Genomic DNA, 56359 nt, shown 5'->3' with positions numbered 1-56359 from the left:
GCGCCAGGCCGCGGAGAAGGCCGTGGCGGCGATCCCGGGCGTGCTGTCGGTCACCGCGGTGCTGACCGCCCATCGCGGCGCCGGCCAGCCCCAGAGCGCCGCCCCTGCGCCCCGCCCCGCCCCAGGTGGGGCACAAAGCCGCAAGCTGCCGGTCGCCGGCGTCGGCGCCATCATCGCCGTCGCCTCGGGCAAGGGCGGCGTCGGCAAGTCGACCACCGCCGTCAACCTCGCCCTCGGCCTCGCCGCCAACGGGCTGAAGGTCGGGCTGCTCGATGCCGACATCTACGGCCCGTCGATGCCGCGGATGACCGGCATCACCGGCAAGCCCAGCTCGCCCGACGGCAAGAGCCTGGACCCGAAGGAGAATTACGGCCTCAAGGTGATGTCGATCGGCTTCCTGATCGACGAGGAGACGCCGATGATCTGGCGCGGCCCGATGGTGCAGTCGGCGCTGTCGCAGATGCTGCGCGACGTCAACTGGGGCACGCTCGACGTGCTGGTGGTCGACATGCCGCCGGGCACCGGCGACGCGCAGCTGACCATGGCGCAGCAGGTGCCGCTGGCCGGCGCGGTGATCGTGTCGACGCCGCAGGACATCGCCCTGCTCGACGCCCGCAAGGGCCTGAACATGTTCCGCAAGGTCGACGTCCCGGTGCTCGGGATCATCGAGAACATGAGCTATTTCTGCTGCCCGAACTGCGGCCACCGCACCGACATCTTCAGCCATGGCGGGGCGCGGGCGGAGGCGGAGAAGCTGGGCTGCGACTTCCTCGGCGAAATCCCGCTCGACGTCACCATCCGCGAGACCTCGGATTCCGGGCGCCCGATCGTGGTCTCGGCGCCCGACAGCCCGCATGCCGAGGCCTACCGCGCCATCGCCGCGCGGGTGTGGGAGAAGCTGCGCGCCGGCAGCGGCCCGGCCGCTCCCCGGATCGTGATCGAGTGAGCGGCCACAGCGTCACCACCTCGCCACAAATCGAGCCGATAAGAAGCCAAATCGCGGCGCCGGACGGACCGGACGCCGCCCCCTCGGAGTGGGAGAGTGATGGGACGCTTCTGCCGGATCGCGGTGCTCGCCGTGCTCGCGGCCGGTTCCGCCGCCGCGGCATGGGCGCAGGCCCTGCCGGATTCGGTCGAGATCCAGAACCGGCGGAGCGGCACGATCGAGGATCTGCGCGTCTCGCCGGACTTCGAGAGCTCCTGGGGCTACAACCGGCTGCGCGCGGCGCCGCTGGCGCCCGGCGCCAGCGCCCGGATCCCGACCGACGACCTGCGCGGCGGCTGCTATTTCGACGTCAAGGTGCGCCAGAACGACGGTGCCGAGGCCGAGTACTGGAGCCTCAACCTGTGCAGCCGGCCGGTGATCGACCTGGAGTGACCAAGCCGATCCGGAATTGACCGATCGGCCGGTCAGCCATTCCCGCCGGCCTGGCGCCTCTGATTCCAGAGCGGCATCGGATCGGCCGGGACCCATTCGGGGATGCGCGGCGCGGCGCCGGCGGGCACGGCCTGGCCTTCCAGGAACTGGCGGATCGCCTCGATCCTGGCCGGCGGCGTCAGGATCTCGTTGCCGAGTTGCGGCAGCACGCCGTCGCGGAAATCCGCGATCGCCTGGCGCTGCTGGTCCGTCCTCGCCGATGCTTCGAGATCCACCAGGTATTGCCTCATCGCGGCGGCGCCGCCTTCGGGGAACAGGACGCCCTGGCCTTGCTCCCCATGTCTCAGGAAGGCGTCCAGCCAGCTCGGGACCGTGACGTACCGGTTGCCGCCATCGTCTCCGGCATAGGTATAGACAACGTCCTCGCGCTCTCTCACGGCGCGGGAGACGCCACGCGGCGTCTCCTTCGACACGCCCGGCGGGTCGATCTTGACCTGGCCGCGGAATTCGAGCGACGCGGCAACCGGCAGGAAGGGCAGGCTGAACGTCGGCAGCTTCAGGGACGCGGTGAAGCGCGTCGCCTCGGCCACGAAGGACGCCATCGGTCCGGTCAGCCGGCGGTACATGTTGACCTCGGACGGCACCCCGCGCACCAGCGGCGTCCTGTCCTGCTCCGTCGAGCGCGGCAGGGCGCGCAACTGGTCATCCCCTTGGAGTCTGTCGTACTCGGCCGCGCTGACACGGTGCTGGTAAGCGTCGTTGGAGAGCGCCTGATCGGGGTTCGGCACGCTGTCCCGCAGGCCGGGGATGCTCTCGGTCGGATAGCGGTCGTTGAAGATGAAGTCGGCATTCGCCGCATCGCGATGCCACTGGTAGTCCCTGCCGGTCAGAAGGTCGACATACTCCTCCGCGTATTTGCCGGTGACCGCCGACAGGCGCATGCCGCTGGCGCGTCCGGGCACGTAGGAGACGGCAGTGCTGGGATCGATCCGCTCATCGCCGACCAGGCCCCGGATGGTCGCGAGATCGGGCTCCGAGTCCAGGAGAAGCCGGCTGGTCTCGTCGTCCACCACGATCCTGGTCCGCATCGACAGCCGCTCATAGGTGGCCTGCATCTGGTCCCAGGCCTGCCTCGACAGCACGGTGCCCTCGGGGATGGTGACCTTGATGTTGTCCTCCGGCCGCCGCTCCGCGCCCAGGAGCGGCAGATGCCTCAGCCCGGGGATGAAGTTGGTCCAGAAGCGCGGCCGGATACCGACCTTCTGCTCCTCCATCAGCTTGGTGAAGGTGATGCCGCCCTCGGGCACGGCCACGAAGGCGTCGACGGGGGCGTCACGCCCGGCGACGGTGCCGAGCAGATCCATCTCGCCCGGATGGAGCGTCACCGTCTGCGCGTCGGGCAGCATGGCGCCCCAGCTCAGCTCCATCACGCTGCCGGGCAGCTCGTTGCCGTCCGCGTCGCGCGGCGCCCCGATGTCGCGCACGCCCTGCAGCGTCGGCATGAAATCCGCCGAGACCTGGGTCGGATCGGTCGCGAACAGGGCTTGCTCGCCCTGCTTCAGCACGGTCGATCCCTTGATCTGGAAGACCGTCTGGTTGGAGGCGGGCAGCATCCCCGCCTCCTTGAGCGTGATGTTGCGGTATTCGTGCGGCCGCTGCGACACCGTCAGCTCGCGGCCCAATGTCAGCCGGAACGGCTTGGTCGACCCCATCACCAGGCTGTCGATGACAGACTGCCCGAGCGCCCTGACGTTCATCTTGGTGCTGATGGCCGCACCGGCAGAGGCCAGGGTCGGCCGGCCGAACTGCGGCAGGTTATCCTGCGTGACCATGTCCGGGTTGCCGAGGATCCGGACCTGGGCACCGAGGCGGAACTCCGGGATCCTGCTCTGCCAGCCCCACAGCTTGGGAACATCTGACTCCTGCCGGATTCCGCCACTGTCCACCAGCATCTCGCGGCGTGCGGCGATCCGGGCCATCATGTCCGGGTGCATGGCGACGTTCTGGACGGTGCCCGGCAGCGCCCCCATCGCCGCCGAGATCGCCTCGTTCCGGTTCATGTGGCGGCCTTCGGTCAGCTGCGCCACCAGCTCGGCGCCGCCGAAGTTGTTCGCCAGATCGTTGCCGAACTGGCCGGCCAGGCCGAGGCGCGACAGGCGGGTGGCTTGTGCTGCCGGGATCGTGTCCAGGCCGATGTCATCGGTTGCACTGACAGTGTCGTCGGCCGCGTTGACGACATCATCGGATGCGTTGGCGACGTCGTCGGCCGCGTTGACGGCATCGTCGGCGGTGTTGGCAACGTCGTCGGCGGCATTGACGACATCGTCGGCTGCGTTGGCAACGTCGTCGGCTGCACCCGCAACCTGGGACGTGCCCGAGACGGCATCGTCGGTCGCGTTGGCGGCCGGGCTGACCAACCGCTGCACCGGGATCGCGCCCGCCACCGCCCCGGTCACCGGCGCCGTGGCGAGGTAGATACCCTGCGTCTTGGCGGAGTTGAGCAGCTGCTGCCCGCCCTCCTCGGTGAACAGCTTGTTGTCGAAGGCCAGCCGGGTGGCGTCGCTGGCGAGCTGGCCGGCGCCGTTCACCACCTGCCCCGTCGTGGCGCCCGCCGCAGTGGCGACGGAGCGTTGCGCCAGATTCGGCAGCGCGGTGGTGCCGAGCCGCGTCCCCACGGCGGTCGAAACCCGCATTCCGGCCGTGGTAGCGCCGGCGGTGGTGATCGACGACAGCCCGTCGATCGCCGTGTCCTTCAGCGCCGCCATGGCATGGTCTCCGCTGACGCCCAAGCCGTCGCCGCTGTCGCCGTCAAGGCCGACCGCATCCATGCCGAAGCCGATCAGCGAGCTGTGGCCGTCGGCATACATGTCGTCGCCCTGCACCACCGCGCTGATGTCGCCGGCCGCGTCGATCAGCTCATAGGTGCCGAAGCCCGCGGCGAAACCGGCCACGACATTGCCGCCGGTGGCCGCGGTGGTGACGATGCCGACGGTCGTCGCCGCGACGACCCGGCCGACCTCGCCGATCGTGTTCCAGGTCTCATCGCTCTCCGCCATCGCGTCGGCGTGTTCCTGGAACTCCTCCTCGAAATTCCCGAGGACGGCGTTCAGCTTCTGCTCGTATTGCGGCTGCGGCAGCCCGGTGTCGTTCTGCCTCAGCTCCCTCAGGCCGTCGAGCTTGTCCTCCAGGAAATCCCGGAACTCCTCGCCCGCGCTCTTGCCCGGGGTGATCCAGCCCCAGCCCTTGCGGACGAAGCTCTGGCCGTCGAGCTTGTCGTTGACCTGGTTCAGATTCGCTTCGACCGCGGAGATCTGCTGGTCGAGCGCCGTGGTCCGCGACTGCTGCTGGACCTCGCCATCGACCTGCTCGAGCGCCTGCTGCGTCTCCAGCGACAGCCGGTCGGTGCCGACCGCCCAGCTGTTGAGCGCCTGCAGCTTCGCCTGCTGGTCGGCGGTGAGCTGGAGCTGGCCGTTGGCGTCGAGCTGCACGGACTGGCGCAGCTCGCCGGCGATCGCCGACTGCACCGCGTCCCAGTTGCCCTGGCTGTCGGCCGAGTTCGGGTCGTGCTCGCGGTCGTAGGCGAGCGCGGTGTCGATCAGCCCCTCCGTCTCGGCGCTGACCGGCGACGGCCCCTGCTGGAAGTAGATGTCGCCGGGGTTGATGTCGTTCGGATCCGCGAACTGCCCGTTGTTGGCGACGCCGTCGGTCCCCACCAGCCGTATCAGCCCGTCGCCGGGCTGCACCTGGCCCGCCGTCTCGTAGCCATGCGATTCGGGCGGGCGCCCCTCAGCCGCCGCGCGGGCCTCCAGGGCCCGCTGCACCGCCGCCTGGAACTCGGCGTCGGTGTTGGGCCGGACCGGGTTGGCGGGACGTGGGTTGCGCTCGATCGGCTTCAGCATGTCTTCCCCACCGCCTTCGTGGACCGGTCGGGAAGCCTAGAAAAATTGCATGACGCCGTTATTTCATTTGTATGACAAAGAAGGACGACCTCGCCCTTCGTAGGATTTTTATCGTCACGACCGCCGTGACCGACATCTTCACGGAACCGTCATCTTCCTGGAACAGCTCGTCGCCTATCGTGCGCCCCGGTGGAGAGGAATGGAGGCCGGAATGGCGATCGAGGTCGACAAGGACGGACGCATGCTCAGGGTCGAGAACGGCGTCACGACCTACGTGCCCACCGGGCAGCAGCAGCAATGGCAGGCGGCCGTCCAGGCAGCGATGCAACGGAACGGCATCGACGCGAACGAGGCCTCGAACATGCGGTTCCTGATCGCCGAGGAAGGCGATTCGCAATGGTCGATGTCGGAGCAGATCGGCTCGCCCTGGACCGAGATGACCGCCCACAACGAATTCGCGGATGACGACCTGATCCAGATCGGCGAAGCGGTGGCGGTGCCCGCCCCGACGCCGGAAGGCGCCGCGGCCCTGGGCCCCGAGGGCCGGGATGCCTTCGCCCAGAGCATCGAGACCCGCGCCAACAAGGCCTCGAACGCCGATTCCGGCACCGCGACCCAGCAATGGGATGCGATCGACGCCGACATTCAGACCTATCTGAACTCGGTGCCGCAGGAGGATTTCGTCCAGGCCACCTTCGACCTGGTCGGCTACGACTACGCCGCCGAGGGCTCCGCCCACGCGCGCAGCTTCGTGATCAACAACGCCCTCGACGCGCTGGGCAACGACACCGACGCGCAGCAGCAGATGGTCAACCAGCTGCTCGGCCAGGAGTGGCCCGTCAACGGCGAGGACATCAAGGCCGACGTCACCCAGATCGCGCAGGAGCGCGGCCTGAGCACCAACGGCGCGCAGGGGACCGACGAAACGACGCAGACCGATCCGGGGCTGACGGCGATCCAGAATGCCGCGAACAGCGGCGACCGCGCCCAGCTCAGGGCCCAGATCTGGAACTATGTCGGGCAGGTGACCAGCGCCGACAACAGCGCGAAATTCCAGGCGATCACCCAGCACGACTGGGGGAACGCCTCCGGCGCGGTCATGGAAGAGCTCTACAACGTGGTCGTTCAGAACGTGAACGATCCGGTGCCCGTCGCCACGAATCCGGGGGCCGAGAATCCGATCCCCGGAAACACGCGCCAGTATCTCACGGCCTATCTCTCGGCCCTGCCCAACGTCTGCACCGACCTGCCCGAGGAGCAGCGCCAGTATCTCGAGCGGGACAAGGTGGCCGACAAGCTGTCGGGGCAGGAGTGGGAGAACAACGAGGCCACAAGGCCGCTGGTCACGCAGGTTCGGAACGAGCTCGGCATCCCGGAGGAATAACCGCCGGGATGCGACGCCCTCCTCGGCGTCAGGCCGGCCGGCCCAGCACCGCCATCAGCTCGCGCCATTCGCGCGGGCTGAGGCCGCTGTCCGGCTGCGACACCGTCTCGCCCGCCAATAGGCGGCGCAGCACGGCGAGGCCGGGTGCCGAGATCGTGGCCGCATTCATGCGGTAATCGCGGAACGCCCGGGTGGAGAGCGGCACCCAGCGCTCCATCGCGTCCAGCATCACGTCGGCATAAGCCCGGATCTCGTACTGCGCATGAGGATCGGCCCGTAACCTCAGGAAATGCATGAGGTTGTGCAGATCCGTCTTCCAGTACCACTGGGTGTAGGTGTTGAGCGTCAGGTTCATCCGCGCCAGCTCGCGCGCCAGCCCCTGGCGGTTCGGGTCGACCGGCTCGGACCCGTCGATCTCCTCGTTCAGCATCCAGGCATAGTCGCGCCAGCAGCGCTCGGCATCCTCGCGCAGCAGGTCGAGCACCCGCGACGCCTCCTCCCCCTCCAGCACCGCGTCGCGGCCCTGGCGGTTGTTGCGCGACTGCGCCGCCAGATGCTCCGGCGCCGGCAGGTAGAACTCGCGGTCGAGGATCGAGTAGCGGGCCGAGTACTCGTTGACGTTGGCGGTGCGGTGCCGGATCCACTGCCGGGCCACGAAGATCGGCAGCTTCACGTGGAACTTGATCTCGCACATCTCGAAGGGCGTGGTGTGCCAGTGCCGCATCAGGTAGCGGATCAGCCCTTCATCCTCCGACACTTTCTTGGTGCCGCGGCCGTAGGAGACGCGCGCCGCCTGCACCACCGCCGAATCATCGCCCATGTAGTCGATCACCCGGACGAAGCCGTGGTCGAGCACGGGCAGCGGCTCGAACAGGACCTCCTCCAGCGCCGGCACGGTGGCGCGGCGGGTGGCGAAGGTGGCGGCGCGGATCTGGTCCAGCTCGGCGCGCTGGTCGGCGGTGATGGTCATGAGGCCAGGTTCTGTCAGAGAATTTCCAGATACTGTAGCCCCACCCGGTTCCGGGACCAAGGGCTGGTGTGGGCGGTGGGCACAGCCACCGCTGCCGCGCACCGCAAGTTTAGGACAATTGCTTCGCAGAACGGCCGCATTTTCCAGGTATGTTCCTGCTTCTCATTTCCATTGCAGGATTGTCCGTCATGCCGGCTCCGACCGACCCGCTCTATGCCCAGCAATGGCATCTCACCGGCGCCTGGGGCATCAATCTCGGCAACATCTGGGACGAATATACCGGCGACGGCGTGGTCGTCGCCGTGCACGATCAGGGCATCGACTTCGGCCACGCCGACCTGAACGACAACATCGACACGGCGCACAGCTTCAACGCCTATACCGGCGGTTCGGGCGGCGCGCCGGTGGCGACCGACGACAACCACGGCACCGCCGTCGCCGGCATCATCGCGGCGGAGCGCAACGGCACGGGCGTGGTCGGCATCGCCTACGGCGCGACGCTGCTGTCCTATTACGACCCGCTGTATTTCAACACGCTGCAGAGCGCGGTGGCGAACGCCCGCAACCAGGCGGCGGCAGATGCCGACGTGCTCAACAACAGCTGGGGCTTCGGCAACGCCTTCGCCAACGACCCGAACTCCGCCTTCCTCGACAACTTCGCCGATGCCAGCTGGGCCGCCGCCCGCGCGGCCACGGTCAACGCGGCGACGAACGGGCGGGACGGGCTGGGGACGATCATCGTCCAATCGGCAGGCAACCTCTATTCCGGTGGCGACGACACCAACCTGCACAGCTTCCAGAACAATCGCTGGACCATCACCGTCGGCGCCACCAATGCGGACGGCGGCATCTCCGACTACTCGACGCCCGGCGCCACGATCCTGGTCGGTGCGCCGGGCAGCCCCTCGGCCGGCACCATCGTCACCACCGACCGGGCCGGTGCCGCCGGCTATGCCGCGGGGGACTACACCACCAGCTTCAACGGCACCTCGGCCGCGGCGCCGATGGTCTCCGGCATCGTCGCCCTGATGCTCGACGCCAATCCGAATCTCGGCTGGCGCGACGTGCAGGAGATCCTGGCCTATACCGCCCGCTCCGCCGCCGCCGGCGCGACCGTCGACCAGACCAACGGCGCGACCAACTGGAACGGCGGCGGCCTGACGGTCAACCACGACATCGGCTTCGGCCTGGTCGACGCCCATGCCGCGGTGCGCCTGGCGGAGAGCTGGACCGGCCCCGCACACACCAGCGCCAACGAGATCAGCGTCGCCGCCTCGGCCTCGCCCGGCCTCGCCGTTCCGGACGGCGACGAAGACGGCGTGACCACCAGCCTGACCATTGCCAGCGGCATCGAGATCGACCGGGTCGAGGTGACGCTGAACCTCAGCCACACCTGGATCGGCGACCTGCAGATCATCCTGACCTCGCCGGACGGCACCGAGAGCGTCCTCCTGAACCGCCCGGGGCTGAGCGACGACGCCGTCGACGGCTCGAGCCAGGACAACATCAACTTCACCTTCGGCACCGTCCAGGACTGGGGCGAGACCGGCCAGGGCACCTGGACCCTGACCATCCGCGACTTCGTCTTCGGCGACACCGGCACGCTGAACTCCTGGAGCCTGCGCCTCTACGGCGACGCCGCCAGCGCCAACGACACCTATGTCTACACCGACGAATTCGCGACCGTCGGCGCCGACGCGGCGCGCCGGACCCTGACCGACGGCGGCGGGGTGGACACGATCAACGGCGCCGCGCTGACCGGCGCCGCCGTGATCGACCTCCTCAACGGGGCCGCCACCATCGCCGGCCGCGCCATCGCCTTCGCCGTCGGCACGGTGATCGAGAACGCCATCAGCGGCGACGGCAACGACCAGCTCAACGGCGGCGGCGGCGCCAACCAGCTGAGCGGCGGCCGGGGGAATGACGTGCTCCGCGGCGGCGCCGGGGCCGACGCGCTGAATGGCGGCGCCGGCACCGACCTCGTCAGCTACTACAACAGCTCGGTCGGGGTGGCGGCCAACCTGGCCAGCGGCACGGGCAGCGGCGGCGATGCCCAGGGCGACAGCTATTCCGGCATCGAGAACGTCAACGGCTCGGCCGGCGCCGATACCCTGACCGGCAACGGCGGCGCCAATGCCCTGAACGGCTGGGCCGGCAAGGATGTGCTGGCCGGCGGTGCCGGGGCCGACCGGTTCGTGCTGTCCTTCGCCGCCCACAGCGTCGTCGGCGCCAATTCCGACCGGATCACCGATTTCAGCCGGGCCCAGGGCGACAAGATCGACCTGTCCCCGATCGATGCCGTCACCACCGTCGCCGGCAACCAGGCGTTCAGCTTCATCGGCTCGGGCCTGTACAGCCACCACGCCGGCGAGCTGCGCTTCGCCTTCACCAGCGCAGGCGTGACCACCATCGCCGGCGACGTCAATGGCGACGGCGTCTCCGACTTCCATATCCGCCTGACCGGAACGATCGCGCTGATCGCCGCCGATTTCGTGCTGTGAGCGGGCTAACCCCTTCCCTCCGCGGCGGCGAATGCCTATCTTACGGGCGTCGGGCAACCGACTATGACGATAAACGCCTTCTGGAATAGGCACAGCGGACCCGGGGGCAGTACCCGGCGCCTCCACCAAATCTCCGGCGTTGGACGGAGCGCGGGGGCGAAACAGGATCGACGCGTGTAGTAAAGAGATGGTTTTCGTCCGGCATGGTTCCGCCGTTATCGGGCCGTAGCAATAGTTGCCAACGACAACTTTGCTGAGGTTCGCGCGGCTGCGTAAGCAGCTTAGCGTCCTCTCTTAAATCCCTCGGCGGCTAGCCCCGTCGAGGTGGGGTCAGGGGCACCCAGCAACAGAACGCCCCGTTTCCGCTTCCAAATGTCGGACTTGAGCGGCCCCGGGCCGCGCGTCTCCCTTTTCAACCCGCCGGCCCCGGTCTAGTGTGATCGGATGGACGACGAACTTCGATACGACCGCATGGTCGAATCCGCCCTGCGTGGCGTGGTCAGGGAAGCCCTGGCGCAGGTGGCCGAGAAGGGCCTGCCGGGCGACCATCACTTCTACCTGACTTTCGTGACCAATCATCGCGGGGTGACGATCCCGGATTATCTGCGGCAGAAATACCCGCAGGAGATGACGATCGTCCTGCAGCACCAGTTCTTCGGGCTCGAGGTCTGCGAGGACCGGTTCTCGGTCTCGCTCAGCTTCTCCAGCAAGACCGAGCGCCTGGTGATCCCGCTGGCCGCGATCACCACCTTCGCCGACCCGTCGGTCAATTTCGCCTTGCAGTTCCAGTCCGCCCGGGAGCCCGGCGAAGAGGATGTCGCCGCCGAGGAGGCCGCGCCGGAGCCGGACGAGGCCGGCGCCAAGGCCCCGGCGTCCGAGACCGCGCCGGGCGACGGCGCCAAGGTCGTGGCGCTGGACGCCTTCCGGAAGAAGTAAGCCGCAGCAATCTATAAGGCTGTCATGCCCGGGCTTGGCCCGGCATCCAGGAATGTCGGTGCCGCTCCGGGTGGCCCCTGGATCGCCGGTTCAAGCCCGGCGATGACAACGAGTCTTTGGCCTAACCAGCTGCCGCTCCCCTGCCCTCGCGCAGCCGGGCGGCCAGCCGGAACGGCGCTTCGGCGAGATCGCCGAGCCGCTTCAGCCCAAAGATCTGGCGGCCGAAGGCCAGCACCTCGCCGATCCGGCGCTCCAGGAAGGCGCGCGTCGTCTCCTGCCCCTCGGAGCGGTCGTCGAGCCAGACCAGCAGGGTCGAGGCGTAGACCCCGGCCAGGAGCCCCCGCTTCGAGTAGTAGTTGATGTCGGTCGAGCGGTCGCCGGCCGCCCGCCACATCGCATCGACGGTGCGATGCAGCTGGTGCAGGCCGCGGCGCGACAGCGGGCGCAGCACCCGGCGCGACAGGTCGCGGCGGACCGCGTCACGATAGGGCAGCAGGATGTCGAGCCGGGCCATGACCGCCTGGGCGATCTTCTCGCGCACCCGCAGCGCCTCGAAGGCCTCGCCCTCCTCCGCCAGCCGCTCCAGCATCGCGCGGTCGGCCCAGTCGTGCAGATGCTCCGCCAGCTCGGCGATTCCGCCGGGGAACAGGATGGCGGCGTCGTCGAGGCCGAATCCCGCATCCTCGGCGCCGAGGCGCAGGGCCTGCCGGGTCCAGCCGTCGAAGGCGACATGCGGCAGGACCGCCAGCAGCAGGGCGTCGCGTTCGGCCGTCCGGTCGCTCGATATCGGGTCGGTCATGATGTCTCCCTCACGCTCTGTCGGCGAGATGGCGGGCCTCGGCGTCGACCGCGAGGTCCCTGAGGTCGCGCAGCCGGTCGAGATACAGCACGCCGTCGAGATGATCGGCCTCGTGCTGCACCACGCGGGCGTGCAGGCCTTCGGCCTCGCGCTCGATCAGCCTGCCGTCGAGGCCGAGGCCACGATAGCCGATCCGCCGCCAGCGCGGCACCAGGCCGCGGAAGCCCGGGATCGACAGGCAGCCCTCCAGCCCCAGCGCCTTGTCCTCGACCAGCGGCACGATCTCCGGATTGATCAGCACCGTCGGCCCCTCCGGCGCCGGCGGCTCGCCCTCCTCCTGCCGTCCCGGCGGCACCTCGAACACGATCAGCCGCAACGGCCGGTAGACCTGCGGCGCGGCCAGGCCGATTCCCGGCGCGTCCCGCATCGTCTCGATCATGTCGGTGGCCAGCCGCGCGATCTCCGGATCGCCCGGATCCTCCACCGGATCGGCGATTCGGCGCAGCACCGGGTGGCCCATGCCGACGATCTTCAACAGAGTCAAAATTCCGTCTCCCGATGAACCCGGTCTGGCGGGCGCAAACCTGATTTGCCCCGACTTGGCAAGCAAAAAGTCGCGTGATACAAGACACGCCCCACTGAGACCTGCACCGGGATCACCCCGGCTGTGAAAGGAGCGATGGCAGAACGTGCAAGTCCATGTCCGTGACAACAACGTCGACCAGGCGCTGCGCGCGCTGAAGAAGAAGATGCAGCGCGAGGGCATCTTCCGGGAGATGAAGCTTCGTCGCAACTACGAGAAGCCGTCCGAAAAGCGCGCCCGCGAGCAGGCCGAGGCCGTGCGCCGCGCCCGCAAGATGCTGCGCAAGCGGCTCGAGCGCGAAGGCTTCTGACGACGCCCCGTCCGCGGGCATGCGGACGACGGAGCTTCCACCGCGGCCCGCCGCGGACGACAGAACGGATTTGCCGGACCGCCGGAGGCATTGCCTCGCGGCGGTTTTGTCGTTGGCCGATCCAGAGGCACGCCCTGCGGCGCAAGGATGAAACGGGCGGCGCGCATGCGCCGCCCGTTTCATCTCGCTCGCTGCGAGCCGGCCCGACGTTACGGCACCGGAACCAGCTTGAAATCCACCGGCTTTCCGACCGAGATCTTCTGCCCGTCGGGATCGAGTTCACCCGTCGCGACATCGCGGCGGAACACATAGAAGCTGTCGCTGTCCTGGTTGCCGACGATCAGCCACCGGCCGCTCGGGTCGATCAGGAACTCGCGCGGCGTCCTGCCGAGGGTCGATTGGCGGCCGACGAGCGTCAGGCGCCCGCTGCCGGCATCCACGGCGTAGATCACGATCTCGTTCGCGTCGCCGCGGTTGCTCGCATAGAGGAAGCGGCCGTCCGGCGACAGATGGAGCGCCGCGGCCCCCACCCTGCCCTTGAAGCCGGGTTCGGACATCGGCACGGTCTCGATGTGCGTGAGGCGCCCGTCGCGATAGCCGTACACGCCCACCGACGCGTTCAGCTCGTTCGTCACATAGGCGAAGCGGCCGTTCGCGCTGAACACCAGATGACGCGGGCCGGACCCCGCGGCCACCGGCGTATCGCCGGTGGAGATGAAGAGCCGGCGGACGCCGTCCGGCGTGTAGCGGTACTCGAAGATCCGATCCGCCCCGAGATCCTGCACGAACAGGGACCGGCCGTCGGGCGAGAACACGGTCGAGTGCACATGTGCGCTGTCCTGCCGTCCCCTCACCGGCCCCGAGCCCTCGTGATGGACGGTCTGCACGGCGGCGCCGACCCGCCCGTCGGCCGAGAGCGGAAACACCGAGAAGCTGCCGCCGGGGTCGGCCGCGACCGAGTAGTTCGCGGCGACGAGATACCTGCCGTCGGGCGAGAGGCTCAGATAGCACGGGTCGTTTCCCGTCGCCGACACGCGGTTCAGGAAGGTCAGCGTGCCTGTCCTCGCGTCGAAGCCGAACGCGCTGATGCCGCCGCGCTGGCTCGCGGGGCCGTTGTCGCCCGGCAGCTCGTTGACGGCATAGACGGTGCGGCCGTCCCGGGTCGGCACGAGATAGGATGGATTCTCCGTCTTGACCGACGAGACCGGCGTGACGCTGCCGGTGTTGCTGTCGAAGCGATAGACGTAGAGGCCGTCGCTGCCGCCGCCCGTGTAGGTGCCGACGAGCAGGTTGTAGACGCCGCCCGCGGGCGCGCCTGGTCCCTGAGCACATGCGTTCACGGCAGCAACCGACAGAATGACGGCGAATCGCTTGATCCAGCGAGCCAGCTTAGGCGGAAACGGCCGCAGATCGCCTGGGGATTGTGGAATGTGGTCCCGTTTGGACGTCATTCGAGCTGGTTCCTCTCCCGTGGGGTGACATCAGCAGGATAGACGCCGGCAAGACAGACGCCGCCGCCGTTTCGACCCGTGTCAGCTCACATGATGTCATTCTCCTCACGGCTGATGTAGGAATCGGAGAGGCGCCGCCCGCAGGGCGGCCGCCGGCAACGAAACCCGGGGGAAACATGCTCATCGGCGTGCCGAAGGAAATCAAAACCCACGAGTACCGTGTCGGCCTGACCCCGAGCTCCGTCCGCGAGCTGGTCCATCACGGTCACAGCGTCATCGTCGAGACCAATGCCGGCGCCGGGATCGATTTCGGCGACGACCGCTACCGCGCCGCGGGGGCGGAGATCGTGTCCACCGCCCAGGAGATCTTCGACCGCGCCGACATGATCGTGAAGGTCAAGGAGCCGCAGCCGGACGAATGCCGGATGCTGCGCCGCGGCCAGGTGCTGTTCACCTATCTGCATCTGGCGCCGGACCCGCGCCAGACCGAGCTGCTGATGAAGTCCGGCGCGGTCGCCATCGCCTACGAGACCGTCACCGATGCCCGCGGCGGCCTGCCGCTGCTGGCGCCGATGAGCGAGGTGGCCGGCCGAATGTCGATCCAGTGCGGCGCCCATTGCCTGGAGAAGATCCAGGGCGGCCGCGGCATGCTGCTGGGCGGCGTGCCGGGCGTTCCGGCGGCCAAGGTCGTCGTCCTCGGCGGCGGCGTGGTCGGCACCAACGCCGCGCGCATGGCGATGGGCCTCGAGGCCCATGTCACGGTGATCGACAAGTCGCTGCAGCGGCTGAAGGAGCTGGACCTGCAGTTCGGCGCCGAGCTGAACACCATCTACTCGACGGTCGACGCGATCGAGGAGCATGTCACCGGGGCCGACCTCGTGATCGGCGCCGTGCTGGTGCCGGGCGCCGCGGCGCCGAAGCTGGTAACCCGCGCCATGATCGCGAAGATGAAGCCCGGCTCGGTGGTGGTCGACGTCGCCATCGACCAGGGCGGCTGCTTCGAGACCTCGCGTCCGACCACCCACGACAACCCGACCTACGTGGTCGACGGGGTGGTGCATTACTGCGTCGCCAACATGCCCGGCGGCGTGGCACGGACCTCGACCTTCGCGCTGAACAACGCCACCCTGCCCTTCGCCCTGGCGCTGGCCGACAAGGGCTATCGCCGCGCCTGCCTGGACGACCCGCATCTGCGCGAGGGGCTGAACGTCCATTCCGGCCAGGTCACCAACAAGCCGGTGGCCGAGGCGCTGGGGCTGAACTACGTCCCGGCCGAGGTGGTGCTGCGCGCCGCCTGATACCAACGGCCGCAACACTTAACCGTCATGGCGAGCCCCGAAGGGGCGTGGCCATCCAGGCGGCACCGCCCCTCCTGGATGGCCACGGCGCCCCGCGCCTCGCCATGACGGAATGGGGCTGGAGGGTCGACCTTAAAGGCCGCTGGAATTACCAGTTCACCAGCGACTCAAGGAAGATGCGTTCGAGATCGGCGGGCCCGGCCGGCTTGGGCGCGCCGACCAGGAGGCGCTGCTGCTTCAGCGCGCCTTCGACCAGGGCCGGGATGTCGGCCTCGCCATAGCCCAGCGCGGCGATGCCGCTCGGCGCGCCGACCTGCCGCATCAGCGCGATCAGCGCCGCGGGCAGGCTGTCCGGCCCCGGATCGCTGACCGATCGTCCGGTCAAAAGCTCCGCCGCCCGGATGTGCTTCTCCGGCGCCGCGTCGTAGGTGAAGCGGAACGCCGCCGGCGACGTCACGATTACCGAATAGCCGTGCGGCACGAAGGCGTGGTCGCGGCTGTACCCGTCGGCATGGAAGACGTGCTTCAGCCCGGCGATCGGATAGGCGCAGGCGTGCGGGATGTGCACCCCGGCGGTGCCGAAGCCGATCCCGGCCATGGTCGCGGCCAGCATCATCGTGCCGCGCGCCTCCAGATCCTCGCCGTCTGCCACCGCCCGGGCCAAGTACCGGCCGCCGAATTCGATCGCCTGCAGCGACCAGACATCGGCCACCGGGTTGCTGCCCTGATAGGGCGGCCGGTCGTCCGGCGCGGCCGGGCGCGGCCGCGCGTCGAAGGGCTTGGAGATGTAGGATTCGACGGCGTGGCAGACCACGTCGAGCCCGGCCGAGGCGGTGACTCCGGCCGGGGTGGTGCGCGCCAGCTCAGGATCCACCAGCGCCAGGCTCGGGCGGATATGGCGGTGCGAGATGCCGGTCTTCACCTTGAGCTCGGGGATGTCGAGGATGGCGACGGTCGTCGCTTCCGACCCCGAGCCGGAGGTGGTCGGCACCGCGACCAGCGGGAACAACGGCCCCGGCGGCTTGCGGCCGCCGCCGATCGGCGGGTTGACATAGTCCATGATCGCGCCGCCATGGCGCTTGATCAGGTTGGCGACCTTGGCGGTGTCGATGGTCGACCCGCCGCCGAGCGCGACGAAGCCGTCGACCTCCGCCGCCAGCGCGACCTCGGCGGCGAGCTCCAGCGATTCCAGCGTCGGCTCGACCGCAATGCCCTCGAACCGGGTGACGCCGATGCCGCTGCGCTGGATGATGCCGATCACCCGGTCGACCAGCTTGAATTCGTGCAGCGCCGGATCGGCGACCAACAGCACCCGGGAGACGCCGAGGCGCTTCAGCTCCCAGCCCAGCTCCTCGACCGCGCCGGCGCCGAACTTCAGCGGCGCCGCCTCGATGGTGAAGACGCTTTCGAGGGATTCGGTCACGCCGCCCTCCAGCATTCTCACAGCCGCCGCAGCGCCTGGTAGATCAGCTCGAAGAAGCCGTCGGCGTCGATCTCGCGCAGCACGCGGCAGTTCTTCGGCTTCTCGTCGGGGCGGCCCCATTTCTCGGCCATGCCCCACCAGTCGACCACGGTCATGCCCAGCGTGTGCTCGCCCGCCAGTTCGACCGCCACATGGCAGTCGCGGCCGCCGAACAGCTCCGGCCGCAGCAGATAGGCGATGACGCAGGGGTCGTGCAGCGGGCCGCCGGCGGTGCCGTAGCGGTCCATGTCGAAGCGCTCGTAGAAATCCAGCATGCCGGCGACGCTCCTCGCCACCGGCGTGCCGAGCGCCGCCACCTTTTCGAGCCAGGCGCGGGAGATCAATGCCTTGTGGGTGACGTCGAGCGGCACCATGGTCAGCTTGATGGCGCTGGTCAGCACCACATGGGCGGCGTGCGGATCGACATAGATGTTGAACTCGGCCGCCGGGGTGGTGTTGCCGCCCTCGAAGAAGCCGCCGCCCATGAACACGATCTCGCGGATGCGCGGCGCGATCTTCGGCTCGCGCACCAGCGCCGCGGCGATGTTGGTCAGCGGCCCGAGCGGGCACAGGGTATAGGTGCCCTCGGGCGCCGCCATGATCGTGTCGATGATCCAGTCGACCGCATGGCCGGGGACCGGCTTCGTGGTCGGGTCCGGCAGGCCGGAGCCGTCGAGGCCGGTCTTGCCGTGCACCGCCTCGGCGGTGACCAGCGGCCGCACCAGCGGGCGGATCGATCCCTGCACCACCGGGATGTCGGTGCGGCCGGCCAGCTCGCACAGCTTCAGCGCGTTGGCGGTGGTCAGGTGCAGCGGCACATTGCCGGCGACGGTGGTGAGGCCGGCGATCTCCAGCTCCGGCGAGCCCATCGCCAGCAGGATGGCGATGGCATCGTCCTGGCCCGGATCGGTGTCGATGATGATGCGCCTTGTCCCCGCCATCGCGGCCTCCCCTTCGGAACTCTCTCGGGAGGCTGGCTAGCACCGCCGCGGCGCGGCGTACAGAGGCGGCTTACTCGGCGGCGAGGAGGACCGGCGCGTCGTCCTGCTCGCGGTTGGCCTCGTTCACCATCTGGCGGATGGCGGTGACGCATTTGCCGCAGCGCGGCGCGCAGCCGAGCCCGGCATAGACCTGCCCCGCGTTCTTCGCCCCTGCCTCCACGGCACACCGGATCTGAGTGTCGTTCAGGGCGTTGCAGATGCAGATGTACATGCGTCGGCGGCTCCGGTGTGGTCCGCCGGATTTAGATGAGATTGCGAATGAGTGTCAATAGGCGCTCTATCCCACTTCCGATCCTGCCCGTGCGGCGCGAAGGCGCACCGCGGTCAGGATGGCGAAGAACGGCCCGCCGATCGCCGCGCCGATCAGGATGTAGGGGAACAGGCCGAACCAGGCCGCCGGCGCGAACAGGTAGAGCGCGTCGTCGAAGTCGAAGCCGAGGATGCCGACATAGGCCTTGGTCTCGACCGCGCCCGCGGCCTCCAGCCGCTCCGACAGGATCGAGGCCAGCAGCACCCCGGCGCTCGCCAGGATCCCCAGCAGCGGCCCGGCCGAGCCCAGCCAGCCGGTGCGCAGCCCGATCCCGATCGCCAGGAACATCAGCGCGTTGACGGTGATGTCGGAGTAGTAGTCGTAGATGTGGCCGAAGCGCGAGGAGCTGTTGCCGAGCCGCGCCAGCTCGCCATCCGCCCGGTCGAGCAGGCAGGAGACCAGCCAGATGACGCCGCCCCAGAAGGTCCAGCGCGCATCGCCGACGGCGAAGGCGCCGGCGCTGGCGAGGCCGGTCAGCAGCCGGGCCGTGGTCAGGTGGTTCGGCGTGACCCGGGTGCCGACCAGGGGCCGCACCATGATCCGGGTCAGGCGATGGGTCCAGGAGGTGTGGGGCTGGGTGTAGATCGACTTCATGTCTGCTCGCGTGCAACATCCGGCGTCCGCAGCAGGCGCCGGCCTTCGATGAGGTACCAGATCAAAAGGGCCGGGGCATGCAGCAGCAGCTCGCGGATGCGCTTGACCAGCGCCACCGAGAGGGCGAGCTCCGGCGGCAGGCCGAACATGACGCCGAGCGCCAGGATGCTGCCGTCCTGAACGCCGAGCGCCCCGGGCACCAGGAAGGCGGCGGTGCGCACCGCCTGGCCGATGCTCTCCATCACCAGCGCCTCGGCGAAGCCGACATCGGCGCCCAGCACCCGCAGGGCCAGCCAGACCTCGCCGGCGCCGAGCAGCCAGGCCGCCAGGTGCCAGGCCCCCGACAGCGCCAATGCCCGGCGGTCGCGGTAGATCGCCATCACCGTGTCGTGCAGCCCGGCCAGCGAACCCAGGGCCGGCCAGTCGAACTGTTGGGCGATCCGGCCCAGCAGCTGCTCGAACAGCCGGAACATGCCCCAGCGCTGCACCAGCACGAAGGCGACGCCGGTCAGGACCGCGACCATCAGGCCGATCCCGCCCCAGCGCAGCATGTCGCCGCTGCCGATCAGCAGCAGCACGACGAGGCCGATGGCGAAGAACAGGATCTGGCTCAGGAATTCGAGGGTGAGGTCGACCAGCATCCCGGCGCCGGCCGGGACCGTGCCGGCGCCGTGCAGCGCCAGGACGCGGGCGCCGAGCACATTGCCGCCGACCTGCGCCACCGGCAGCACCGCATTGGCCGATTCCCGCACCAGCCGCGCCCATACGAAGATGCCGGGCCCGGCCGCCCACAGCGGCCGGATGGCGGCGCGCCAGCCCATCGCCGAGCAGGCCATCGGCAGGAGGTGATAGGCCACCACCAGCAGGATGCCGCCGCTGGCGCCGAGCAGGAGGCGCAGCACCGCCTCGGCATTCTGCGAGGCGACCAGCCCGATGACGCCGCACAGCCCGGCGAGCCCGACCAGGGCGGTGGCGAGCTTGATGGCGCGCCGGGTCACGATGCCGTGGCGGTCATGGCGGGCGGGACAGGATCTCGGATCGGCATGCCGCGGCGGCTCCTCTCGGGCGGGCGGATTAAGCGGGGCCGGCGGGGCCCGTGTCAATCGACTGCACGGCCGGCCCGGCCGCCCGCCCGAATCAGAATCGTGCAAACATCAGACGATTTGACGCCGGGCGTTCCAAAATGCTGGCCTCGGCCGCCCGTGCTGGATATGGTGCGGACAAAGTTTTGCGCAGTGGAGGAAACATGGCTGGCGTTACGCTCCGTGGCATTCGTAAGTCGTTCGGCGACCTCGAGATCATCAAGGGCGTCGATCTCGACATCCGCGACCGCGAATTCGTCGTCTTCGTCGGCCCGTCGGGCTGCGGCAAGTCGACCCTGCTGCGGCTGATCGCCGGCCTCGAGGACATCACCGCCGGCGACCTCGCCATCGACGGCCAGCGGGTCAACGACCTGCCCCCGGCCGAGCGCGGCATCGCCATGGTGTTCCAGAGCTACGCGCTCTATCCCCACATGACGGTCTACGAGAACATGGCCTTCGGCCTGAAGCTCGCCAAGACCAGCAAGGCCGAGATCGAGCGCAAGGTCGGCGACGCCGCCCGCATCCTGCAGCTCGAGCATCTGCTGAAGCGCAAGCCGAAGGAGCTGTCGGGCGGCCAGCGCCAGCGCGTCGCCATCGGCCGCGCCATCGTGCGCAACCCGAAGGTGTTCCTGTTCGACGAGCCGCTGTCGAACCTGGACGCGGCGCTGCGCGTGCAGATGCGGATCGAGATCGCCCGCCTGCACAACGACCTGAACGCGACCATGATCTACGTCACCCACGACCAGGTCGAGGCGATGACGCTGGCCGACAAGATCGTGGTGCTGAACGCCGGCGTGATCGAGCAGGTGGGCTCGCCGCTCGAGCTGTACCACCATCCCGACAACCTGTTCGTGGCGGGCTTCATCGGCAGCCCGAAGATGAACTTCATCGAGACCGAGATCACCGCGGCCAACGGCGCCAACGCGACGGTGAAGCTGCCGGGCGCCGGCTCCGTCACCGTGCCGGTGCAGCCGGGCCGGGCCAAGGCGGGCGACAAGGTCACGCTCGGCATCCGGCCGGAGCACATGAACGAGTCCGGCACCGGCGCCGCCACCATCCCCGGCCAGGTGCTGGTGGTCGAGCGGCTGGGCGGCGAGACCTATCTCTACGTCAAGACCGAGGTCGGCATGCTGACGGTGCAGGCCGACGGCGACAGCCGGGTCAAGACCAACGACCAGATCAAGATCGGCTTCGCGGCCGAGACCTGCCACCTGTTCGACGCCCAGGGCCAGGCCCTGCAGCGGGCGGAACGGCACCCGATGGCCGATATCGGCCGTGAGCCGGCGATGGCCCACTGATGCTGACGGCCAGGATCCTCAAGATCCTGGCCACAGCCGGTATTGCCCTGTTCTTCACCCTGGTCGCGGTCGGCAACCTGACCGACTACGGCTCCAACTTCGCCTTCGTCCGGCACGTGCTGGCGATGGACACCACCTTCCGGTCGCCCGCCCTGATGTGGCGGGCGATCGACGTTCCGTGGGTCCACCATCTCCTCTATGCCCTGATCATCATCTGGCAGATCGCCACCGCGGCCGTCTGCTGGGTCGGCGCCGCCCGCATGGCGCTGCGCTGGGACGCGCCGTCGGCCGTCTTCGCCCGGGCCAAGGCCCCGGCGCTGGCCGGGGTCGGCATGGGCTTCCTGCTCTACGCCTTCGGCTTCGTCGCCATCGGCGGCGAATGGTTCGCCATGTGGCAGTCGAAGGAGTGGAACGGCCAGCCCGCCGCCCATCTGTTCCTGACCGTCACCGGCCTGGTCCTGCTGTTCCTGAACCAGAGGGACGAGGAGCTGCCGTATGATATTTGAGGTGCGGCACAGGACCCTTTGACCGCTCGCCACGATCGGGTACAGGTTCTTGACCCGTTCGCAGCGCCGATACGACCATGACCTTTTCCCCTTTCCGACACGGCGGGATCGCCGTCCCCGGCGCGGCATGAGCGACGACCACCCCCTCCCCGCCGCCGGGCCGGCCGGCATCGCGCTGAAGCTGGCGGATCAGCGCATCGCCGATGTCGTCGACCCGTCGATCGGCCTCAACGCGCTCAGGATCGAGGACCTGCCGATCATCGCCCGCTGGCTGGAACTGCCGCATGTCATGCGCTGGTGGGGCGATCCGGAGGAGGAGCTGGCGCAGATCGCCGCCCATCTGGTCGAATCGAACATCGCCCCGTTCCTGGCCTGCGAGGGCAGCCGGCCGATCGGCTACATGCATGTCTACCACGCCAATCCCGACAGCTACTGGGCGGCCCACCAGCTGCCGCGCGAGACCTTCGGCATCGACCTGTTCCTGGGCGAGACCGACGTGATCGGCCGCGGCATGGGCACCCGGCTGATCCAGCTGGTGCTGCGCCGCCTGCTGGCCCTGCCGGAGACGGCGCGGGTGCAGGTCGACCCCGCCCCGGCCAACGCCGCCGCGATCCGCGCCTATGAGAAGGCCGGGTTCCGGCGCCGCGGGCCGATCGACACGCCCGACGGCGCCGCCCTGTACATGACGATCGACCGCGAGGGCTGAGCCCGGAATGCCGGATCTGAGCGACGTCGTCGGCGGGATCGCCGACGCCATGGCGCGGGAGCAGCGGCGCGGCGAGGTCGCCAGCTACATCCCGGAGCTGGCGAAGGTCGAAATCGGCCAGTTCGGCATCGCGGTCGCCACCCTCGACGGCGGCTTCCACAGCGCCGGCGACGCCGAGGTGCCGTTCTCGATCCAGAGCATCTCCAAGGTCTTCACCCTGACGCTCGCGCTCGGCGCCGTCGGCGACGCGCTGTGGCGGCGGGTGGGGCGCGAGCCGTCGGGCAACGCCTTCAACTCGATCGTCCAGCTCGAGCACGAGCAGGGCGTGCCGCGGAACCCCTTCATCAACGCCGGCGCGCTGGTGGTGACCGACGTCGTCCTGGCCGGGCACCAGCCGCGCGAGGCGATCGGGTCGATCCTGCGCTTCGTCCGCTGGCTGGCCGACGACGAGAGCATCGCCATCGACGAGAAGGTGGCGCGGTCCGAGGCCGGGACCGCGTTCCGCAACATGGCGCTGGCCGCCTATATGAAGTCCTTCGGCAACCTGCTGCATCCGGTGGAGCTGACGCTCGGCGTCTATGTCCACCAATGCGCCATCGCCATGACCTGCCGGCAGTTGGCCACCGCCGGGCTGTTCCTGGCCGATGGCGGCGGCCGGTCCTCGACCGGGCACCGCGTGGTCTCGCCGGAGCGGGCGCGGCGGATCAACGCCCTGATGCTGACCTGCGGCCATTACGACGGCTCGGGCGACTTCGCCTTCCGCGTCGGCCTGCCGGGCAAGAGCGGCGTCGGCGGCGGCATCCTGGCGATCGTGCCGGGCCGCGCCTCGGTCGCCGTCTGGTCGCCCGGGCTGAACCAGCACGGCAACTCGCTGCTCGGCACCCTGGCGCTGGAGCGGCTGGCCAAGGCCATGGGCTGGTCGGTCTTCGGGCCCTGAGAGACCGTCCGACAATGCTACTGGCGTGGCCGTCTGATGGTGGTTTCTCCGCTTCCGGTGCTCACGGACTTCCATGTCCGCTGCGCTCCGGTTCTCGAAACCGCCACCAGCCGACTCACGCCAGCGCATTCTCGAACGGTCTCTGAGCCGATGCCAAGGCGCCTGCCCTCCCTGCCCGCCCTGCGCGCCTTCGAGGCAGCCGGCCGGCATCTGAGCTTCCGCCTCGCCGCCGAGGAGCTGCTGGTGACGCCGAGCGCCATCAGCCACCAGGTGCAGCGGCTGGAGCGCGAGCTCGGCACCGCCCTGTTCCGGCGCAAGACCCGCGCCATCGTCCTGACCCCGGCCGGCGAGCGCTATCTCGACGGGGTGCGCCGCGCCTTCGATCTGCTGGAGGATGAGACGCGTGCGGTGCGGGGGCCGGAGCGGGCGGTGCTGCGGGTCAGCCTGCTCGCCTCCTTCGCCACCCATTGGCTGGTGCCGCGCCTGCCCCGCTTCGCCGCCGCGCATCCGGAGATCGAGCTGCGGCTGGAGCCGTCCAACGCCCTGGTGGACGTGAAGGGCGGCGAGGCCGACCTGGCGATCCGCTACGGCACCGGCGGCTGGCCGGAGGTCGAGGCGGCGCTGCTGCTGGCCGACCGGATCGCCCCGGTGGTCAGCCCGGAGCTGCTGCGGCGCGGCCCGCCGATCGCGCGCCCGGCCGACCTGCTGCACCACACCCTGCTGCTGTCCTACGCCCGCGAGCCGATCGAATGGCCCGCCTGGTCGGCGGCGCATGGCTTCGACCTGGCCCGCGCCCGCACCCTGATGCTGCACGACTACAACATCGTGCTGGAGGCGGCTTTGGCGGGCCAGGGCGTGGCGATGGGCCGGCATGCCTTGATCGGCGAGCGGCTGCGCAGCGGCGCGCTGGTGGAGCCGCTGGGCGGCCCGCCCTTCGCCCCGCCCGGCCTCGGCTACTGGCTGGTGACCCGCCCCGGCCCCCCGCCCCCGCCGGTCGCCGCCTTCACCGACTGGATCCGCGGCGAGGCGGCGGCCTCACAGGTGAATCCGAGTCACCCATAAGGCGAAAACTTCGCGTTCGTCGACCGCAGCGGACGGCGGCTAGCATCCGGGCTTCCGACACGAAGGACCGGACCATGCCGAAGACCATCGCCGAAGCCGTCGCCGCCCTGGGCCATGAGCTGCCCGCCGCCCCTGCCCCAGCAGCCAACTACGTGCCGTATGTCCAGGCCGGCAACCTGCTGTTCGTCTCCGGCCAGATTTCGCAGGACCGCAACGGCCCGGCCTATCTCGGCCATCTCGGCGACACCGTCTCGCTGGAGGACGGGCGGAAGGCGGCCGAGCTGTGCGCGCTTGCCATCCTCGCCCAGGTCGCGGCCGCGACGGGCGGCGAGCTGTCCCGCATCCGCCGCGTCGTCCGGCTCGGCGTCTTCGTCGCCTCGGCGCCCGGCTTCACCCAGCAGCCGCAGGTCGGCAACGGCGCGTCGGACCTGATCGCCGCGGTGTTCGGCGACAAGGGCAGGCATGCCCGCGCCGCGGTCGGGGTGGCGGCCCTGCCGCGCGGCGTCGCGGTCGAGGTCGAGGCCGTCGTCGAGCTCGAGGGCTGACCATGGATTGGGCACGGCTGCGGGCCGAGACGCCGGGCATCGGCCGGGTGCTGCACTTCAACCATGCCGGCGGCTCGCTGCCGCCGCAGCCGGTGCTGGACGCGGTGCTGGCCCATCTGCAGCGCGAGGCGGTCTCCGGCCCGATCGAGGCCGGGCTGGCGGCGGCAGCGGCGCTAGAAGAAGCGCGAACCGAGGCCGCGGCCCTGATCGGCGCCGCGCCGGCCGAGGTCGCCTTCACCGGCAGCGCCACCCAGGGCTGGGGCCTGGCCTTTGCCGGCCTGCCCCTGTCCGCCGGCGACCGCATCCTGGTCGGCCGGCAGGAATGGGGCGGCAACCTGACTACCATGCAGCGCGCAGCGGCCCGCACCGGCGCGGTGATCGAGGTGATCCCCTGCGACGAGGCCGGCCGAGCCTCGTCCGAGGCGCTGGCGGCGATGATCGACGAGCGGGTGAAGCTGGTGTCGCTGACCTGGATCGGCGCCAATGGCGGGCTGATCAACCCGGCCGCGGCGATCGGCCGGGTCGCCCGCGCCGCCGGCGTGCCCTTCTTCCTCGACGCCTCCCAGGCGATCGGCCAGATCCCGATCGACGTCGCGGCGCTGGGCTGCGACGTGCTGATCGCGCCCGGCCGCAAGCATCTGCGCGGTCCGCGCGGAACCGGGCTGCTTTATGTCCGGCAGGGCTTCCTCGACCGGCTCGATCCGCCCTATCACGACGCCCGCACCGCGGCCTGGACGCCGGACGGCGCCCGGCTGCAGGACAGCGCCCTCCGCTTCGAGGCCGGCGACTTCCCGATGGCGCTGCGGCTCGGCCTCGGCGCCGCGATCCGCTACGCCCGCAGCATCGGCATCGACGCCATCCGCGCCCGTCTCGACGCGCTGGCGCAGGGGCTGCGCGCCCGCTTGGCGGCGATCCCGGGCGTGACCGTGCACGACCTCGGCGTTGAGCGCGCGGCCCTGGTGTCCTTCGCGGTCGCGGGGATCGAACCGGCGGAGCTGCGCCGGCGCCTGTCGGCGCAGGGCATCAATATCGCCGTCAACGGCGTGGCCTATACGCCGCTCGACATGACCGCCCGCGGCCTGGGCGAGATCTGCCGCGCCGCGGTTTCGTACCTGCACACGGAGAAAGAACTGGACCGCCTGGCCGAGGCCGTGGCGGCGGCCCGAACGGCGATCGGCTGAAGAGGCCGCCTGTTGTTTCCTGTCATCGCCGGGCTTGACCCGGCGATCCAGGGGCCACCCAGAGCGGCATCGAGATCTCTGGATGCCCGGGTCAAGCCCGGGCATGACAATATCTGGGCAAATGCTCTTCAATGCCCTGGCTGTACCTCCTATCGCCCATGCCGTCTCGGCCGGGCCTTGATCTGCAGCTCTGCCTGCTTCTCGGCCTGTCGCCCCAGCTCGCGAAAGGCCTGGTCGCGGCCCGGCCAGTATTGCTGCGGCCAGGACTGGCCGCGCACGCCGTACCAGGCCTCGGCCTGGCGGACGAAGGTCGGGTTCCACAGATGCGGCCGGGCGAGGGCCACCAGGTCGGCGCGGCGGGTGTGCAGGATGGTGTTGATCTGCCCCGGCTCGGTGATGGCCCCCACCGCCATGGTCGCCATCTTCGGCACGTTGCGGATCGCCTCGGCGAACTGGACCTGGAACATGCGGCCATAGACCGGCTTCTGGTCCGGCACGGTCTGGCCGGCGGAGACGTCGATCAGGTCGCAGCCGGCGTCGCGGAAGGCCTCGGCGATGGCGAAGACGTCCTCCTCGCCGATGCCGCCCTCCTTCCAGTCGGTGGCCGAGATGCGAACCGACATCGGCCGTTCCTCCGGCCACACTGCCCGCATCGCCCGGAACACCTCCAGCGGATAGCGCAGCCGGTTCTCGACCGGCCCGCCATACTCGTCCGTCCGCCGGTTGGTCAGCGGCGACAGGAAGGAGGCGAAGAGATAGCCGTGCGCGCAGTGCAGCTCGAGATGGTCGAAGCCGGCCCGGGCGGCGCGTTTCGTCGCCTGCACGAAATCGGCCTTGATCCGGTCCATCTCGGCGCGGTCGATCTCCCGCGGCACCGGGCTGACGCCCTCGATCCAGGGCACCGGCGAGGCCGAGAGCACCGGCCAGTTGTCCGCCGGATCGGCGATCGGGTGGTCGGGGTTCTCCCAGCCCAGCTGGGTCGATCCCTTGCGCCCGGAATGGCCGAGCTGCATCGCGATCTTCGTGTCGCTGTGGGCGTGCACGAAATCGACCATCCGCGTCCACTGCGCCTCATGCGCGTCGGTCCAGAGGCCGGCGCAGCCGAGACTGATCCGCGCGTCCGGCGACGGGCAGGTCATCTCCACGAACATCAGCCCCATGCCGCCGAGAGCGTGCGAGGCATAGTGCACGAAGTGCCAGTCGGTCAGGTTGCCGTCGCGGTCGGCCGAGTACTGCGCCATCGGCGACATCACCACGCGGTTCTTCAGCTCCATGCCGCGCAGCCGGAAGCGGGTGAACATCGGCGTCGGCCGGGAGGCGCGGTAGTCGTCGCCGGTCTCGCGCCACAGCCGCTCGTAGAAGGCGTCGTCGGCCCGGCGCACGAAGTCCGGGTCGCGGATGCGCAGGTTGTCGTAGGTGATCGACTTGGCCCGGCACATCACCACCATGGCGAACTGCATCGGGTCCATATCGAAGGACCGGTTCATGTGCTCGAACCAGGCCAGCGACACGTCGGCATTGTGCTGGGTGACCTGGCACGGCGTGCGGCGGGCCTTGTCATAGGCGGTGAAGGCCTGTTCCACGCTGGTCTCCGCATGGGCCACGACGGCATCGGCCAGGGCGATGGCGCATTCCATCGCCAGCTTGGTGCCGGAGCCGATCGAGAAATGCGCCGACGCCTTGGCGTCGCCGAGCAGCACGATGTTCCTGTGCCACCAGCGCTCGCAGAAGATCCGCGGGAAGCGCCGCCACATCGACCGGTTGAGCAGCAGCGGATGGCCCTGCAGCTCCTCGGCGAAGATCGCCGCCAGCTTGTCGCGCGAGCCCTCCTCATCCGCCTCGGTGAAGCCGTGCCCCTGCCAGCAGGCCTCGTCCATCTCGAACACCCAGGTCGACCGGCCGCCGCCCTCCGCATCCGTCTCGTACTGGTAAGTGTGGGCGCAGATCACGCCGTGCTCGGTCTGGCGGAAGAAGTAGTTGAACTCGCCCATCGGCCGGGTCGAGCCCATCCAGCAGAAGCGGTTGGCCTTGAGCGAGACCTCGGGCCGGAAGGCGTCGCGGAAATGCTCGCGGATCGCGGAGTTGATGCCGTCGGCGGCGACGATGACGTCCGAATCCGCGAAGCGCCGGTCCAGCGTCGCCGGGTCGATCCGCTCGGAGAAGGAGAGCTCGACCCCGACCTCGCGGCAGCGGCCCTGCAGGATCTGCAGCAGCCCCACCCGCGAGGTGCCGCAGAAACCGTTGCCGGCGCAGCGGATGGTCTCGCCCTTGTAGTGGATCGCGACGTCGTCCCAGTACGCAAAGCGGTCGCGGATCCGCTCGTAGGAGTCCGGATCGCGAGACAGGAACTCGTCCAGCGTGTCGTCGGAGAAGACGACGCCGAAGCCGAAGGTGTCGTCGGCGCGGTTCTGCTCGTGCACCTCGATATGCCAGTCCGGCCGCGCCTTCTTGGCCAAAAGCGCGAAGTACAGGCCGCCCGGACCGCCGCCGATGACCGTGATCCGCATCCCGTCCGTCTCCCGTCCCCGGGCCGGAGGCGCGATCCCCGGCCCTGCCCCGGAAGAGTACGGCGAATTGTTTTAGGCTTAAAGGATTTTCTGGTTTCACCGAGCCGCGCACGATGCCGCAAACCGGTAATCTCACTCGCCGAGCTGCTCAGGGCCGCGCCTCGAGCACCATGTTGAAGGGCGTCTCGGCCGCGCGCCGGACATGGGAGAACCCGCCTTCTCGGACGACCTCGGCCAGCCGCCGCTCTCCCGCCTGTGCGCCGAGCGCCGCGCCGACCTCCTGGTTCAGGGACGCGGGCACGCAGACGCTGGTCGAGAACGCGTAGAAGATGCGCCCGACCGGGTTGAGATTCTCGGCCAGGCTGTCGCCGGCCATGGGTTCGACCAGCATGAGTGTGCCGTCTCTCTTCAGGGTGCTGCGCGCATGAGCCGCCGCGCCGACGGGATCGCCCATGTCGTGGAGCGCGTCGAACATCGTGACCAGATCGTAGCCGCCGCCCGGGTAGTCCTGCGCGCGCGCCGCCTCGAAGCGCAGATTGGTGAGGCCGCCGGCCTGCTCACGCGCATGGGCGATGGAGGCCTCGTGGAAGTCGATCCCGACGAACTCGGAATTCGGAAACGCCCTGGCCATGATCAGGGTCGAGGCCCCGTGGCCGCAGCCCACATCGGCCACCCTGGCGCCGCGCTCGAGCTTGGCGACGACGCCATCGAGCGCCGGCAGCCACTCCGCCAGGAGATGCGCCTTGTAGCCGGGGCGAAAGAAGCGCTCCACGCCGCAGAACAGGCAGTTGCAGCGCTCGCCCCAGCCCACGCCCTTGCCGTTCCTGAACGCCTCGGTGAGCTTGGGCTCGTCGGCGAACACGGCGGCGAGCGAGTAGAAGCCGCCGGTCATGTTCACGGCGCTGTCCTCGTCCGCGAACACCGCCGCCTGCTCGGGCGACAGGGTGAAGGTCCCCGCTCTGCCGTCATAGGTGACGAAGCCGGACGCCGCCTGCGCCGAGAGCCATTCGCGCACATAGCGCTCCCGCGTGCCGGTCTTCGCGGCGAGCTCGCCCGGCGTGAGCGGGCCGCCGGCGAGCGCGCGAAAAAGCCCGAGCTTGTCGCCGATGAGCACGAGCGCGGCATTGGCCGCCGCGCCCATCTCGTTCACCATCGTCCCCAGCAAGGATTCGAGTTTGGCTGTGTCCAGATGCATGGCGCCGATCCTCTCGACCGTTTGAGCGGTGGCGTTGGCCGCCGCCGGTGTGGGGGGAGGACTTAGCCCCTGGCGCCGCGCCGGCGTGAGAGGCAGAATGGCCGTCACGGAGCCATTTGAGCCACGCTCATTTGCCGCAATGCCTCCCAAGCCGCCCATCCATGTCAGCGTGGTCGTGTTTCGCGAATGCGATCCGTCGATCGTCTTCGGCGTGTACGACACGCTGTGGGCGGCGGGGTGGCTGTGGGACGCGCTCAAAGGGCAGGGCGCCGCCGGCAATCGCCTGTTCGAACCGCGCCTGGTGACGGCCGAGCCGGGCCCCCTGCAGCTGGTCACCGGCGTCAGCATCATGCCGCAGGACACGATCGTCGACATCCCGCGCACCGACATCGTCTTCGTGCCGAATGTCATGGCAGAGCGGATGGAGAGCGTGCGCGCGCTCGACCGCCGGCTGATCGGGTGGATCAGGAACATGCACGCGCAAGGCGCGCAGCTCTATGCCGCCTGCGGAGGCTCGCTGGTGCTGGCCGAGGCCGGCCTGCTCGACGGCGGGGAGGCCACCACCCACTGGAGCTATGCGCCGCTGTTTCGCCGGATGTACCCCCAGGTGACCCTGCGCGAGGAGCGCATCCTGGTGCAGAGCGGCCCCGGCCACGGCCTGGTCTGCTCGGGGGGAGCCTCGTCCTGGCAGGATCTGGCCCTGCTGCTGATCGCCAGGCACGCCGGAACCGAGGAGGCGATCCGCATCTCGAAGCTGTTCCTCTACCAGTGGCACCGCGACGGCCAGTTGCCCTATGCGTCGATGATCGCCAATGTCGATCACGGCGATGCGGTGATCCTGCGCTGCCAGGCCTGGCTCGCGCAGAACTACGAGCGCCCCGACATCGTCGCCGAGCTGGTCCGCCAGTCGGGCCTGCCGAAGCGCACCTTCGACCGCCGGTTCAGGGCGGCGACCGGTTATTCGCCGCTGGCCTATATCCAGGCCCTGCGCATCGAGGAGGCCAAGCAGCTGCTGGAGACGGCCGCAGCGCCGGTCGACGCCATAGCCCGCGAGGTGGGATACGAGGACGCGGCATCGTTCCGCAGGCTCTTCCGGCGCCTTGCGGGCATGCCGCCGGGCCGCTACCGGCGGAAATTCAGGGTGCCGGACATCGTCGGGCATGCGCTTCCGAAGCCCGGCTCGCAGCCGGGGGCGGTCGGGCCGGAGCCTGCGCCTTGACTTCGTCTCGACGCATCGAGGGGACAACGTGACGCCGAAGCCCATCACCGGCCGATGCTTCTGCGGTGCCGTCCGCTTCCGGTTCGACCAGCCGCCCGTCGCCACCCGCGCCTGCTGGTGCCGGGACTGCCAGTACCTGTCCTCCGGCAACGCCTCGATCAACGCGATCTTCCGGACCGAGGGCCTCACCCTCACGGGCGAGGTCGCCGAGTATGTCAGCACGGCCGACAGCGGCAACGTCATGTACCGCCGCTTCTGCCCGAGATGCGGGACCCCGTTGTTCAGCCAGGCGTCGGACCGGCCCGACATGATCGTGGTCCGGGCGGGCGCCCTGGACGACCCGGAGATCGCCCGCCCGGCGAGCGTGATCTGGACCGCCTCGGCCCCGAGCTGGGGCCATGTCGATCCGGACCTGCCGAGCCGCCCGGGCCAGCCGGGGCCGGTGTCCGGCTCGTGAGGCCGGCTTTCGGGCCAGCCGGGACAGCTGCTGCATAGGCTTCTCCACGTCCATTTTCTACAAATCGATTAAGATTTTTCGCCTAGAATTGACGTTTCCTGAACGTCAATTAAGCTGCCTCTCCGCAACCGGAACAAGCGAGCCGGCGAACGCATTCGGTGGAGAGGACCTCCCGTTCCGTTCGGCCCGAACAGAGAAGGCAGCGCCATGACCCCCTCCCCGCTCAAGCGCATCCTCGCCGCCGCCGCGCTCGGCGCCGGTCTCCTGGCCGCTTCCGCCGCCATGGCCGCCGATGCGGTCCGCGTCGGCTCGAAGGTCGACACCGAGGGCCGCCTGCTGGGCAGCATCATCCTGCAGGTGCTGGAGGCCAACGGCATCCCGACCGAGAACAAGCTGCAGCTCGGCACCACCAAGATCGTGCGCAGCGCCATCCTGGCCGGCGAGATCGACGTTTATCCGGAATACACCGGCAACGGCGCCTTCTTCTTCAACATCGACAGCGCCCCGGCGTGGAAGAACGCCCAGGCCGGCTACGACAAGGTCAAGCAGCTGGACGAGGCGCAGAACAAGATCGTCTGGCTGGCCCCGGCGCCGGCCAACAACACCTGGGCCCTTGCGGTGCGCCAGGAAGTGGCGGAGAGCAACCAACTGAAGACGCTGGAGGACTTCGCCAAATGGGTGAATGGCGGCGGCGAGGTCAAGCTGGCCGCCTCGGCCGAGTTCGTCGAGAGCCCGGCGGCCCTGCCCTCCTTCCAGTCGGTCTACGGCTTCACGCTGAAGCAGGACCAGATCGTCACCCTGGCCGGCGGCGACACCTCGGCCACCATCCGGGCGGCGGCGGAGCAGACCTCCGGCGTCAACACCGCCATGGTCTACGGCACCGACGGCGCCATCTCCTCGGTCGGGCTGGTGGTGCTGGAGGACAACAAGGGCGCCCAGATCGTCTACGAGCCGGCGGCGACGATCCGCGCCGATGTCCTGGCCAAGCATCCCAAGATCAAGGAGGCGCTGGACCCGGTCTTCGCCTCGCTCGACCTCAAGACCCTGCAGGAGCTGAACGGCAAGATCGCGGTCGACGGCGAGGACCCGCAGCAGGTCGCGTCCGAGTACCTGAAGGCGAAGGGATTCGTGAAGTAGGACGCGACAGGGCGGATCGGCCGGTGCTTTCATGGCCACCGCCATGACCGTCATCCGCAACCGCGTGCTGCTGGTGCTGGGGGTGGTGGCGGTGGCCGGGGTGCTGGCGCTGCCGATCCTGACCCATGCGCCGAACCGGCTGCTGTCGGGCAAGCCGATCGGCGCGCTCGACCTGGCCGGGCCCTGGGCGGCGCTGCCGGTCGCCGCGGCCGTCCTGCTGCTGATCGGCGCCTTCGTGCCGCCGCGACGCTGGACGCTGACGGCGCAGCTGGTCGCCGGCATCGGCATCGCCATCGGCCTCATCTGGCTGGCGGGGATGCAGGCCGGGCTGCTGGCCGCCGGCGCTCGCCCCTCCGCCCGCACCTCGCTCGGCGCCGGATTCTGGGTCCTGACCCTGGCCGCCCTGCTGGCCGCCGCCGACGCGGCCCGCCGGCTGGATCTCGGCCCGGCGGCCCGGCTCGGTGCCGCGCTGCTGCTGGCGGTGCCGGTCGCGGCGCTGATCGCCGGCGGTGCGGTCGACCAGCTGTCGCTGATGAAGGAATACGTCCAGCAGCACGGCGTCTTCGGTCCGCAGGTGCTGCGCCACCTGCTGCTGGTCGGGCTGGCGCTGGTGCCGACGCTCCTGATCGGCGTGCCGCTGGGCATCGCCGCCCATCGCTCCGCTGCCGCGCGCGGGCCGATCTTCTCGATTCTCGGCATCATCCAGACGATCCCGTCGATCGCTCTGTTCGGCCTCTTGATCGCGCCGCTCTCTGCGCTTTCCGGCGCCCTGCCCTGGCTCGGCATCAGCGGCATCGGCATCACCCCGGCGGTGATCGCCCTCACCCTCTATTCGCTGCTGCCGATCGCCCGCAACACTGCGGCCGGGCTGGGCCAGGTCGAGGCCGGGGTGATCGACGCCGCCCGCGGCATCGGCATGACCCGGCGCCAGATCTTCCGCAAGGTCGAGGTGCCGCTGGCCCTGCCGGTCTTCCTGTCCGGCCTGCGCATCACCCTGATCCAGGCGATCGGACTGGCCGCGGTGGCCGCGCTGATCGGCGCCGGCGGCCTCGGCGCCGTGATGTTCCAGGGCCTGTTCGCCAACGCCCTCGACCTGGTGCTGCTAGGCGCCCTGCCGATCATCCTGATGGCGGTGACGGTCGACGCCGTGTTCCGCATCCTGGTCGACGCCCTGCGAGGGAGAGCCGCATGATCGAGTTCGAGCATGTCAGCAAGGTGTTCGACGGCATCACCGCGGTCGACGACCTGACCCTGACCATCCCCGAAGGCGCCTTCTGCGCCCTGATTGGCTCCTCCGGCTCCGGCAAGTCGACCAGCCTCCGGATGATCAACCGGCTGATCCCGCACACCGAAGGCACGCTCACCGTCGGCGGCGAGGACGTGACGAGGATCCCGGTCGAGGCGTTGCGCCGGCGCATGGGCTACGCCATCCAGTCGATCGGCCTGTTCCCGCATTGGACGGTGGCCCGCAACATCGCCGCGGTGCCGGTCCTGCTGGGCTGGCCGCAGCCGAAGATCGACGACCGGGTGCGCGAGCTTCTGGACCTGCTGCAGCTCGACCCGCGCTTCGCCGAGAAATACCCGCATCAGCTGTCCGGCGGCCAGCAGCAGCGGGTCGGCGTCGCCCGGGCGCTGGCGGCGAACCCCGAGGTGCTGCTGATGGACGAGCCCTTCGGCGCGCTCGATCCCATCACCCGCGACGCGCTGCAGGGCGAGCTGGCGCGGATCCACCGCGAGACCGGCAAGACCATCGTCTTCGTCACCCACGACATGGACGAGGCGCTGCGCCTCGCCAGCCAGATCGCCATCCTCGACCATGGAAGGCTGGTGCAGCTGGGCAGTCCGCGCGAGATCCTGACATCACCGGCCAACGACTTCGTGCGCGACTTTATCGGCCGCGACGATCTCGGCCTCAAGCTGCTGGCGACCGAAACGGCGGCGGACCGGGTGCGGCCCGGCGAGGCGGCCGACGGCGCGCCGATCCCGGCCGAGGCGTCACTGCGCACCGCCCTGTCGATCCTGGTGGCGCGCCATGCCGACCGGGCGCCGGTGGCGGCGGCGGACGGCAAGCCGCTGGGCAACCTGCATCTCGACGATCTGGTGCGGGCATGAGCGTCGCCCAGCCCGCCGCGGCCGAACCCGCCCGCCCGGGCTGGCGCCCCTGGCGCGATCCGCTGCTGTGGCTCGCCGCCGGTTTCGTCGCGCTGGTGTTCGGCCTGCCGCTGACCCGGCCGCTCTTCGCCGCCTGGTTCCCGCAGCTGGAGCGGCCCTTCTACGAGGCCGACAGTTTCGCGGCGCTGGTGCTGGCGCATGTGCTGCTGGTCGGGGCGTCGAGCCTGATCGCGATCGCGGTCGGCGTCGCCGCCGGCATCTTCGTCACTCGCCCGGCCGGGGCCGAGTTCCGCGGCCTGGTCGAGACCGTGACGGCGATGGGCCAGACCTTCCCGCCGGTCGCGGTGCTGGCGATCACGGTGCCGCTGATCGGCTTCGGCGCCTGGCCGGCGCTGATCGCCCTGTCGCTCTACGGCCTGCTGCCGATCGTCGAGAACACCATCGCCGGGCTGGAGCAGGTGCCGCCGGCGGCGCGCGACGCGGCCGAGGGCATGGGCATGGGGCCGGCCCGGCGGCTGTGGTCGGTCGAGCTGCCGCTGGCCGCGCCGGTGATCCTGGCCGGCATCCGCACCTCGGTCGCGATCAACATCGGCACCGCGGCGATCGCCTCGACCGTCGGCGCCACGACGCTGGGCACGCCGATCATCGTCGGGCTGAACGGCAACAACCTGGCCTATGTCATCCAGGGCGCGCTGGTGGTCGGCACGCTGGCGGTGCTGGCCGATTTCGCCCTCGGCCGCCTGACCGACCTGATGCAGCGCTGGAAGAAGGCGTGAGGCGCCTCAGCTTCGCGGTTTGCTGTCGCCGACCCAGAAGCGCGGTCCCGGACCGAGCCGGGCGGCGCGGTCCGCCGGGTTGACGAGGCCGCAGGAGGACAGCGACAGGCAGCCGCAGCCGATGCAGCCGGCGAGGCCGGATTTCAGCCGCTCCAGCTCCGCGATCCGCTCGTCGATCCGCCGGGTCCAGCCGCCCGACAGGCGCGACCAGTCCTCGCCGGTCGGGATGTGGTCGGTCGGCAGCTTGTCCAGCTCGGCCTTGATCTCGTCCAGCGACATGCCGATGCGCTGGGCGAAGACGATGAAGGCGATCCGCCGCAGCACCGCCCGCGGGAAGCGGCGGTGGCCGGAGCCGGCGCGCTCGGACCGGATCAGCCCCCGCTCCTCGTAATAGCGCAGCGCCGAGGCCGCGACGCCGCTGCGCCGCGACACCTGGTTGATCGTCAGGACTCCGTCCATGGCTCCGCCACCGTGCCGATCGGGCTTTCAAGCTAACTTGAGCTTGCCGCCGGCATCGATCAAGCCGGGGCGGGTCGATCGGCCGTCTCAGGCCAGCGCCGGGGCGCGCTTCTCCAGCGTGTAGGAGAGGACGGCGACGGCGAGCCCGACCACGGCCACGGCGGCGCCGAGATACGGGATCTGGCCATAGGGCATGCCGGCGGTGATCGCCGCGCCGCCGAGCCAGGCGCCGGCGGCGTTGCCGAGGTTGAAGGCGCCCTGGTTCAGGGTCGAGGCCAGGTTCGGCGCCTCATGCGCCTGGTCGACCACGCGGGTCTGCAGCGGCGCGCCGAGGCTGAACTGGACCACGCCCCACAGCACCATCGCCGCGACGGCGGGGATGGCGAAGGGCGCGGCCAGGCCGAAGCCGGCGCAGACCACGGCCAGCGCGGTGAAGCTGGCCATCACCGCCGGCATCAGCCGCCAGTCGGCCAGGCGCCCGCCGAACAGGTTGCCGACGGTGATGCCGACGCCGAACAGCAGGAGGGCGGTGGTGACGCCCTGCGGCGTCAGGCCGGAGACGGTCTCGAGAATGGGCGTGATGTAGGTGAAGACGGTGAACAGGCTGACCGAGGACAGGATGCTGAGCGCCATGGCCAGCAGCACCTGCGGCTTGCGCAGCACCGAAAATTCGGAGAGCAGGTTGCCGGCCGGCGCCTCGCGGTCGCGCGGCAGAATGAACGCGATGGCCAAGGCCGCGGCGATGCCGATCGGCACGATCGCCCCGAAGGTGGCGCGCCAGCCGGCGACATGGCCCAGCGCGGTGCCGAAGGGCACGCCCAGGACGTTCGCCAGGGTGAGGCCGGAGAACATCAGCGCGATGGCGCGGGAGCGCTGGTGCCGCGGCACGAGGCCGGCGGCGACCACGGCGCCGATGCCGAAGAAGGCGCCGTGGCACAGCGCCGTCAGCACCCGCGCCGCCATCAGCGACCAGTAGTCGGGCGCCAGCGCGCACATCAGGTTGCCGAGGACGAAGACGCCCATCAGCCCGAGCAGCACGGTCTTGCGCGGCAGCCTGGCGGTCAGCAGGGCGACGATCGGCGCGCCGATGGTGACGCTGAGCGCATAGCCCGAGACCAGCATGCCGGCCGCCGGGATCGAGACGCCGAGATCCCGCGCCACGTCCGGCAGCAGGCCCATGATCACGAATTCGGTGGTGCCGATGCCGAACGCGGCGACGGCCAGGGCGAAAAGCGGCAGCGGCATGAGGGGCGAATCCGGTGACGGGATACCGGCCCTAGGATGCGCGCTTATCTTCGCCAAACGTCATACGAATGCTGCAATGCAGCATTCGGGAAATGCGGGGCGGAGGCCATCGGGTCTCCGCCCACCGCGAGCCGTCAGGAGAACACGAAGTCGGAGGTGTGGAGTTGGGATGCGGAGGTGAACCCGGTCAGGTTGATCGTGATGTCCGCTGTGCCGTTGCCATCGGTATCCACAAGCACCTGTCCGCTGGCAAAGCGGGCCTCGCTGTTGCCGCTGGCTGTGAATGCCGCGGCACCGAGATAGCTAAAGGTGCCGTGCAGCAAACCCTGGAACACCAACGTGTCGCCTTGCCCTGGGTTGAAGTCATTGATGAAGTCTCCTCCATCGAGGGTGCTGGTAAAGACGAATCGATCCCGCCCGATTCCGCCATGTATCGAGTCACCGTCGGCACCGCCGATGATGATGTCGTTGCCATCGCCTCCCGATAGCGAGTCGTGACCCGCACCGCCGGTGAGGGTGTCGTCACCGGCGAAGCCGAAGAGGGAGTCGTCATCTCCCCTGCCATCAAGCAGATCGTTTCCGGCGCCTCCTGCATAGAAGTCGCGACGGGACCCGCCGATGACCGTATCGGCCCCATCTCCCCCTTGCACCTCGAAGCCCCACGATCCCGCGCGGATCGTATTTCCGGTCGCGGACAGAAAAAGGGTCATGTTCGAAGCGACAAACGAACTGTCGGTGAGATCGACGGATCCTCCGCCAACGATCTCGATCCTCGGTGCCGATATGCTCCGGAACCCATCCAGCTGATCGGCCCGAAGGATAAGTCGGCTCGTGAAGCTGGTCAGAACTTCAAAGCTGACGACTTCAGCAATGGAGATATCGACCGATGGGGTGTAGTCTTCATAGCCAACAGACAATTCATCGACACCCGCTCCGCCCTCATAGCGGTCCCCAGCAGCGATATAGCCATCATTGACGTGGAGGTAGTCATTACCGTCTCCTCCATTCACATCATCGCTGCCCGCTCCGTCGTAGATCAAATCCGAGCCTATTCCGCCGCGCAAAATGTCGTCGCCGACCCCGCCGTTGAGTGTCGCCCCATGCGCCCCGGCAACAAGTGTATCATCCCCTCCATTGCCGATAGCGGATCTGCCTCCCGTTACAGTATCGTCGCCATTCTCACCAACCACACCGGCGCCGGCGGAACCAAGGTTGATGACATTTCCGAAATCGCTCAACTTTATTGATGTACCAGCGGCTATCTGTGAATTTTCCAAATTTATTTCACCACCATCGATAACCCTAATTTCCCATGCCGAAATATATTTAAATGAATTCAATTGGTTAGAATACAGATTCACGTTTCGCGCATCCAAATTTTCAATATTTATAATGTTAATTTTGAACAAATCTGCATCGCCAAAATCCTTGACACTAAAAGTATCCACTCCGGAGCCGCCGTCATATACCTCACCCGACTGAATGTCAGCACTTCGAATATCGAGGTTATCGTTTCCAGAACCGCCATAAACTCGGTCAAAGCCGGCATCACCGGAAAGACGATCATTCCCATCCATGCCGTAGACCACATCGTCTCCGGCGCCGCCTGCTATCGCATTGCCGGCCCCGTTTCCCACGATCGTGTTGGCTAGCCCATTTCCGGTGCCGTCGATGGCAACGGCACCGGTCAGGTTCAGCTCCTCGACATGCGCGCCGAGCGTATAGCTGACCGACGACCGCACCCGGTCATAGCCCTCCCCCGCCGACTCCTGGACCTTGTCTCCGATCGAATCCACGTCGTAGACGTCGTTGCCGGCGCGGCCGATCAGGAGGTCGTCGCCGAGACTGCCGTTGAGGACGTTGTTCCCGGCGTTGCCGATGAGGGTGTTGGCCAGCGCGTTGCCGGTGCCCATCAGGTCGCCCGTGCCGCCCAGGGTCAGGTCCTCGACATTGGCGCCCAGCTGCCAGCTGACCAGCGACCGCACCCGGTCTTGGCCCTCGCCCGCCGCCTCCGCCACCTTGTCGCCGGCCGAATCCACGTCGTAGACGTCGTCGCCCTTGCCCCCGATCAGCACGTCGTTGCCGGCGCTGCCGTTGAGCACGTTGTTGCCGGCATTGCCGACGATCGTGTTGTCCAGCGCGTTGCCGGTGCCGATCAGATCGGCCGTGCCCGCCAGGGTCAGGATCTCCACATTGGCGGCGAGCTGATGGCTGATCCAGGCCCGCACCCGGTCGGTGCCCTCGCCGGCCCGCTCCACCACCTGGTCGCCGGCCGAATCGACGTCGTAGGAATCGTCGCCGAGGCCGCCGACCAGGATGTCGGCGCCCAGGCCTCCGATCAGCCAGTCGTTGCCGGCCGCGCCGTAAAGCTTGTCGTCGCCCGCGAGACCGTAAAGCTGGTCCGCCTCGGCGCTGCCGACGATCCTGTCGGCGGCCGCCGTCCCCGAAAATACCGGCATGAAATCCTCTCCCCCTTCAAAATCCGGCGCGCCTCGGCCGGTGTTCCCCGGCCCTCCCGCGCCTCCATCAGCTTAATCCCGGCTCCGCCTCGCTCGGCAATCCGGATTCTGCGAATTCGTGAAAAAATTCATATAACGGCGGCGCGCCATGCCAGGCCGCCGCCATGCTAGGGTCCGCCTCGCCCGACCATCGCCCGAGACCGCCATGGCCCGCCGCCTGCCCCCGCTCCTCGCGCTCCGCGCCTTCGAGGCCGTCGGCCGGCTCGGCAGCGTCCGCGCCGCGGGGGAGGAGCTGGCGGTCAGCCACACCGTGGTGTCGCGCCATGTCCGCAACCTGGAGCAGCGCCTCGGCGCCCGGCTGCTGCGGCCGGCCGGGCGCGGCCTGGCGCTGACGCCGGAGGGGCAGCGTTACCTGGCCCAGGTCGCCCAGGCCCTGGACCTGATCGAGCGCGCCACCGCCGAGCTGTCGGCGCCGCGCCGCCGCACGCTCGCGATCTGGTGCGCCCCCGGCGTCGCCTCGCGCCGGGTGCTGCCGCGGCTGCCGGAGCTGGAGGCGCTGCTGCCGGAGCACGAGATCACGCTGCTGCCGACGCTCGCCCGGCCCGACTTCGCGCGAGACGAGGCGGATGCCGAGATCATCTATCTGGAGGCGGCGGCGCCGCGCGACGGGGTGCGGGCCGAGCTGCTGTCCAGCCCTCGCGTCTTCCCGGTGGCCAGCGCCGCCTTCCGCGCCCGCCACGCCGATGTCGCGGCGCCGGCCGACCTGCTGCGCCTGCCGCTGATCCACGAGGAATCTACCGAGCAGTGGGAGCGCTGGCTGCGCCGGGCCGGGGTGGCGGATTTGCCGCCCCTGCGCGGCCCGCGGCTGTGGCACGCCCATCTGGCGATCGAAGCGGCGCGGCTGGGCCAGGGCGTCGCCCTGGCCAACGCCGTGCTGGCCGGCGAGGACCTGGCCGCCGGCGGGCTGGTCGAGATGGTGCCGTCCGACATCCGCCTCGGCGGCTACTACTTCCTGTCCGAGGCGGCGCGCTGGGACGAGCCCGGCCTGGCCACGCTGCGGCGGTGGCTGCGCGATCTCTTCACGACACCGAACGGCAATGGTGCATAGGATGCACCAGACGCGTTCAAACTAGGCGATTGTGCAACGAGGCTGCCGCACCGACCTTCTGTCTGTCGCCTGACCCGACCTCAGAGGATTTGCATGACCACCAATGCCGAGCTGTTCCAGCGCCGCAACGCCGCCGTCGTCCGCGGGGTCGGGCACGCCACGCCGATCTCCGCCGCCCGCGCCCTGAACGCCGAGGTCTGGGATGTCGAGGGCAAGCGCTATGTCGACTTCGCCGGCGGCATCGCGGTGGTCAACACCGGCCATTGCCATCCCAAGGTGATCGCCGCCGTCCAGGAGCAGATGGCGAACTTCACCCACACCTGCTTCCAGGTGCTGCTGTACGAGCCCTATATCGAGCTGGCGGAGAAGCTGAACGCGCTGGCGCCGATCAGCGGCCCGCTGAAATCGGTGTTCTTCACCACCGGCGCCGAGGCGACCGAGAATGCGGTCAAGATCGCCCGCGCCGCCACCGGCCGCAGCGGCGTGATCTCCTTCACCGGCGCCTTCCACGGCCGCACGGTGATGGCCTCGGCCATGACCGGCAAGGTGGTGCCGTACAAGAAGGGCCTGGGCCCCGTGCTGCCCGAGGTCTGGCACCTGCCCTTCCCGGTCGCCCATCACGGCGTCACCGTCGAGGATTCGCTGAAGGCGCTGAGCTTCCTGTTCAAGGCCGATGTCGACCCGTCCCGCGTCGCCGCGATCATCATCGAGCCGGTGCAGGGCGAAGGCGGCTTCTATGAGGTTCCGGCCGAGCTGATGCGCGCCCTGCGCCGGATCTGCGACGAGCACGGCATCGTCCTGATCGCCGACGAGGTGCAGACCGGCTTCGGCCGCACCGGCAAGATGTTCGCGATGGAGCATTTCGACGTCGAGGCCGACCTGATCTGTGTCGCCAAGAGCCTGGCCGGCGGCTTCCCGCTGTCGGGCGTGATCGGCCGGGCGCCGATCATGGACGCGGCCGATCCGGGCGGCCTCGGCGGCACCTATGCCGGCAACCCGCTGTCCTGCGCCGCGGCGCTGGCGGTGCTGGAGGTGTTCAAGGAGGAGAAGCTGCTGGAGCGCTCCAACGCCATCGGCGCCCGGATCAAGGCGCGGCTGGAGACGCTGTCGCGGCGCAACGACCTGCTGCCGATCGCGGGCATCCGCGGCCTGGGCGGCATGGTCGCCTTCGAGATCGTCAAGTCGCGCGGCACCTTCGACCCCGACGCCGACGCCACCAGGAAGGTGACGCAGAAGGCCTATGAGAGCGGCCTGGTGCTGCTGTCCTGCGGCGTCAACGCCAACGTCATCCGCATCCTGGTGCCGCTGACCGCCAGCGACGCCATCGTCGACGAAGGCCTGGACGTGCTGGAGCAGGCCCTGGCCGCGGCCTGAGCCGCCGGCTCTTCCATCCCTCCTTCCTGTCATGCCCGGGCTCGACCCGGGCATCCAGGGCGGCAAGAGCTGCTCTGGGCGGCCCCTGGATTGCCGGGTCAAGCCCGGCAATGACAGCAAAGAGCAGCGAAAGGCGCCTTTGCGCCATTCCGTTCCGTGACCCCGTGAGGCCCTGATGCCCACCCTGACCCTGAACGACCCGACCCTGTTGAAGAGCCAGAACCTGATCGGCGGCTCCTGGATCGGCGAGGCCGTCGATCCGGTGACCAACCCGGCGACCGGCGAGACCTTGGGCCGCGTGCCCCGTTTCGGCGAGGCCGAGGCCACCGACGCCGTCGAGGCCGCGGAGGCCGCCTTCGGCCCCTGGGCCAAGAAGACGGCCAAGGAGCGCTCCGCCATCCTGCGCCGCTGGTTCGATCTGATCCTGGCGAACAAGGAGGACATCGCCCTGATCATGACCAGCGAGCAGGGCAAGCCGCTGGCCGAGGCGCGGGGCGAGGTCGACTACGCCGCCTCCTTCGTCGAGTTCTATGCCGAGGAGGCCAAGCGCATCTACGGCGAGACCATCCCGAGCCACCGCGCCGACGCCCGCATCCTGGTGATGAAGCAGCCGATCGGCGTGGTCGCGGCGATCACGCCCTGGAACTTCCCGGCGGCGATGATCACCCGCAAGGTCTCGCCGGCCCTGGCCGCCGGCTGCACCGCCGTGATCAAGCCGGCGCCGGAGACGCCGCTGACCGCCCTCGCCCTCGCCGAGCTGGCGGTGCGCGCCGGAGTGCCGGCGGGCGTGCTGAACGTGATCACCGGCGACGCACCGAAGATCGGCAAGGTCCTGACCGGCCATCCGGCGGTGAAGTTCGTCGGCTTCACCGGCTCCACCGAGGTCGGCAAGCTGCTGATGCGCCAGGCCGCCGACACGGTGAAGAAGGTCGGGCTGGAGCTCGGCGGCAACGCGCCGTTCATCGTCTTCGACGACGCCGACATCGATGCCGCGGTCGAGGGGGCGTTGGCCTCGAAGTTCCGCAACATGGGGCAGACCTGCGTCTGCGCCAACCGGATCTACGTCCAGGACGCGGTCTATGACGATTTCGTCGCCCGCTTCGCCGCCAAGGTGAAGGCGATGAAGGTCGGCCGCGGCACCGAGCCCGGCGTGGTCCAGGGCCCGCTGATCACGGCCGAGGCGGTGGAGAAGACCGAGCGCCACATCGCCGACGCCGTGGCCAAGGGCGCCACGGTCGTCACCGGCGGCCACCGCCACGCGCTGGGCGGCACCTTCTTCGAGCCGACGGTGCTGTCCGGCGCCACCACCGAGATGGTGGTGACGCAGGAGGAGACCTTCGGCCCGCTGGCCCCGGTCTACCGCTTCCGCGACGAGGCGGATGTGGTGGCCCAGGCCAACGCCACGCCCTTCGGCCTCGCCGCGTATTTCTACGCCCGCGACCTGGGCCGCGTGTTCCGGGTGGCGGAGGCGCTGGACTACGGCATCGTCGGCGTCAATGCCGGCGTCGTCGCCACCGAGGTGGCGCCCTTCGGCGGGGTCAAGGAATCCGGCCTCGGCCGCGAGGGCTCGCACCACGGCATCGAGGAGTTCGTGGAGCTGAAATACGTCCTGCTCGCCGGGATGGGCGGGTAGGACGGCGAGCTCGCGATGGCGGTTCGAGGAGAGAACCGTCAGTGCGAGGAGGCGAAGCCGACGAAGCAATCCAGGGGCCACGCCAAACGGCCCTGGATTGCTTCGCTGCGCTCGCAATGACGATCTTTTTGTCGGTCGCCAGTTCTATACGTGCGGGAGGGCCATCGGCCCTCCCTCCTCGTCAGGACCGCCGCACCGCATGCGGTTCCATCACCGCCATGGTGAAGCGGACCGCCCGCGCGCCCTTGCAGGCATAGGCGTGCGGCCGGTCGCTGCGCAGCAGGGCCGAGGTGCCGGCCGGCACCTCGTGCGGGCGGCCTTCGACCTCGAGCAGCAACGTGCCGGCGGTGACGTGCAGCAGCTCGCGCGTGCCGGCCGGATGCGGGTCGGAGACGTGCCGCTCCTTCGGCTTCAGCTCCCATTGCCACAGCTCCAGCATGTCCGGGCCATCGCTGCCGACCAGCAGCACCGCGGCGCCACCCTCCGGCCCGGCCCAGAGCCGCGCCGCCTCCTCCGGCCCGACCAGCCGCACCACATTCTCCCCGCCCAGATCCACCAGCTGCGCCACCGAGACGCCGAGCGCCGCGGCCACCCGGCACAGCGTGGCGATCGAGGGGTTGGAGCGGGCGTTCTCGATCTGCACCAGCATGCCCTTGCTGACGCCGGACAGCCGGGCCAGCCCGTCCAGCGACAGCCGCCGCGCCCGCCGCAGCTCGGCGACATGGCGCGCCACCGCCGCCGCGGTCGCCGTCTCGGCGTCGCCGGCCACGCCTCGATCGGTCACTATATTGACCTGTCCGGTCATCATGGCCTATTCAGCAAAATGATCCATCCGGTCACTATAGCGAACCGAGCCGATGCTGTCCTCCCCGCCCGTCATCGATCCCGCCATCTGGGCGCTGCGCCCCGACTTCGCGGCGCTGAGCCTGGTCGCGCGCGGCGCCCGCAACGGCCCGAGCGACGCCGCCGGCGCAGCCCTTCTGGCCGAGGCGTGCCGGGCCGCGGCGGACGGGCCGGGCTGGGCGGCGGCGCATCTGGAGGCGTGGCGCGAGGCCTATCGCGGCTTCGGCGCCAAGCCGCAGCGCACCCCCTGCTCGGCCGAGGCGCTGCGCAAGCGGGCGCAGCGCGACGGCGGGCTGCCGCCGATCAACCGGCTGGTCGATCTCTACAACGCGCTGAGCGTGCGCTGGGCCGTGCCGATCGGCGGCGAGGACCTGGCCGCCTATGAGGGGCCGCCGCGGTTGGTGCGGGCCACGGGCGACGAGACCTTCGAGACGCTGGCGAACGGCGAGCCCGCGACCGAGCATCCGGAGCCGGGCGAGGTGATCTGGCGCGACGATCGCGGCGTCACCTGCCGGCGCTGGAACTGGCGCCAGGGCCCGCGCACCCGCCTCGACCTGCCGACGACCGAGATGTGGTTCGTGATCGAGCGGCTGGAGCCGATGCCGATCGAGGCGCTGGAGGCGGTCGGCCGGGAGCTGGCGGAGGGCATCCGCGCGATCGCGCCGGAGGCCCGGATCGAGACGGCGCTGCTGCGATCCCCTTAAATCCACCCGCCGTCGACGACATACATCTGACTGGTACACATGCGGGCGTCGTCCGAGGCCAGGAAGGCGACCATGCGGGCGATGTCGATCGGTTCGACGAAGCCCTTGATGCATTGCGACGCCATGATCCGCTCGACATAGTCCGGCGTGTACCAGAGCTTCACCTGCCGCTCGGTCCGCACCGCGCCGGGCAGCACGCAGTTGACCCGGATGCCCTCGGCCCCGAGGTCGCGCGCCAGGCTGCGGGTCAGCCCCTCGATCGCCGCCTTGGCCGTGGTGTAGGCCGGCATGCCGCCCATCCCGGCGCGCCAGGAGATCGAGCCGAAATTGACCACCGAGCCGCCGCCGGCGTCGCGCATCCCGGGGCGCACCGCCTGCACCATGAAGAACTGGTGCTTCAGGTTCACCGCCAGCCGGTCGTCCCAGTACTCCGGCGTCACCTCGTCGATGCCGTGGCGCTGGTCGTGGCCCGCATTGTTCACCAGCACCCGGATCGGGCCGACCGCCGCCTCCGCCGCCCGCACCATGGCGCGCAGCGCGTCGATGTCGCGCAGGTCGCAGGGCAGGAAGGCCGGGGCCGGCAGCCCCTCCCCCGCCAGGCGCTCGACCAGGGCCTGCGACGACTCCGCATCGATGTCGCAGAACACGACCCGGCTGTTCTGGCGGACGAAATGCTCGACCAGCGCGGCGCCGATGCCGGAGCCGCCGCCGGTGATCAGCACGGCCCGATCCTGCAGGCTGGGATAAAGGGTGATGTCGGTCATGATGCGCCCGGGTGAGAAGGGACGGAATCAGGTCAGTCGCGGACCAGCGTCAGCCGGCGTTCGAACAGCTCCAGCACCTCGGCCAGGGTGCGGCCGCGGCGCAGCCGGTGCCTGCCCTCGTAGACGCAGTATTCCACGCCCTGCGCCCCCATCACCTTGGCGATGCCGTAGAGCGGCCGGTCCTGGCTGTGCCGGAACACGCTGAACACGGCGATGCCGACGCCGTGGTCGATCGCGTAGTCGCGCCATTCGCCCGCGGCGACGCGGTCGAAATAGAGGCTGAGGAGCTGGCCGAGCTCGCCGCGGTTGAAATAGACGCGCCCGCGGCGGCGCCGTATCTGCGAGAGATCGAGAACCTGCGACATGCGCCGGACGAAAAGCCTCGACACCGTTGAGTCGGTCCGCCGAGTGTCGGCCGAATCCGCCCGCGCGTCCAGCCGCCGCGCGCCAGCGTCGCAGCGGCGGCGGATCGCCCTGCCGCCGCACATCGCCATATCGCCGCCACACCGTTGGATTGTCTTCCCGGAACCAATCGTCTACGTAAGGCGGCTCGGCCATGAGGCCGGGCCGAGGCGCGCCCTGTTCGGAACCCTGTGATGACCGATATCTTCCGCGAAGTCGACGAAGCCCTGCGCGAGGATCGCGTCAAGGCGATCTGGAACCGCTACGGCAGGCTGATCGTCGCCGGCGCGGTCGCGATCGTCCTCGGCACCGCCGCCTTCGTCGGCTGGCGCAGCTACAGCCAGAGCCAGGCGCAGTCGCAGACCCGGGCCCTGGTCGACGCCCAGCAGCAGGCCGCCGCCGACCCGCAGAACGCCGCCTCGATCTATGCCGCCGTCGCCGCCGACAGCAGCGCCGATCGGGCGGCGCTGGCCCGCCTCCTGGAGGCGCGCGCCGATCTCGATGCCGGCAAGCGCGACGAGGCGGGCAAGACCTACGAGCAGATCGCCGGCGACAGCGGCGTCAACCCGGTGGTGCGTGACCTCGCGCGCCTCTACGCGGTGACGGCCCGGCTCGACGACGGCGACCCCGCGGCGCTGGACACCAAGCTGGCGCCCCTGGCCGCCGACGGCTCGCCCTGGCGTGCCTCGGCGCGCGAGCTGCAGGGCCTCCTGGCCCTGCGCCAGGGCGACAAGGCCAAGGCCCGTGAGATCTTCGAGGCGCTGGCCAAGGACCCGGCCTCGCCCCCCGGCGTGCGCAGCCGGGCCGACCAGCTTCTGAGCATTTCGAGCAATTGAGGGATCACGCCATGCGGCGACGCCACCTGCCGACCCGGGTCTCCATCGTTGCGCTCGCCGGGTTGCTCAGCGCCTGCAGCTGGTTCAAGGATGAGAAGACCCCGCTGCCGGGCGAACGCATCCCGGTGATCAGCCGCACCCAGGACCTGGCGCCCGCGGCCGATGCCGGCCAGCCCAGCGTGCTGCCGGCGGTGCGCACCAATGCCGACTGGCGCAACCCGGGCGGCGCCGTGAACCACGTCAACGGCAACCTGGCGCTGAAGATCCCGTTCCAGCGGGTGTGGAGCACCAGCATCGGCACCGGCGACAGCAGCACGACCGCGCTGCTGAGCAGCCCGGTGGTCGCCGATGGCAGGGTCTACGTCACCGACGCCGCCGGGCGGCTGAACTCGATCGACGCCGCCACCGGCCGCTCCGACTGGCGGGTGCGGGTGGCGGATCCGGAGCAGGACAGCGTGCCGATCGGCGGCGGCGCCGCCTATGCCGACGGCGTGGTCTACGCCACCACCGGCTTCGGCGAGGCGGTGGCGGTCGACCCGAAGAACGGCGGCCTGATCTGGCGCAGCAAGCTGGCCGGGCCGGTGCGCGGCGCGCCGACCGTGACCCAGGGCCGCCTGATCGCCATCACCATCGACAACCAGACCGAGGTGCTGGACGCCAAGACCGGCACCGAGGTGTGGAACCATGCCGGCATCACCGAATCCTCCGCCCTGCTCGGCGGCGGCAGCGCCGCGGTCGACAACGGCGTGGTGGTGGTACCCTATTCCTCGGGCGAGCTGTACGGGCTGCGGATCGAGAACGGCCGGCCGGTGTGGTCGGCCAATGTCGGCGGCGGCGCCGCCCGCGCCGCGGGCGCCCTGGCCGGCCTCGCCGACATCACCGCCCCGCCGGCGGTCGACGGCGACCTGGTGGTCGCGGTCAGCCACGGCAACCAGGCGGTCGGCGTCGACATGCGCTCGGGCGTCGCGGTCTGGGAGCAGCCGATCAGCGGCACGCAGATGCCCTGGGTGGCCGGCGACACCATCTATCTCGTCACCACCGACGGCGTGGTCGTGGCGCTGGCCCGCAACACCGGCAAGGTGCGCTGGACCCGCGAGCTGGAGCGCTGGACCGACCCCGAGGACAAGGAAGGCCCGATCACCTGGACCGGCCCGGTCCTGGCCGGCGACACGCTGCTGCTGGCCAGCTCGACCGGACAGGGCGTGCTGATCTCGCCCAGGACCGGCGAGGTCACCGGCCATTTCGAGACCGACCCGACACGGATCACCCCGGTTGTCGCCGACGGGACGCTGTATATTCTCAGCACGGGCGGCACGCTGACCGCCTATCGCTGAGCAGATCGAGCGCATGTCCTTCACCCTCGCCATCATCGGCCGGCCGAATGTCGGAAAATCGACGCTGTTCAACCGGCTGGTGGGCAAGCGCTCGGCGCTGGTCGACGACACCCCGGGGGTGACGCGCGACCGGCGGATCGGCGAGGGCAAGCTGGCCGATCTGCGCTTCCGCGTGATCGACACCGCCGGCCTCGAGGAGGCGTTCGACGACAGCCTCGAGGCGCGGATGCGTCAGCAGACCGAGATCGCGCTGCGCGAATCCGACGTCGCGCTGATGCTGATCGACGCCCGCGCCGGGGTGACGCCGCTGGACAAGCACTTCGCGCAATGGCTGCGGCGGCAGGGCCGGCAGGTGCTGCTGCTGGCCAACAAATGCGAGGGCCGCGCCGCCGAGGCCGGGATGCACGAGGCCTGGTCGCTGGGGCTGGGCGAGCCGATCGGCATCTCCGCCGCCCATGGCGAGGGGCTGGCCGACCTGGCCGAGGCGCTGCGGCCGCTGATGCCGGCCGAGGATGGCGGCGCGGCCGAGGGCGCCGGCGAGGACGACGACGCCATGCCGGAGGAGGAAGGCGACGGCGACACGGTCGATCCGGAGCGCGACCTGACGCGGCCGATCCGCCTCGCCATCATCGGCCGCCCCAATGCCGGCAAGTCGACCCTGATGAACGCGCTGCTGCGCGAGGAGCGGGTGCTGACCGGGCCCGAGGCCGGCATCACCCGCGACGCCATCGGCGTCGACTGGACCTGGCGCGGCCAGGCGATCCATCTGGTCGACACCGCCGGGCTGCGGCGCAAGGCCAGGATCGACAAGCACGACGACCGGATCGAGTTCATGTCGGTCGGCGAGACGCTGGAGACGATCCGCCTCGCCCATGTCTGCGTGCTGATGCTGGACGCCGCGGCGATCCTGGACAAGCAGGACCTGACCATCGCCCGGCACGTGATCGAGGAAGGCCGCGCCCTGGTGATCGCGGTCAACAAATGGGATGCGGTCGAGGACCATGCCGCGGCGCTGCAGCAGTTGCGCGACCGGATGGAGACCTCCCTGCCCCAGGCGCGCGGCGTGCCGACCGTCACGATCTCCGCCCTGCGCGGCCAGAAGCTGGACAAGCTGATGGACGCGGTGCTGGACATCCACCGCGTGTGGAACCGCCGGGTGCGCACCGGGCCGCTGAACCGCTGGCTGCCGGCGATGCTGGAGGCGCATCCGCCGCCGCTGGTGCGCGGCCGCCGCCTGAAGATCCGCTACATCACCCAGGTCAAGGCACGGCCGCCGACCTTCGCCCTGTTCGTGTCCCAGGCCGAGGAGTTCCCGGAGAGCTATCTGCGTTACCTGGTGAACGGGCTGCGCGAGAGCTTCGACCTGACCGGCGTGCCGATCCGGATGGTGCTGCGCCAGCCGAAAAACCCCTACGCCGACAAGAGCTGACGGCCTCCGCCGGTTGCCGGACGATTGCAATCGGGCCGAGGCGGGGCCAGAGTCCGACCCCTTTCGGGAGGAGATCGGATGATTCACGAGCTGCGCGTCTATCACTGCGTGCCGGGCAAGCTGCCGGCGCTGCTGAACCGCTTCGAGACCATCACCCTGAAGATCTGGGAGCGCTTCGGCATCCGCCAGGCCGGCTTCTGGACGGTCGAGATCGGCGAGAGCAACCACGCCCTGTACTACCTGCTGGAATGGGAGTCCCTGGCCGAGCGGGAGCAGAAATGGTCGGCCTTCACCGCCGATCCGGAGTGGCTGGAGAAGCGCGCCGGGACCGAGCGCGACGGCCCGATCGTCGCCCGCGTCACCAACGCCATCCTGAAGCCGACCGCCTTTTCCAAGGTCAAGTAGCCAGCAACCGACCGACAGGGGCGGCCGGTTCCGGCCGCCCTTTCCTTTTGCCGGAGGGGATGATGACGAAGACTTCGACCGACCGGGAGCACTGGGCCCGCGTCGCCCGGGACTGGACGGCCTGGGCGCGGAAGCCGGGCCACGACGCGTTCTGGGCCTATCGCGAGGCGCTGGTCGGCTATATCGGACGGGGTTCGGGCGAGGCGCTGGACCTCGGCTGCGGCGAGGGCCGGGTGTCGCGCGAGCTGATGGCGCTGGGCTACCGCGTCACGGCTTCAGACACCGTCGCGGAGATGGTGGAGATCGCGGCCGAGGCGCGGTCTGCCCATGACTACGCCGTGGCCGACGCCGCCGCCCTGCCCTTCGAGGACGGCCGTTTCGACCTGGTGGTCGCCTACAACATGCTGATGGATGTCGACGACGTGCCGGCGGCGGTGCGCGAGATCCGCCGCGTGCTGCGGCCGGGCGGCACTTTGATGGTGTCGCTGGTCCATCCGTTCCGCGACCGTGGCCGCTTCGCCGGGCCGGAGCCGGAGGCGCCCTTCCTCTTCGAGGGCAGCTATTACGGCCGGGTGCGCTTCGAGGGCAGCGAGGAGCGCGACGGGCTGCGCATGGACTTCGCCGGCTGGTCGCAGCCGCTCGAGGCCTATGCCGCGGCGCTGGAGGCGGCCGGCCTCGCCATCACCTCGATCCGCGAGCCGCAGCCGGACCATCCGGAGGGCAACACCCTGCTGCAGCAATGGTCGCGGCTGCCGCTGTTCCTGTGGCTGAAGGCCCGGCCGCTGGCGTGACGGCCTCTCTTGATTGTCATTGCCGGGCTTGACCCGGCAATCCAGGGGCCACCCCTAGCGGCCTCGACATTCCCTGGATGCCCGGGTCAAGCCCGGGCATGACAGAAAGGAGAATGAAAACAGGTAATTATCCGAGGATCTTCCCCGGGTTGAGGATCGCCTTCGGGTCCAGCGCCGCCTTCACCGCCGCCATCGCCGCCCGCCGCGCCGGGTCGCCGTAGCGGCGGAAGGCGTCCTGCTTCTCCAGCCCGATGCCGTGCTCGGCGGAGAAGGAGCCGCCGGCCTCGGCCAGACCGTCATAGAGGATCGCCTCGATCCGCGGCTCGGACCCGGCCGGCCGGTCGCCGACCATCACGTGCAGGTTGCCGTCGGCGAGATGGCCGAAGACATAGACCCGCATCGCCGGGGAGAAGGCGGCGGCCAGATCCGCCCGGATCCGCGACACGTATCCGGGCAGCGCCGACAGAGGCACCGAGACGTCGAAGGTCTTGGCGTCCGGGCAGGCGCGGCCGATCGCATCGGAATCGTCGCGGATGCGCCAGAACAGCTCGCGCTGCCGCTCGTTCTGCGCCAGGGCGGCGCCGGTGACCGCCCCCTCCTCCCACAGCGCCCCGATCTCCGCCTCCATCGCCGCGGCGATGTCGGTGTCGGGGTCCTGCTCGGCCTCGGTCAGGAGATAGACCGGCGCCGGGTCCAGGCCGAAGCCGGACAGCGCCTGGCCGTGCTCCTGCGCCACCGTCTCGGCATAGGCGTGCCACATGATCTCGAGCGCCCGCAGCCGGCCGGGGAAGCGGTCGCGCAGCCGCCCGGCGGCGGTCAGCGCCGCCTCGGCCGAGGTGCAGGCGACCAGCGCCGTCGCCGCCGGCGGCACCAGCCGCTCCAGCCGGATCACGGCGCGGGTGACGATGCCGAGCGTGCCCTCGGAGCCGACGATCAGGTCCTTCAGGTCGTAGCCGGTGTTGTTCTTCAGCACCCGCACCAGGTCGGAGACCACGGTGCCGTCGGCGCGCAGGAATTCGAGACCCAGCACCCGGTGGCGCATGGTGCCGCGGCGGAACGCCTCGATCCCGCCGGCGTTGGTCGCGATCATCCCGCCGATGGTGGCGGAGCCGCGGGCGGCGAGGTCGATGCCCGGCGTCAGGCCGTGCTCCGTCGCCGCCTCCTGCAGCCGCTGCAGCGTCACCCCGGTCTCGACCACGGCGAGGCGCGCGGCGGTGTCGATCTCCAGGATCCGGTCGAGCCGGCGGGTGCTGAGCACGATCTGCCCCGGGCGCGAGGCGCCGCCACCGACCAGCCCGGTGCGGCCGCCGTGCGGAACGACGGAAACACCCGCTTCGTGGCACAGCGCCAGCACCGCCGACGCCTCCTCAACGCTGCGCGGCGAGGCCTGGATCCCGGCGGCCAGGTTGTCCGGATGATAGCCGGGATCGGTGCCCGCCAGGGCCTCGGCCCGGGCCACCCCGCCCGGGCCGAGCAGCGCATCGAGGCGGGCGAGGAAGGCGGCGTCGAGGCCAGCCTGGGGATTGGGGGGCGGTCATGGCATTCCCGGTCGGTGACGGCCGAGAATGGCGGGGGCGGCCGCGTGGATCAAGGCCGGGCCGGAGACAACGGCACGAGCCCCCTCCCCCTGCCCCCTCCCGCAGGGGAGGGGGAGAGTGAAGAGGAGGCATGGCTCAACTATCCTCCCCCTCCCCTCACGGGAGGGGTTAGGGGGAGAGGGTTGTCGCCCCCAAGAACCGCCTCAAGCCGCCTTCCGCGCCGCGACGAAGACCGACTCGTCGGCGCCGAGCGGCACCGGCTCCGGCCGCTGGCAGACGCTTTCGATCACGACGTGCCGGCCCTCGGCCGAGGAGCGGCCGAACGCCTCCATCACCTCCAGCGCATGCAGCGCCAGCTCGCCCGAGGCGCGGTGCGGCCGGCCCTCGCGGATCGCGACGGCCATGTCGAGCGCGCCGATGATGCGGTAATCGGCCACCGAGCGGCCGTCCTTCAGCGGCCGGTTCGGCGCGCCGAAGGGATGGGCCGAAATGTCGACATCCTGCCAGTCGCCGGCCTGGGCGGTGACCTGCGGCGCGCCGCCGAAGAAGTTCGGGTCGGGCACCAGCAGCGAGCCCTCGGTGCCGTAGATCTCGAACGGGATGCGCTTGTTCTTCCACACGTCCCAGGAGGCGGTCAGCGAGATGTTGGCACCGCTCTCGAACTCCAGCACGCCGTTGACCGTGGTCGGCACCTCGACCTGGATGATCTGGCCATTGAGCGGCTCGCTGGTGACGGTGCGGGTCGGATACCCCTTGGTGGCGACCGCCGCCACCCGCTTCACCGGCCCCAGCAGGTTGATCAGCTGGGTGACGTAGTACGGCCCGATGTCGAGGATCGGTCCGCCGCCCGGCTTGAAGAAGAACTCCGGGTTCGGGTGCCAGCTTTCCATGCCACGCGAGATCACCGCCGCGGCGCCGCCGACTACCTGGCCGATGCGGCCCTCGTCGATCAGGCGGCGGCAGGCCTGGTGGGCGCCGCCGAGGAAGGTGTCGGGGGCGCAGCCGATGCGCAGGCCGGCCGCCGCCGCGGCCTGGGCCAGGGCGCGGGCATCGGTCAGCGTCGCCGCCAGCGGCTTCTCCGAATAGACATGCTTGCCGGCGGCGATGATCTGCAGCCCGACTGCGGCATGGGCCAGCGGCACGGTCAGGTTGATGACGATCTCGATCTCCGGATCGGCCAGCAGCTCTTCGACCGAAAGCGCGGCGACGCCGTATTGCCGGGCCTTGGCTTCGGCGGCCTCGTGCCGCAGGTCGGCGCAGGCCTTGACGCGCACCAGGCCGGAGCCGGCGGCGCCGCGGAAATAGGCATCGCTGATGTTGCCGCAGCCGATGATGCCGAGGGTGACGGGGGTCATGTGGGAAGTCTCCGGGGGTGGTGCGGTCGGATCGGCCGACCCGCCCCCTCACCCTCCCAGCCCTGCGGGCTGGGCCCCTCCCTCTCCCCGAGGAGAGGGATTGGTCACCTCTCCTCGGGGAGAGGTCGGAACCGCGTCAGCGGTTCCGGGTGAGGGGGTGGCTCCGGCCGATGGTCTTCAGAGCGGTCAGGCCGGCAGGCCCTTGAGGAAGTCGAAGCTGGCCTTGGCGAAGGCGTCGGGGTGCTTGGGGTTGTCGTGCTCGACCACCATCCATTCGGCGCCCGCCGACCGGCATTCGCGCCACAGCCGCGGCCAGTCGAGCGTGCCGGTGCCGACATCGGTCCAGCCGTCCTCGTCGGTCTTCTGGCCGGCCGGGGCGATGTCCTTGACATGGGCCGAGACGACGCGCGCCTTCTCCTTCGCCAGCCAGTCGGACGGGTCGGCGCCGCCGCGCGCCAGCCAGGCGACGTCGACCTGCCAGGTCAGCGGATGGCCGTTGGCGCCGTCGAAGAAATGCGCCAGCGCCGGCCGGCCGTCCTCCATCGCCTCCAACTCCCAATGATGGTTGTGGTAGCCGAGCTTGATGCCGCGGTCGGCGAGGCGGGCGGCGAACTCGCCGAGCTCCTGCCCTGCCCTGTGCCAGTGCTCGCCGCCGCCCTTGCGCTCCTCCGTCGGCAGCGCCGGCATGAACAGCTGGGTGATGCCGACCGTCTTGGCGCCCTCGACCACCCAGTCGAGCCGCTCGCGCAGCGCCGGCAGGCCGATATGGCCGGACGACGCCGTCAGGCCGCGGGAATCGAGCTTGCGGCGCGTGCCGGCCGCGTCGTCGAAATGCGACTGGATCGTCTCGACATGCCGGTAGCCGGCGGCGGCCACGGCGTCGAGCTGCCTGTCGAGGTCCCCATAGTTGCGAAGGCTGTAGAGCTGGATGGAGATCACATCCGGAGTGGACATCGCTTCCTCTTGGTTTGGCGCCGGCGTCACAGCCGGCGTTCGGTCTGGGTGCTGAACAGGGAGGCCTTGGACAGGTCGAGCGCGAGACGCGCCCCGCCCGACAGGGCCCGCGCCCGGTCCGGCGGCAGGCGGACGGAGACGCGCTTGCCGGCCAGGTCGAACCAAGCCAGCGTGTCGGCGCCCATCGGCTCGGTGAAGATCAGCGGCGCGTCGACCGGGACGCCCGGCGCGCCATCGTCGGCCAGGCCGATATCCTCCGGCCGGAAGCCGAGCACGATCTCGTCCCCCGCCGCCGGCTCGTCCAGGAAGGGATAGGCGCCGAGCGGCAGGTCGTGGCCCTCGATCCGCGCCGCCATGCCGTCGGACGGCACCACCGTGCCGGGCAGGAAGTTCATCGCCGGCGAGCCGACGAAGCCGGCCACGAACAGCGTCTGCGGCTTCTCGTACAGCGTCTGCGGGTCGGCATACTGCTCCACCTGCCCGCCCTTCATCACCGCGATCCGGGTCGCCAGCGTCATCGCCTCGACCTGGTCGTGGGTGACGTAGATGATGGTGGTGCCGAGCTCCTGGTGCAGGCGCTTGATCTCGACCCGCATCTCGGTGCGCAGCTTGGCGTCGAGGTTGGACAGCGGCTCGTCGAACAGGAACACCTTGGCGTCGCGCACCAGGGCCCGGCCGATCGCCACGCGCTGGCGCTGCCCGCCTGAGAGCTGGCCCGGCTTGCGGTCCAGCAGCTCGCGGATCTGCAGCAGGTCGGCGGCCCAGGCGACGCGCTTCTCCACCTCCTCCTTCGGCACGCGGTTGACGCGCAGCCCGAACGACAGGTTCTTGCGCACCGTCATGGTCGGGTAGAGGGCGTAGGACTGGAACACCATGGCCAGGCCGCGGGCGCTCGGCTCGGCGTCGGTGACGTCGACACCGCCGATCACGATCTCGCCGGAATCGACGTCGTCGAGGCCGGCGATGGCGTTGAGCAGGGTGGACTTGCCGCAGCCCGAGGGGCCGAGCAGCACGGTGAAGGCGCCGGGATCGACCTCGATGTCGATCTCGCGCAGCACGTGCAGCGGGCCGTAGGACTTGTTCAGGCGGCGGATCGAGATGCCGGAGGACATACGGATCACCCTTTCACG

General features: G+C 69.8%; 52 protein-coding genes and 1 other RNA gene (2 of these 53 only partly in view). 30 read left to right on the top strand and 23 right to left on the bottom strand.

What is annotated here, in order from left to right; genetic code table 11:
- Nucleotides 1–946 carry the 3' portion of an iron-sulfur cluster carrier protein ApbC gene (gene apbC, locus G537_RS0132135; protein WP_026873531.1) on the top strand. It extends 185 nt beyond the left edge of the window, so 946 of the gene's 1131 nt are visible here — the last part of the coding sequence; the start codon falls outside the window, past its left edge; the stop codon is at nt 944–946.
- A gap of 99 nt (nt 947–1045) precedes the next feature.
- Nucleotides 1046–1378 carry a hypothetical protein gene (locus G537_RS0132130; protein ID WP_026873530.1) on the top strand — a complete coding sequence of 111 codons (333 nt, stop codon included), beginning with the start codon at nt 1046–1048 and terminating at the stop codon, nt 1376–1378.
- A 32-nt stretch (nt 1379–1410) separates the two neighbouring features.
- Here G537_RS0132130 and G537_RS0132125 read toward each other — a convergent pair whose 3' ends face one another.
- On the bottom strand, nt 1411–5277 hold the full coding sequence (locus G537_RS0132125) for a hypothetical protein (RefSeq protein ID WP_026873529.1): 3867 nt from the start codon (nt 5275–5277) through the stop codon (nt 1411–1413).
- A gap of 211 nt (nt 5278–5488) precedes the next feature.
- Between G537_RS0132125 and G537_RS41175 the strand changes: the two genes are divergently transcribed.
- Nucleotides 5489–6661: a hypothetical protein gene (locus tag G537_RS41175; RefSeq protein WP_155888874.1), complete on the top strand. Its 1173-nt coding sequence runs from the start codon at nt 5489–5491 to the stop codon at nt 6659–6661.
- A gap of 28 nt (nt 6662–6689) precedes the next feature.
- Here the strand turns inward: G537_RS41175 and thyX are convergent, their stop codons facing one another.
- Entirely contained in the window at nt 6690–7631 is a 942-nt protein-coding gene (gene thyX / locus G537_RS0132115; RefSeq protein WP_026873528.1) for an FAD-dependent thymidylate synthase, read from the bottom strand.
- A gap of 188 nt (nt 7632–7819) precedes the next feature.
- Between thyX and G537_RS41170 the strand changes: the two genes are divergently transcribed.
- The 3 genes from G537_RS41170 to G537_RS0132105 all read left to right on the top strand — a co-directional run bounded on the left by G537_RS41170 (nt 7820) and on the right by G537_RS0132105 (nt 11068).
- Nucleotides 7820–10132, top strand: a complete 2313-nt coding sequence (locus G537_RS41170; RefSeq protein WP_051249407.1) for a S8 family serine peptidase — start codon at nt 7820–7822, stop codon at nt 10130–10132.
- A 9-nt stretch (nt 10133–10141) separates the two neighbouring features.
- Nucleotides 10142–10493: a transfer-messenger RNA gene (gene ssrA, locus G537_RS42725) on the top strand.
- Nucleotides 10494–10576: 83 nt separating this feature from the next.
- On the top strand, nt 10577–11068 hold the full coding sequence (locus G537_RS0132105; RefSeq protein WP_026873527.1) for an SspB family protein: 492 nt from the start codon (nt 10577–10579) through the stop codon (nt 11066–11068).
- 121 nt (nt 11069–11189) lie between these two features.
- Here the strand turns inward: G537_RS0132105 and G537_RS0132100 are convergent, their stop codons facing one another.
- Together G537_RS0132100 and def are read right to left on the bottom strand one after the other, a co-directional pair.
- Nucleotides 11190–11867 carry a COQ9 family protein gene (locus G537_RS0132100; protein WP_026873526.1) on the bottom strand — a complete coding sequence of 226 codons (678 nt, stop codon included), beginning with the start codon at nt 11865–11867 and terminating at the stop codon, nt 11190–11192.
- A 10-nt stretch (nt 11868–11877) separates the two neighbouring features.
- Complete coding sequence (gene def, locus G537_RS41165) at nt 11878–12411, bottom strand: peptide deformylase (RefSeq protein WP_034853763.1); 534 nt, start codon at nt 12409–12411, stop codon at nt 11878–11880.
- Between the two features lie 145 nt (nt 12412–12556).
- Here def and rpsU point away from each other — a divergent pair, with 145 nt between their 5' ends.
- Entirely contained in the window at nt 12557–12760 is a 204-nt protein-coding gene (gene rpsU / locus G537_RS0132090) for a 30S ribosomal protein S21 (RefSeq protein WP_026873525.1), read from the top strand.
- 209 nt (nt 12761–12969) lie between these two features.
- On the opposite strand, the gene G537_RS0132085 is transcribed toward rpsU, so the two are convergent.
- Nucleotides 12970–14211: a lactonase family protein gene (locus G537_RS0132085; RefSeq protein ID WP_081689190.1), complete on the bottom strand. Its 1242-nt coding sequence runs from the start codon at nt 14209–14211 to the stop codon at nt 12970–12972.
- 176 nt (nt 14212–14387) lie between these two features.
- Here G537_RS0132085 and ald point away from each other — a divergent pair, with 176 nt between their 5' ends.
- Entirely contained in the window at nt 14388–15509 is a 1122-nt protein-coding gene (ald, locus tag G537_RS0132080) for an alanine dehydrogenase (protein ID WP_026873523.1), read from the top strand.
- A gap of 148 nt (nt 15510–15657) precedes the next feature.
- Here ald and G537_RS0132075 read toward each other — a convergent pair whose 3' ends face one another.
- From G537_RS0132075 to G537_RS41160, 5 genes are all read right to left on the bottom strand, one after another.
- Nucleotides 15658–16932 carry a hydroxyacid-oxoacid transhydrogenase gene (locus tag G537_RS0132075; RefSeq protein WP_245579184.1) on the bottom strand — a complete coding sequence of 425 codons (1275 nt, stop codon included), beginning with the start codon at nt 16930–16932 and terminating at the stop codon, nt 15658–15660.
- Nucleotides 16933–16949: 17 nt separating this feature from the next.
- Nucleotides 16950–17912, bottom strand: a complete 963-nt coding sequence (locus G537_RS0132070; RefSeq protein ID WP_026873521.1) for a nucleoside hydrolase — start codon at nt 17910–17912, stop codon at nt 16950–16952.
- Nucleotides 17913–17982: 70 nt separating this feature from the next.
- Nucleotides 17983–18183 carry a (2Fe-2S)-binding protein gene (locus tag G537_RS0132065; protein ID WP_026873520.1) on the bottom strand — a complete coding sequence of 67 codons (201 nt, stop codon included), beginning with the start codon at nt 18181–18183 and terminating at the stop codon, nt 17983–17985.
- Nucleotides 18184–18249: 66 nt separating this feature from the next.
- Nucleotides 18250–18876: a CDP-alcohol phosphatidyltransferase family protein gene (locus tag G537_RS0132060; protein WP_026873519.1), complete on the bottom strand. Its 627-nt coding sequence runs from the start codon at nt 18874–18876 to the stop codon at nt 18250–18252.
- Complete coding sequence (locus tag G537_RS41160; protein ID WP_051249406.1) at nt 18873–19874, bottom strand: lysylphosphatidylglycerol synthase domain-containing protein; 1002 nt, start codon at nt 19872–19874, stop codon at nt 18873–18875. Before G537_RS41160 ends, G537_RS0132060 begins: the two co-directional genes overlap by 4 nt.
- A 248-nt stretch (nt 19875–20122) precedes the next feature.
- Here G537_RS41160 and G537_RS0132050 point away from each other — a divergent pair, with 248 nt between their 5' ends.
- From G537_RS0132050 to G537_RS0132020, 7 genes are all read left to right on the top strand, one after another.
- Nucleotides 20123–21256, top strand: a complete 1134-nt coding sequence (locus tag G537_RS0132050) for an ABC transporter ATP-binding protein (RefSeq protein WP_026873518.1) — start codon at nt 20123–20125, stop codon at nt 21254–21256.
- On the top strand, nt 21256–21762 hold the full coding sequence (locus G537_RS0132045) for a DUF2165 family protein (RefSeq protein WP_026873517.1): 507 nt from the start codon (nt 21256–21258) through the stop codon (nt 21760–21762). The genes G537_RS0132050 and G537_RS0132045 overlap by 1 nt, the downstream gene beginning before the upstream one ends.
- Nucleotides 21763–21889: 127 nt before the next feature.
- On the top strand, nt 21890–22468 hold the full coding sequence (locus G537_RS0132040; protein ID WP_051249405.1) for a GNAT family N-acetyltransferase: 579 nt from the start codon (nt 21890–21892) through the stop codon (nt 22466–22468).
- Between the two features lie 7 nt (nt 22469–22475).
- Nucleotides 22476–23405 carry a glutaminase gene (locus tag G537_RS0132035; protein ID WP_026873515.1) on the top strand — a complete coding sequence of 310 codons (930 nt, stop codon included), beginning with the start codon at nt 22476–22478 and terminating at the stop codon, nt 23403–23405.
- A gap of 150 nt (nt 23406–23555) precedes the next feature.
- The gene (gene gcvA / locus G537_RS41155; protein ID WP_034853761.1) at nt 23556–24467 is read left to right on the top strand and encodes a transcriptional regulator GcvA; all 912 of its coding nucleotides are present in this window, start codon (nt 23556–23558) and stop codon (nt 24465–24467) included.
- 74 nt (nt 24468–24541) lie between these two features.
- Nucleotides 24542–25012 carry a RidA family protein gene (locus G537_RS0132025; RefSeq protein ID WP_026873514.1) on the top strand — a complete coding sequence of 157 codons (471 nt, stop codon included), beginning with the start codon at nt 24542–24544 and terminating at the stop codon, nt 25010–25012.
- 2 nt (nt 25013–25014) lie between these two features.
- Nucleotides 25015–26193, top strand: coding sequence for an aminotransferase class V-fold PLP-dependent enzyme (locus G537_RS0132020; protein WP_034853759.1), 1179 nt, complete (start codon nt 25015–25017; stop codon nt 26191–26193).
- A 149-nt stretch (nt 26194–26342) separates the two neighbouring features.
- Here the strand turns inward: G537_RS0132020 and G537_RS0132015 are convergent, their stop codons facing one another.
- Both G537_RS0132015 and G537_RS0132010 read right to left on the bottom strand, forming a co-directional pair.
- Nucleotides 26343–28700, bottom strand: a complete 2358-nt coding sequence (locus G537_RS0132015; RefSeq protein ID WP_026873512.1) for an oxidoreductase — start codon at nt 28698–28700, stop codon at nt 26343–26345.
- Between the two features lie 148 nt (nt 28701–28848).
- Nucleotides 28849–29895: a class I SAM-dependent methyltransferase gene (locus tag G537_RS0132010; RefSeq protein ID WP_026873511.1), complete on the bottom strand. Its 1047-nt coding sequence runs from the start codon at nt 29893–29895 to the stop codon at nt 28849–28851.
- 169 nt (nt 29896–30064) lie between these two features.
- On the opposite strand from G537_RS0132010, the gene G537_RS0132005 reads away from it, so the two are divergent.
- The 6 genes from G537_RS0132005 (at nt 30065) to G537_RS41150 (ending at nt 35596) form a co-directional block, all read left to right on the top strand.
- On the top strand, nt 30065–31114 hold the full coding sequence (locus G537_RS0132005) for a GlxA family transcriptional regulator (protein WP_211230587.1): 1050 nt from the start codon (nt 30065–30067) through the stop codon (nt 31112–31114).
- 28 nt (nt 31115–31142) lie between these two features.
- Complete coding sequence (locus tag G537_RS0132000; protein WP_026873509.1) at nt 31143–31571, top strand: GFA family protein; 429 nt, start codon at nt 31143–31145, stop codon at nt 31569–31571.
- A 207-nt stretch (nt 31572–31778) separates the two neighbouring features.
- Nucleotides 31779–32708 (top strand): glycine betaine ABC transporter substrate-binding protein OsmF, encoded by a 930-nt coding sequence (gene osmF, locus G537_RS0131995; RefSeq protein WP_034853756.1) that lies wholly within the window; start codon nt 31779–31781, stop codon nt 32706–32708.
- A gap of 31 nt (nt 32709–32739) precedes the next feature.
- On the top strand, nt 32740–33900 hold the full coding sequence (locus tag G537_RS0131990; RefSeq protein ID WP_026873507.1) for an ABC transporter permease: 1161 nt from the start codon (nt 32740–32742) through the stop codon (nt 33898–33900).
- Nucleotides 33897–34820, top strand: a complete 924-nt coding sequence (locus tag G537_RS0131985) for an ABC transporter ATP-binding protein (RefSeq protein ID WP_026873506.1) — start codon at nt 33897–33899, stop codon at nt 34818–34820. Before G537_RS0131990 ends, G537_RS0131985 begins: the two co-directional genes overlap by 4 nt.
- Nucleotides 34817–35596: an ABC transporter permease gene (locus G537_RS41150; protein WP_051249404.1), complete on the top strand. Its 780-nt coding sequence runs from the start codon at nt 34817–34819 to the stop codon at nt 35594–35596. The genes G537_RS0131985 and G537_RS41150 overlap by 4 nt, the downstream gene beginning before the upstream one ends.
- Before the next feature lie 6 nt (nt 35597–35602).
- On the opposite strand, the gene soxR is transcribed toward G537_RS41150, so the two are convergent.
- The 3 genes from soxR to G537_RS42590 all read right to left on the bottom strand — a co-directional run bounded on the left by soxR (nt 35603) and on the right by G537_RS42590 (nt 39759).
- A complete protein-coding gene (gene soxR / locus G537_RS0131975; RefSeq protein WP_026873505.1) occupies nt 35603–36055 on the bottom strand; it encodes a redox-sensitive transcriptional activator SoxR in 453 nt (150 codons plus the stop codon).
- A gap of 87 nt (nt 36056–36142) precedes the next feature.
- Entirely contained in the window at nt 36143–37300 is a 1158-nt protein-coding gene (locus tag G537_RS0131970) for an MFS transporter (RefSeq protein WP_026873504.1), read from the bottom strand.
- Nucleotides 37301–37434: 134 nt separating this feature from the next.
- Nucleotides 37435–39759: a calcium-binding protein gene (locus G537_RS42590; RefSeq protein WP_051249403.1), complete on the bottom strand. Its 2325-nt coding sequence runs from the start codon at nt 39757–39759 to the stop codon at nt 37435–37437.
- Between the two features lie 205 nt (nt 39760–39964).
- Between G537_RS42590 and G537_RS0131960 the strand changes: the two genes are divergently transcribed.
- The 3 genes from G537_RS0131960 to G537_RS0131950 all read left to right on the top strand — a co-directional run bounded on the left by G537_RS0131960 (nt 39965) and on the right by G537_RS0131950 (nt 43874).
- Nucleotides 39965–40867 (top strand): LysR family transcriptional regulator, encoded by a 903-nt coding sequence (locus G537_RS0131960; protein WP_026873503.1) that lies wholly within the window; start codon nt 39965–39967, stop codon nt 40865–40867.
- Between the two features lie 93 nt (nt 40868–40960).
- A complete protein-coding gene (gene gabT, locus G537_RS0131955) occupies nt 40961–42241 on the top strand; it encodes a 4-aminobutyrate--2-oxoglutarate transaminase (RefSeq protein ID WP_026873502.1) in 1281 nt (426 codons plus the stop codon).
- A 175-nt stretch (nt 42242–42416) separates the two neighbouring features.
- Entirely contained in the window at nt 42417–43874 is a 1458-nt protein-coding gene (locus G537_RS0131950) for an NAD-dependent succinate-semialdehyde dehydrogenase (RefSeq protein ID WP_034853754.1), read from the top strand.
- A gap of 181 nt (nt 43875–44055) precedes the next feature.
- On the opposite strand, the gene G537_RS0131945 is transcribed toward G537_RS0131950, so the two are convergent.
- On the bottom strand, nt 44056–44682 hold the full coding sequence (locus G537_RS0131945) for a helix-turn-helix domain-containing protein (RefSeq protein ID WP_211230586.1): 627 nt from the start codon (nt 44680–44682) through the stop codon (nt 44056–44058).
- A gap of 49 nt (nt 44683–44731) precedes the next feature.
- On the opposite strand from G537_RS0131945, the gene G537_RS0131940 reads away from it, so the two are divergent.
- Entirely contained in the window at nt 44732–45421 is a 690-nt protein-coding gene (locus G537_RS0131940) for a B3/B4 domain-containing protein (RefSeq protein WP_026873499.1), read from the top strand.
- Here the strand turns inward: G537_RS0131940 and G537_RS0131935 are convergent.
- The gene (locus G537_RS0131935) at nt 45418–46185 is read right to left on the bottom strand and encodes an SDR family NAD(P)-dependent oxidoreductase (protein ID WP_026873498.1); all 768 of its coding nucleotides are present in this window, start codon (nt 46183–46185) and stop codon (nt 45418–45420) included. The two genes, G537_RS0131940 and G537_RS0131935, sit on opposite strands and share 4 nt — an antisense overlap.
- A 32-nt stretch (nt 46186–46217) precedes the next feature.
- Nucleotides 46218–46574 (bottom strand): DUF2794 domain-containing protein, encoded by a 357-nt coding sequence (locus tag G537_RS0131930; RefSeq protein WP_211230585.1) that lies wholly within the window; start codon nt 46572–46574, stop codon nt 46218–46220.
- Nucleotides 46575–46781: 207 nt separating this feature from the next.
- Here G537_RS0131930 and G537_RS0131925 point away from each other — a divergent pair, with 207 nt between their 5' ends.
- The 5 genes from G537_RS0131925 (at nt 46782) to G537_RS0131905 (ending at nt 51382) form a co-directional block, all read left to right on the top strand.
- Nucleotides 46782–47423, top strand: a complete 642-nt coding sequence (locus G537_RS0131925) for a tetratricopeptide repeat protein (RefSeq protein WP_026873496.1) — start codon at nt 46782–46784, stop codon at nt 47421–47423.
- An 11-nt stretch (nt 47424–47434) separates the two neighbouring features.
- Nucleotides 47435–48757 carry an outer membrane protein assembly factor BamB family protein gene (locus tag G537_RS0131920; protein ID WP_026873495.1) on the top strand — a complete coding sequence of 441 codons (1323 nt, stop codon included), beginning with the start codon at nt 47435–47437 and terminating at the stop codon, nt 48755–48757.
- A gap of 13 nt (nt 48758–48770) precedes the next feature.
- Entirely contained in the window at nt 48771–50186 is a 1416-nt protein-coding gene (der, locus tag G537_RS0131915; RefSeq protein ID WP_026873494.1) for a ribosome biogenesis GTPase Der, read from the top strand.
- Nucleotides 50187–50264: 78 nt separating this feature from the next.
- Complete coding sequence (locus tag G537_RS0131910) at nt 50265–50591, top strand: NIPSNAP family protein (RefSeq protein WP_026873493.1); 327 nt, start codon at nt 50265–50267, stop codon at nt 50589–50591.
- Between the two features lie 62 nt (nt 50592–50653).
- Nucleotides 50654–51382 carry a class I SAM-dependent methyltransferase gene (locus tag G537_RS0131905; protein WP_026873492.1) on the top strand — a complete coding sequence of 243 codons (729 nt, stop codon included), beginning with the start codon at nt 50654–50656 and terminating at the stop codon, nt 51380–51382.
- A 127-nt stretch (nt 51383–51509) separates the two neighbouring features.
- Here G537_RS0131905 and G537_RS0131900 read toward each other — a convergent pair whose 3' ends face one another.
- The 5 genes from G537_RS0131900 to G537_RS0131880 all read right to left on the bottom strand — a co-directional run.
- Nucleotides 51510–52841 (bottom strand): FAD-binding oxidoreductase, encoded by a 1332-nt coding sequence (locus G537_RS0131900; RefSeq protein WP_169516747.1) that lies wholly within the window; start codon nt 52839–52841, stop codon nt 51510–51512.
- Nucleotides 52842–53123: 282 nt separating this feature from the next.
- Nucleotides 53124–54275, bottom strand: coding sequence for a Gfo/Idh/MocA family protein (locus G537_RS0131895; protein WP_026873490.1), 1152 nt, complete (start codon nt 54273–54275; stop codon nt 53124–53126).
- 186 nt (nt 54276–54461) lie between these two features.
- Nucleotides 54462–55229, bottom strand: coding sequence for a sugar phosphate isomerase/epimerase family protein (locus G537_RS0131890; protein ID WP_026873489.1), 768 nt, complete (start codon nt 55227–55229; stop codon nt 54462–54464).
- 26 nt (nt 55230–55255) lie between these two features.
- A complete protein-coding gene (locus tag G537_RS0131885; protein ID WP_034853752.1) occupies nt 55256–56341 on the bottom strand; it encodes an ABC transporter ATP-binding protein in 1086 nt (361 codons plus the stop codon).
- A 5-nt stretch (nt 56342–56346) separates the two neighbouring features.
- A protein-coding gene (locus G537_RS0131880) for a carbohydrate ABC transporter permease (protein WP_026873487.1) crosses the window boundary here: on the bottom strand, nt 56347–56359 show its 3' end. Its footprint extends 893 nt past the window's final position; 13 of the gene's 906 nt are visible here — the last part of the coding sequence; the start codon falls outside the window, past its right edge; its stop codon occupies nt 56347–56349.

The sequence above is a fragment of the Inquilinus limosus DSM 16000 genome (assembly GCF_000423185.1).
GTDB lineage: Bacteria > Pseudomonadota > Alphaproteobacteria > DSM-16000 > Inquilinaceae > Inquilinus > Inquilinus limosus.
Note: the sequence above shows the minus strand (reverse complement) of the source record. Positions and strands in the feature narration are given on the sequence as shown.

Excerpts from the sequence above, each read along its gene's own strand:
- G537_RS0131885 (WP_034853752.1), bottom strand. The coding sequence starts at position 56,341 with ATGTCCTCCGGCATCTCGATCCGCCGCCTGAACAAGTCCTACGGCCCG.
- G537_RS0132035 (WP_026873515.1), top strand. The coding sequence starts at position 22,476 with ATGCCGGATCTGAGCGACGTCGTCGGCGGGATCGCCGACGCCATGGCG.
- G537_RS42590 (WP_051249403.1), bottom strand. The coding sequence starts at position 39,759 with ATGCCGGTATTTTCGGGGACGGCGGCCGCCGACAGGATCGTCGGCAGC.
- osmF (WP_034853756.1), top strand. The coding sequence starts at position 31,779 with ATGACCCCCTCCCCGCTCAAGCGCATCCTCGCCGCCGCCGCGCTCGGC.
- G537_RS0132050 (WP_026873518.1), top strand. The coding sequence starts at position 20,123 with ATGGCTGGCGTTACGCTCCGTGGCATTCGTAAGTCGTTCGGCGACCTC.
- G537_RS41175 (WP_155888874.1), top strand. The coding sequence starts at position 5,489 with ATGGCGATCGAGGTCGACAAGGACGGACGCATGCTCAGGGTCGAGAAC.
- G537_RS0132100 (WP_026873526.1), bottom strand. The coding sequence starts at position 11,867 with ATGACCGACCCGATATCGAGCGACCGGACGGCCGAACGCGACGCCCTG.
- G537_RS0131925 (WP_026873496.1), top strand. The coding sequence starts at position 46,782 with ATGACCGATATCTTCCGCGAAGTCGACGAAGCCCTGCGCGAGGATCGC.
- G537_RS0132060 (WP_026873519.1), bottom strand. The coding sequence starts at position 18,876 with ATGAAGTCGATCTACACCCAGCCCCACACCTCCTGGACCCATCGCCTG.
- G537_RS0132020 (WP_034853759.1), top strand. The coding sequence starts at position 25,015 with ATGGATTGGGCACGGCTGCGGGCCGAGACGCCGGGCATCGGCCGGGTG.
- G537_RS0132125 (WP_026873529.1), bottom strand. The coding sequence starts at position 5,277 with ATGCTGAAGCCGATCGAGCGCAACCCACGTCCCGCCAACCCGGTCCGG.
- G537_RS0132040 (WP_051249405.1), top strand. The coding sequence starts at position 21,890 with ATGAGCGACGACCACCCCCTCCCCGCCGCCGGGCCGGCCGGCATCGCG.
- G537_RS0131940 (WP_026873499.1), top strand. The coding sequence starts at position 44,732 with ATGCTGTCCTCCCCGCCCGTCATCGATCCCGCCATCTGGGCGCTGCGC.
- G537_RS0131890 (WP_026873489.1), bottom strand. The coding sequence starts at position 55,229 with ATGTCCACTCCGGATGTGATCTCCATCCAGCTCTACAGCCTTCGCAAC.
- G537_RS0131985 (WP_026873506.1), top strand. The coding sequence starts at position 33,897 with ATGATCGAGTTCGAGCATGTCAGCAAGGTGTTCGACGGCATCACCGCG.
- G537_RS41170 (WP_051249407.1), top strand. The coding sequence starts at position 7,820 with ATGCCGGCTCCGACCGACCCGCTCTATGCCCAGCAATGGCATCTCACC.
- G537_RS0132025 (WP_026873514.1), top strand. The coding sequence starts at position 24,542 with ATGCCGAAGACCATCGCCGAAGCCGTCGCCGCCCTGGGCCATGAGCTG.
- G537_RS0131970 (WP_026873504.1), bottom strand. The coding sequence starts at position 37,300 with ATGCCGCTGCCGCTTTTCGCCCTGGCCGTCGCCGCGTTCGGCATCGGC.
- G537_RS0131905 (WP_026873492.1), top strand. The coding sequence starts at position 50,654 with ATGACGAAGACTTCGACCGACCGGGAGCACTGGGCCCGCGTCGCCCGG.
- G537_RS0132010 (WP_026873511.1), bottom strand. The coding sequence starts at position 29,895 with ATGCATCTGGACACAGCCAAACTCGAATCCTTGCTGGGGACGATGGTG.
- G537_RS0131895 (WP_026873490.1), bottom strand. The coding sequence starts at position 54,275 with ATGACCCCCGTCACCCTCGGCATCATCGGCTGCGGCAACATCAGCGAT.
- gabT (WP_026873502.1), top strand. The coding sequence starts at position 40,961 with ATGACCACCAATGCCGAGCTGTTCCAGCGCCGCAACGCCGCCGTCGTC.
- G537_RS0131950 (WP_034853754.1), top strand. The coding sequence starts at position 42,417 with ATGCCCACCCTGACCCTGAACGACCCGACCCTGTTGAAGAGCCAGAAC.
- G537_RS0132065 (WP_026873520.1), bottom strand. The coding sequence starts at position 18,183 with ATGTACATCTGCATCTGCAACGCCCTGAACGACACTCAGATCCGGTGT.
- der (WP_026873494.1), top strand. The coding sequence starts at position 48,771 with ATGTCCTTCACCCTCGCCATCATCGGCCGGCCGAATGTCGGAAAATCG.
- G537_RS0132105 (WP_026873527.1), top strand. The coding sequence starts at position 10,577 with ATGGACGACGAACTTCGATACGACCGCATGGTCGAATCCGCCCTGCGT.
- G537_RS0131910 (WP_026873493.1), top strand. The coding sequence starts at position 50,265 with ATGATTCACGAGCTGCGCGTCTATCACTGCGTGCCGGGCAAGCTGCCG.
- G537_RS0132085 (WP_081689190.1), bottom strand. The coding sequence starts at position 14,211 with ATGACGTCCAAACGGGACCACATTCCACAATCCCCAGGCGATCTGCGG.
- G537_RS0131920 (WP_026873495.1), top strand. The coding sequence starts at position 47,435 with ATGCGGCGACGCCACCTGCCGACCCGGGTCTCCATCGTTGCGCTCGCC.
- G537_RS0131945 (WP_211230586.1), bottom strand. The coding sequence starts at position 44,682 with ATGATGACCGGACAGGTCAATATAGTGACCGATCGAGGCGTGGCCGGC.
- G537_RS0132015 (WP_026873512.1), bottom strand. The coding sequence starts at position 28,700 with ATGCGGATCACGGTCATCGGCGGCGGTCCGGGCGGCCTGTACTTCGCG.
- G537_RS0131935 (WP_026873498.1), bottom strand. The coding sequence starts at position 46,185 with ATGACCGACATCACCCTTTATCCCAGCCTGCAGGATCGGGCCGTGCTG.
- ald (WP_026873523.1), top strand. The coding sequence starts at position 14,388 with ATGCTCATCGGCGTGCCGAAGGAAATCAAAACCCACGAGTACCGTGTC.
- thyX (WP_026873528.1), bottom strand. The coding sequence starts at position 7,631 with ATGACCATCACCGCCGACCAGCGCGCCGAGCTGGACCAGATCCGCGCC.
- G537_RS0131990 (WP_026873507.1), top strand. The coding sequence starts at position 32,740 with ATGGCCACCGCCATGACCGTCATCCGCAACCGCGTGCTGCTGGTGCTG.
- G537_RS0132045 (WP_026873517.1), top strand. The coding sequence starts at position 21,256 with ATGCTGACGGCCAGGATCCTCAAGATCCTGGCCACAGCCGGTATTGCC.
- G537_RS0131960 (WP_026873503.1), top strand. The coding sequence starts at position 39,965 with ATGGCCCGCCGCCTGCCCCCGCTCCTCGCGCTCCGCGCCTTCGAGGCC.
- G537_RS0132070 (WP_026873521.1), bottom strand. The coding sequence starts at position 17,912 with ATGGCGGGGACAAGGCGCATCATCATCGACACCGATCCGGGCCAGGAC.
- soxR (WP_026873505.1), bottom strand. The coding sequence starts at position 36,055 with ATGGACGGAGTCCTGACGATCAACCAGGTGTCGCGGCGCAGCGGCGTC.
- G537_RS41150 (WP_051249404.1), top strand. The coding sequence starts at position 34,817 with ATGAGCGTCGCCCAGCCCGCCGCGGCCGAACCCGCCCGCCCGGGCTGG.
- gcvA (WP_034853761.1), top strand. The coding sequence starts at position 23,556 with ATGCCAAGGCGCCTGCCCTCCCTGCCCGCCCTGCGCGCCTTCGAGGCA.
- G537_RS0132130 (WP_026873530.1), top strand. The coding sequence starts at position 1,046 with ATGGGACGCTTCTGCCGGATCGCGGTGCTCGCCGTGCTCGCGGCCGGT.